The sequence below is a fragment of the Ruegeria sp. YTSC199 genome (assembly GCF_059609725.1).
In genome coordinates this window covers 113,921-169,992 of sequence record NZ_JBXWMF010000002.1, presented here as the reverse complement: position 1 = coordinate 169,992, position 56,072 = coordinate 113,921, and the positions used below count along the sequence as shown (strand labels likewise).

At 59.5% G+C, this 56,072-nt stretch carries 55 protein-coding genes and 1 pseudogene (2 of these 56 running past the window's edge); 21 read left to right on the top strand and 35 right to left on the bottom strand.

Annotated elements, in window-relative coordinates:
- Window positions 1–402 carry the 5' portion of a c-type cytochrome gene (locus AC2FEE_RS02520; RefSeq protein ID WP_496862848.1) on the bottom strand. The gene continues 3 nt to the left of window position 1, outside the view, so 402 of the gene's 405 nt are visible here — the first part of the coding sequence; the start codon lies at window positions 400–402; the stop codon falls past the left edge of the window.
- A gap of 92 nt (window positions 403–494) precedes the next feature.
- Between AC2FEE_RS02520 and AC2FEE_RS02515 the strand changes: the two genes are divergently transcribed.
- Complete coding sequence (locus AC2FEE_RS02515; RefSeq protein ID WP_496862846.1) at window positions 495–932, top strand: DMT family transporter; 438 nt, start codon at window positions 495–497, stop codon at window positions 930–932.
- On the opposite strand, the gene AC2FEE_RS02510 is transcribed toward AC2FEE_RS02515, so the two are convergent.
- Both AC2FEE_RS02510 and AC2FEE_RS02505 read right to left on the bottom strand, forming a co-directional pair.
- Window positions 916–1,602 carry an ABC transporter ATP-binding protein gene (locus AC2FEE_RS02510; RefSeq protein WP_496862845.1) on the bottom strand — a complete coding sequence of 229 codons (687 nt, stop codon included), beginning with the start codon at window positions 1,600–1,602 and terminating at the stop codon, window positions 916–918. The genes AC2FEE_RS02515 and AC2FEE_RS02510 overlap by 17 nt on opposite strands.
- Complete coding sequence (locus AC2FEE_RS02505; RefSeq protein WP_496862844.1) at window positions 1,595–2,890, bottom strand: lipoprotein-releasing ABC transporter permease subunit; 1,296 nt, start codon at window positions 2,888–2,890, stop codon at window positions 1,595–1,597. Before AC2FEE_RS02505 ends, AC2FEE_RS02510 begins: the two co-directional genes overlap by 8 nt.
- A 478-nt stretch (window positions 2,891–3,368) precedes the next feature.
- Between AC2FEE_RS02505 and AC2FEE_RS02500 the strand changes: the two genes are divergently transcribed.
- Window positions 3,369–3,629 (top strand): hypothetical protein, encoded by a 261-nt coding sequence (locus AC2FEE_RS02500; protein WP_496862843.1) that lies wholly within the window; start codon window positions 3,369–3,371, stop codon window positions 3,627–3,629.
- 122 nt (window positions 3,630–3,751) lie between these two features.
- Here AC2FEE_RS02500 and AC2FEE_RS02495 read toward each other — a convergent pair whose 3' ends face one another.
- Entirely contained in the window at window positions 3,752–4,672 is a 921-nt protein-coding gene (locus AC2FEE_RS02495; RefSeq protein WP_496862842.1) for a glycosyltransferase family 2 protein, read from the bottom strand.
- A gap of 1 nt (window position 4,673) precedes the next feature.
- A complete protein-coding gene (gene proS, locus AC2FEE_RS02490; RefSeq protein WP_496862840.1) occupies window positions 4,674–6,020 on the bottom strand; it encodes a proline--tRNA ligase in 1,347 nt (448 codons plus the stop codon).
- 169 nt (window positions 6,021–6,189) lie between these two features.
- Between proS and AC2FEE_RS02485 the strand changes: the two genes are divergently transcribed.
- The 5 genes from AC2FEE_RS02485 to AC2FEE_RS02465 all read left to right on the top strand — a co-directional run bounded on the left by AC2FEE_RS02485 (window position 6,190) and on the right by AC2FEE_RS02465 (window position 11,976).
- Window positions 6,190–7,554, top strand: a complete 1,365-nt coding sequence (locus AC2FEE_RS02485; RefSeq protein ID WP_496862839.1) for an FAD-dependent oxidoreductase — start codon at window positions 6,190–6,192, stop codon at window positions 7,552–7,554.
- Window positions 7,554–8,528, top strand: a complete 975-nt coding sequence (locus AC2FEE_RS02480) for an isopenicillin N synthase family dioxygenase (protein WP_496862838.1) — start codon at window positions 7,554–7,556, stop codon at window positions 8,526–8,528. Before AC2FEE_RS02485 ends, AC2FEE_RS02480 begins: the two co-directional genes overlap by 1 nt.
- A 90-nt stretch (window positions 8,529–8,618) precedes the next feature.
- Window positions 8,619–9,692: an AI-2E family transporter gene (locus AC2FEE_RS02475; protein ID WP_496862836.1), complete on the top strand. Its 1,074-nt coding sequence runs from the start codon at window positions 8,619–8,621 to the stop codon at window positions 9,690–9,692.
- Entirely contained in the window at window positions 9,693–10,382 is a 690-nt protein-coding gene (locus tag AC2FEE_RS02470) for an HdaA/DnaA family protein (protein ID WP_496862835.1), read from the top strand. It begins immediately after the preceding gene.
- Between the two features lie 49 nt (window positions 10,383–10,431).
- Window positions 10,432–11,976 carry a Ppx/GppA family phosphatase gene (locus AC2FEE_RS02465; protein WP_496863026.1) on the top strand — a complete coding sequence of 515 codons (1,545 nt, stop codon included), beginning with the start codon at window positions 10,432–10,434 and terminating at the stop codon, window positions 11,974–11,976.
- Between the two features lie 3 nt (window positions 11,977–11,979).
- Here AC2FEE_RS02465 and AC2FEE_RS02460 read toward each other — a convergent pair whose 3' ends face one another.
- From AC2FEE_RS02460 to scpA, 6 genes are all read right to left on the bottom strand, one after another.
- The gene (locus AC2FEE_RS02460; protein ID WP_496862833.1) at window positions 11,980–12,354 is read right to left on the bottom strand and encodes a hypothetical protein; all 375 of its coding nucleotides are present in this window, start codon (window positions 12,352–12,354) and stop codon (window positions 11,980–11,982) included.
- Between the two features lie 38 nt (window positions 12,355–12,392).
- Window positions 12,393–13,367, bottom strand: coding sequence for an endonuclease/exonuclease/phosphatase family protein (locus AC2FEE_RS02455; RefSeq protein ID WP_496862831.1), 975 nt, complete (start codon window positions 13,365–13,367; stop codon window positions 12,393–12,395).
- Window positions 13,368–13,372: 5 nt separating this feature from the next.
- Complete coding sequence (locus tag AC2FEE_RS02450) at window positions 13,373–14,053, bottom strand: TerB family tellurite resistance protein (RefSeq protein ID WP_496862830.1); 681 nt, start codon at window positions 14,051–14,053, stop codon at window positions 13,373–13,375.
- Between the two features lie 42 nt (window positions 14,054–14,095).
- On the bottom strand, window positions 14,096–14,587 hold the full coding sequence (locus AC2FEE_RS02445; protein WP_496862829.1) for a GNAT family N-acetyltransferase: 492 nt from the start codon (window positions 14,585–14,587) through the stop codon (window positions 14,096–14,098).
- On the bottom strand, window positions 14,584–15,186 hold the full coding sequence (locus tag AC2FEE_RS02440) for a VOC family protein (RefSeq protein ID WP_496862828.1): 603 nt from the start codon (window positions 15,184–15,186) through the stop codon (window positions 14,584–14,586). The genes AC2FEE_RS02445 and AC2FEE_RS02440 overlap by 4 nt, the downstream gene beginning before the upstream one ends.
- 106 nt (window positions 15,187–15,292) lie before the next feature.
- Window positions 15,293–17,419 (bottom strand): methylmalonyl-CoA mutase, encoded by a 2,127-nt coding sequence (gene scpA, locus AC2FEE_RS02435; RefSeq protein ID WP_496862827.1) that lies wholly within the window; start codon window positions 17,417–17,419, stop codon window positions 15,293–15,295.
- Between the two features lie 168 nt (window positions 17,420–17,587).
- On the opposite strand from scpA, the gene AC2FEE_RS02430 reads away from it, so the two are divergent.
- Window positions 17,588–18,034: a DUF4174 domain-containing protein gene (locus tag AC2FEE_RS02430; protein ID WP_496862826.1), complete on the top strand. Its 447-nt coding sequence runs from the start codon at window positions 17,588–17,590 to the stop codon at window positions 18,032–18,034.
- A gap of 76 nt (window positions 18,035–18,110) precedes the next feature.
- On the opposite strand, the gene AC2FEE_RS02425 is transcribed toward AC2FEE_RS02430, so the two are convergent.
- On the bottom strand, window positions 18,111–20,156 hold the full coding sequence (locus AC2FEE_RS02425) for an ATP-binding protein (RefSeq protein WP_496862825.1): 2,046 nt from the start codon (window positions 20,154–20,156) through the stop codon (window positions 18,111–18,113).
- Window positions 20,157–20,270: 114 nt separating this feature from the next.
- The gene (locus tag AC2FEE_RS02420; protein ID WP_480590004.1) at window positions 20,271–20,474 is read right to left on the bottom strand and encodes a hypothetical protein; all 204 of its coding nucleotides are present in this window, start codon (window positions 20,472–20,474) and stop codon (window positions 20,271–20,273) included.
- Window positions 20,475–21,124: 650 nt separating this feature from the next.
- Between AC2FEE_RS02420 and AC2FEE_RS02415 the strand changes: the two genes are divergently transcribed.
- Window positions 21,125–22,276, top strand: a complete 1,152-nt coding sequence (locus AC2FEE_RS02415; RefSeq protein WP_496862823.1) for a DcaP family trimeric outer membrane transporter — start codon at window positions 21,125–21,127, stop codon at window positions 22,274–22,276.
- Between the two features lie 87 nt (window positions 22,277–22,363).
- On the opposite strand, the gene AC2FEE_RS02410 is transcribed toward AC2FEE_RS02415, so the two are convergent.
- The 3 genes from AC2FEE_RS02410 to AC2FEE_RS02400 form a co-directional block, all read right to left on the bottom strand.
- Window positions 22,364–22,717, bottom strand: coding sequence for an alpha-amylase family protein (locus AC2FEE_RS02410; RefSeq protein ID WP_170400455.1), 354 nt, complete (start codon window positions 22,715–22,717; stop codon window positions 22,364–22,366).
- Between the two features lie 133 nt (window positions 22,718–22,850).
- Window positions 22,851–23,336: a DUF6497 family protein gene (locus AC2FEE_RS02405; RefSeq protein WP_496862821.1), complete on the bottom strand. Its 486-nt coding sequence runs from the start codon at window positions 23,334–23,336 to the stop codon at window positions 22,851–22,853.
- A gap of 98 nt (window positions 23,337–23,434) precedes the next feature.
- Entirely contained in the window at window positions 23,435–24,967 is a 1,533-nt protein-coding gene (locus tag AC2FEE_RS02400) for an acyl-CoA carboxylase subunit beta (protein WP_496862819.1), read from the bottom strand.
- Window positions 24,968–25,150: 183 nt separating this feature from the next.
- Here AC2FEE_RS02400 and AC2FEE_RS02395 point away from each other — a divergent pair, with 183 nt between their 5' ends.
- Entirely contained in the window at window positions 25,151–26,356 is a 1,206-nt protein-coding gene (locus AC2FEE_RS02395) for a multidrug effflux MFS transporter (RefSeq protein ID WP_496862817.1), read from the top strand.
- 65 nt (window positions 26,357–26,421) lie between these two features.
- Window positions 26,422–27,819, top strand: a complete 1,398-nt coding sequence (locus AC2FEE_RS02390) for a helix-turn-helix domain-containing protein (protein ID WP_496862815.1) — start codon at window positions 26,422–26,424, stop codon at window positions 27,817–27,819.
- A 75-nt stretch (window positions 27,820–27,894) separates the two neighbouring features.
- Here AC2FEE_RS02390 and AC2FEE_RS02385 read toward each other — a convergent pair whose 3' ends face one another.
- The 6 genes from AC2FEE_RS02385 to lysE form a co-directional block, all read right to left on the bottom strand.
- Window positions 27,895–28,134 carry an HP1242/YdcH family protein gene (locus AC2FEE_RS02385; RefSeq protein WP_496862813.1) on the bottom strand — a complete coding sequence of 80 codons (240 nt, stop codon included), beginning with the start codon at window positions 28,132–28,134 and terminating at the stop codon, window positions 27,895–27,897.
- A gap of 78 nt (window positions 28,135–28,212) precedes the next feature.
- Window positions 28,213–29,871 carry a choline dehydrogenase gene (gene betA / locus AC2FEE_RS02380; protein WP_496862811.1) on the bottom strand — a complete coding sequence of 553 codons (1,659 nt, stop codon included), beginning with the start codon at window positions 29,869–29,871 and terminating at the stop codon, window positions 28,213–28,215.
- Between the two features lie 72 nt (window positions 29,872–29,943).
- Complete coding sequence (gene betC, locus AC2FEE_RS02375) at window positions 29,944–31,452, bottom strand: choline-sulfatase (RefSeq protein ID WP_496862809.1); 1,509 nt, start codon at window positions 31,450–31,452, stop codon at window positions 29,944–29,946.
- The gene (gene betI, locus AC2FEE_RS02370) at window positions 31,449–32,021 is read right to left on the bottom strand and encodes a choline-binding transcriptional repressor BetI (protein ID WP_496862807.1); all 573 of its coding nucleotides are present in this window, start codon (window positions 32,019–32,021) and stop codon (window positions 31,449–31,451) included. The genes betC and betI overlap by 4 nt, the downstream gene beginning before the upstream one ends.
- Before the next feature lie 90 nt (window positions 32,022–32,111).
- A complete protein-coding gene (locus AC2FEE_RS02365; RefSeq protein ID WP_496862805.1) occupies window positions 32,112–33,020 on the bottom strand; it encodes a DMT family transporter in 909 nt (302 codons plus the stop codon).
- Window positions 33,021–33,060: 40 nt separating this feature from the next.
- The gene (lysE, locus tag AC2FEE_RS02360; protein ID WP_496862803.1) at window positions 33,061–33,660 is read right to left on the bottom strand and encodes an L-lysine exporter; all 600 of its coding nucleotides are present in this window, start codon (window positions 33,658–33,660) and stop codon (window positions 33,061–33,063) included.
- Window positions 33,661–33,747: 87 nt separating this feature from the next.
- Here lysE and AC2FEE_RS02355 point away from each other — a divergent pair, with 87 nt between their 5' ends.
- Window positions 33,748–34,638: a LysR family transcriptional regulator ArgP gene (locus AC2FEE_RS02355; protein WP_496862801.1), complete on the top strand. Its 891-nt coding sequence runs from the start codon at window positions 33,748–33,750 to the stop codon at window positions 34,636–34,638.
- Window positions 34,639–34,647: 9 nt separating this feature from the next.
- Here AC2FEE_RS02355 and AC2FEE_RS02350 read toward each other — a convergent pair whose 3' ends face one another.
- Together AC2FEE_RS02350 and AC2FEE_RS02345 are read right to left on the bottom strand one after the other, a co-directional pair.
- A complete protein-coding gene (locus AC2FEE_RS02350) occupies window positions 34,648–35,913 on the bottom strand; it encodes an MFS transporter (protein ID WP_496862799.1) in 1,266 nt (421 codons plus the stop codon).
- A 146-nt stretch (window positions 35,914–36,059) separates the two neighbouring features.
- Window positions 36,060–36,800, bottom strand: coding sequence for a YebC/PmpR family DNA-binding transcriptional regulator (locus AC2FEE_RS02345; RefSeq protein WP_480590034.1), 741 nt, complete (start codon window positions 36,798–36,800; stop codon window positions 36,060–36,062).
- 110 nt (window positions 36,801–36,910) lie between these two features.
- On the opposite strand from AC2FEE_RS02345, the gene AC2FEE_RS02340 reads away from it, so the two are divergent.
- From AC2FEE_RS02340 to AC2FEE_RS02325, 4 genes are all read left to right on the top strand, one after another.
- On the top strand, window positions 36,911–38,683 hold the full coding sequence (locus AC2FEE_RS02340) for an SLC13 family permease (RefSeq protein ID WP_496862797.1): 1,773 nt from the start codon (window positions 36,911–36,913) through the stop codon (window positions 38,681–38,683).
- A 16-nt stretch (window positions 38,684–38,699) separates the two neighbouring features.
- Entirely contained in the window at window positions 38,700–39,434 is a 735-nt protein-coding gene (locus AC2FEE_RS02335; RefSeq protein ID WP_496862795.1) for a glutamine amidotransferase, read from the top strand.
- A 72-nt stretch (window positions 39,435–39,506) separates the two neighbouring features.
- Window positions 39,507–40,364, top strand: coding sequence for a bile acid:sodium symporter family protein (locus AC2FEE_RS02330; RefSeq protein ID WP_496862793.1), 858 nt, complete (start codon window positions 39,507–39,509; stop codon window positions 40,362–40,364).
- An 11-nt stretch (window positions 40,365–40,375) separates the two neighbouring features.
- Window positions 40,376–42,037 carry an FAD-binding dehydrogenase gene (locus AC2FEE_RS02325; protein WP_496862791.1) on the top strand — a complete coding sequence of 554 codons (1,662 nt, stop codon included), beginning with the start codon at window positions 40,376–40,378 and terminating at the stop codon, window positions 42,035–42,037.
- Between the two features lie 10 nt (window positions 42,038–42,047).
- On the opposite strand, the gene AC2FEE_RS02320 is transcribed toward AC2FEE_RS02325, so the two are convergent.
- The 3 genes from AC2FEE_RS02320 to AC2FEE_RS02310 form a co-directional block, all read right to left on the bottom strand.
- The gene (locus AC2FEE_RS02320; RefSeq protein ID WP_496862790.1) at window positions 42,048–42,482 is read right to left on the bottom strand and encodes an META domain-containing protein; all 435 of its coding nucleotides are present in this window, start codon (window positions 42,480–42,482) and stop codon (window positions 42,048–42,050) included.
- 99 nt (window positions 42,483–42,581) lie between these two features.
- Window positions 42,582–44,360, bottom strand: a complete 1,779-nt coding sequence (locus tag AC2FEE_RS02315; protein ID WP_496862789.1) for an SLC13 family permease — start codon at window positions 44,358–44,360, stop codon at window positions 42,582–42,584.
- Between the two features lie 80 nt (window positions 44,361–44,440).
- Window positions 44,441–45,256 (bottom strand): TIGR00282 family metallophosphoesterase, encoded by an 816-nt coding sequence (locus AC2FEE_RS02310; RefSeq protein ID WP_496862788.1) that lies wholly within the window; start codon window positions 45,254–45,256, stop codon window positions 44,441–44,443.
- A gap of 89 nt (window positions 45,257–45,345) precedes the next feature.
- Here AC2FEE_RS02310 and AC2FEE_RS02305 point away from each other — a divergent pair, with 89 nt between their 5' ends.
- Window positions 45,346–45,579 carry a putative hemolysin gene (locus AC2FEE_RS02305; RefSeq protein ID WP_496862787.1) on the top strand — a complete coding sequence of 78 codons (234 nt, stop codon included), beginning with the start codon at window positions 45,346–45,348 and terminating at the stop codon, window positions 45,577–45,579.
- Between the two features lie 5 nt (window positions 45,580–45,584).
- Here the strand turns inward: AC2FEE_RS02305 and AC2FEE_RS02300 are convergent, their stop codons facing one another.
- Together AC2FEE_RS02300 and mgtE are read right to left on the bottom strand one after the other, a co-directional pair.
- Complete coding sequence (locus tag AC2FEE_RS02300) at window positions 45,585–46,148, bottom strand: 5-formyltetrahydrofolate cyclo-ligase (RefSeq protein ID WP_496862786.1); 564 nt, start codon at window positions 46,146–46,148, stop codon at window positions 45,585–45,587.
- Complete coding sequence (mgtE, locus tag AC2FEE_RS02295) at window positions 46,145–47,539, bottom strand: magnesium transporter (RefSeq protein ID WP_496862785.1); 1,395 nt, start codon at window positions 47,537–47,539, stop codon at window positions 46,145–46,147. The genes AC2FEE_RS02300 and mgtE overlap by 4 nt, the downstream gene beginning before the upstream one ends.
- 139 nt (window positions 47,540–47,678) lie before the next feature.
- Here mgtE and guaD point away from each other — a divergent pair, with 139 nt between their 5' ends.
- Window positions 47,679–48,968 (top strand): guanine deaminase, encoded by a 1,290-nt coding sequence (gene guaD / locus AC2FEE_RS02290; RefSeq protein ID WP_496862784.1) that lies wholly within the window; start codon window positions 47,679–47,681, stop codon window positions 48,966–48,968.
- Window positions 48,969–49,113: 145 nt separating this feature from the next.
- Here the strand turns inward: guaD and AC2FEE_RS02285 are convergent.
- The 4 genes and pseudogenes from AC2FEE_RS02285 to AC2FEE_RS02270 all read right to left on the bottom strand — a co-directional run bounded on the left by AC2FEE_RS02285 (window position 49,114) and on the right by AC2FEE_RS02270 (window position 52,391).
- Window positions 49,114–49,578, bottom strand: a pseudogene (locus AC2FEE_RS02285) (DUF995 domain-containing protein).
- Window positions 49,579–49,731: 153 nt separating this feature from the next.
- Window positions 49,732–51,066 (bottom strand): 8-oxoguanine deaminase, encoded by a 1,335-nt coding sequence (locus tag AC2FEE_RS02280; protein WP_496862782.1) that lies wholly within the window; start codon window positions 51,064–51,066, stop codon window positions 49,732–49,734.
- A gap of 116 nt (window positions 51,067–51,182) precedes the next feature.
- Entirely contained in the window at window positions 51,183–51,974 is a 792-nt protein-coding gene (gene hisN, locus AC2FEE_RS02275; RefSeq protein ID WP_496862781.1) for a histidinol-phosphatase, read from the bottom strand.
- 45 nt (window positions 51,975–52,019) lie between these two features.
- On the bottom strand, window positions 52,020–52,391 hold the full coding sequence (locus AC2FEE_RS02270; RefSeq protein WP_496862779.1) for a helix-turn-helix domain-containing protein: 372 nt from the start codon (window positions 52,389–52,391) through the stop codon (window positions 52,020–52,022).
- Window positions 52,392–52,726: 335 nt separating this feature from the next.
- Here AC2FEE_RS02270 and AC2FEE_RS02265 point away from each other — a divergent pair, with 335 nt between their 5' ends.
- Entirely contained in the window at window positions 52,727–53,683 is a 957-nt protein-coding gene (locus tag AC2FEE_RS02265) for an NADPH:quinone oxidoreductase family protein (RefSeq protein ID WP_496862777.1), read from the top strand.
- Here the strand turns inward: AC2FEE_RS02265 and AC2FEE_RS02260 are convergent.
- On the bottom strand, window positions 53,680–54,561 hold the full coding sequence (locus AC2FEE_RS02260; RefSeq protein WP_496862775.1) for a LysR family transcriptional regulator: 882 nt from the start codon (window positions 54,559–54,561) through the stop codon (window positions 53,680–53,682). The two genes, AC2FEE_RS02265 and AC2FEE_RS02260, sit on opposite strands and share 4 nt — an antisense overlap.
- Window positions 54,562–54,688: 127 nt before the next feature.
- On the opposite strand from AC2FEE_RS02260, the gene AC2FEE_RS02255 reads away from it, so the two are divergent.
- Window positions 54,689–54,898, top strand: a complete 210-nt coding sequence (locus tag AC2FEE_RS02255) for a DUF1127 domain-containing protein (RefSeq protein ID WP_496862774.1) — start codon at window positions 54,689–54,691, stop codon at window positions 54,896–54,898.
- Between the two features lie 182 nt (window positions 54,899–55,080).
- Window positions 55,081–55,860: a Bax inhibitor-1/YccA family protein gene (locus AC2FEE_RS02250; protein ID WP_366551453.1), complete on the top strand. Its 780-nt coding sequence runs from the start codon at window positions 55,081–55,083 to the stop codon at window positions 55,858–55,860.
- Window positions 55,861–56,028: 168 nt separating this feature from the next.
- Here the strand turns inward: AC2FEE_RS02250 and AC2FEE_RS02245 are convergent, their stop codons facing one another.
- On the bottom strand, window positions 56,029–56,072 hold the 3' end of the coding sequence (locus AC2FEE_RS02245; protein ID WP_496862773.1) for a hypothetical protein. 439 nt of this gene lie beyond the right edge of the window; the window shows 44 of its 483 coding nt (coding positions 440–483); its start codon lies beyond the right edge, outside the window; the stop codon is at window positions 56,029–56,031.

Sequence of the window (56,072 nt, the reverse complement as noted above, 5' to 3'; positions counted from 1 at the left end):
CTGCCCCTGCAATGTCTGCAGATATGCGACCAGATCCACAATCGGCTGGCTGGTCAGGATCGGTTGACCCTCGGGCGTTTTCATCGACGTATCCTGACCATCGAAATAAGGCCCATAGACCGGCATCGGACTACCATGGCTGACCAGCGGTTCGCGCCCGTCAATCCGCGCCACGACGCGAGCGGTTGGAAACACGCCATCTTCTCCGGTCAATTTTGTCAGGTCGACCGGTTGAATGACAAGTACTCCGGCCATCGGGCCATGCCCGGTTGCATCGATCCCATGACACGTCGCGCAGTAGTGCTGATACAACTCGGCGCCCTTCTCAACGTCCTGAGCGACAGCTTGTGATGCCAGTGCCAGCAAGCCTATTGAAACTGCATTCCGTATCGGCCCGATCATCGCATCCTCCTGCCCCGATTGACATTTACAGGCTTGCCCGAGGGCCAGCTTGCCGCAATGATCCAGATCAACGTAGCGGGAGAGAACGGGCGATGACACAATACGCAGCCATCATGTTGGCCGCCGGGGTTGGCGTGCCAATCCTTGCAGCGCTGAACGCAGCTCTTGGCCGGTTGATTGGCTCTCCGGCCACCGCTGCCGTTGTTTTGTTCGCCATCGCCTTTGGCGCCTCCGCGCTGGTGATGGTGCTGTTTCCAGGTTTGGGTGCGCTGTCCAAAGTCGCGCAAGCTCCGAAACATCTGCTTCTGGCGGGTGTCCTGATCGCCTTCTATGTGCTGTCGATCACACACGTCGCTCCGCATTTCGGCGTCGGCAACGCAGTGTTTTTCGTTCTCCTGGGACAACTGATCAGCACAGCGGCCATCGACCACTTTGGTCTGTTTGGGGCACAGATCACTCCGCTCACGTGGGTGCGCGCGGGCGGGATCGCCGTTATGGCTGCAGGGGTCGCCATCACTCAACTGGCTTAAGCATGCCCCCGTCCAGCCGCATCTTGCGATCCATCCGCGCTGCAAGCTCCATGTTGTGTGTTGCGATCAGTGCCGACAGCCCCTCGTCCCGAACCAGAGCCATCATAGCATCGAAAACCTGATCCGAGGTCTCTGGGTCCAAGTTTCCCGTCGGTTCATCCGCCAACAAAACCCGAGGCTTATTGGCCAGTGCACGGCAAAATGCCACGCGTTGTTGTTCACCCCCTGACAACGCCGCTGGGCGGTGATCAGCGCGCGGTGCTACGCCGACGCGGTCCAATAGGGTCATTGCCCGTACTTGTGCCGCCTTTTCGGACACCCCGTTCGCCAGTTGCGGCAGGGTGATATTTTCCAACGCGGTGAATTCGGGCAACAGGTGGTGGAACTGATAGACAAAGCCCACATCCCGTCTCCTCAGAGCAGTGCGCGTCCGGTCGCCTTTTCCCGTCACACTTTGGCCTGCGACCTCGACCGAACCCTCATCCGGCGTGTCTAACAGACCCGCGATGTGCAATAGGGTCGATTTACCCGCACCAGAAGGCGCAACCAGAGCCACGGCCTCGCCTGCGCGCAGTTCCAGGTCGGCGCCGCGTAGTACCTGAACCTCTCCCGGCGTACCCTTCAAGTACGTCTTGGTCAGGCCATTCAACCGCATCATCACATCATTCATAGCGCAGCGCCTCGACCGGGTTCAGCCGCGCCGCGCGGCGGGCGGGAAAATAGGTGACAAAGAATGACAGGCCCAGCGACAGCCCAATCGCCTTGAGCACATCTGACAGGTGCAGTTCCGCTGGCAGAGCATAGATGCCGCGAATGGACGGGTCCCAGACGCCGCCACCCATGACGAAGTTCACGAACGAAAAGATCGGATCGATATAGATCGCAAACAAGCAGCCCAGAACGACGCCCATCACCGTGCCGAGGATGCCCGTGAACGCACCGCAGATGAAAAACACCCGCAGGACCGACCCTTCGCTCAGGCCGATGGTACGCAGGATGCCAATATCCCGGCCTTTGTTTTTGACCAGCATGATCAGACCCGAGACGATGTTCATAGCTGCGATCAGAACGAGGATCGACAGGATGATGAACATCACGTTGTCTTCGACTTCCAGCGCACGCAGGAACCCGCCCGAAGCGTCCTGCCATGTCCAGATCTGGCTGCGCTCGCCAGCAGCCTCAAGGATCGGGATCAGGATTGGCGTCAGCTCTTCGGGGCGCTCAACCATCACTTCGATCTCGTCTGCCACACCCTCGCGGTTGAAAAAGCTCTGCGCCTGCTCGAATGGCATGTAGACACGCGTGCGGTCGATGTCGTAGCGCCCGGCCGAGAACACATAGACCACCCGATAGGCGTTGACGCGCGGTGAAGTGCCAAAGGCTGTCTTCACCCCATTGGGCGAGGTCAGCTTGACCGTATCACCTACCGTGGCCCCAATGCTTCGCGCCACGCCTGAGCCGATGGCGACAACGAACTCGTCATTGCGGAATTCGGACAGATCACCCGCCGCCTGTTCACTTTCGGCAATGCCCGGCAGGTCCAGCAGATCGTCAGGCTGGATGCCGAACACCTCGACCCCGTTGCTGCGCTCGCGATTGGTGATCAACACCTGACCCTTGACCAAAGGTGCCGCGCGCACCACACCCGGCACCTGCGCGACCCGTTCGGCCACACCGTCGAAATCCTCGATGGTGCGGTCCAGACGCCCCTGCGCATCCATGCTCCCTGCCGAGTAGACCGTGACATGCGCATTGGCCCCCAGAATGGTGCCCACGAACTCCGACCGGAACCCCGACCGCACGGCCAGCGTGGCAATCAGAGCGAACACGGCCAGTGTGATCCCGATCAGCGAAATCCACGTCATCACGCTGACGCCGCCTTCGGCCTTGCGTGCGCGCAGGTATCGCCAGGCGATTTTCCATTCGAATGGGGCAAAGGGCGGGGGCGTCTTGGCCATGTCTGCTCCGGACTTTTTTGTTCGGCGCGACCCTTTCGGCATTTCACCGGATGGTCAAGCTGGTTATGCGCGCCCTGCCCTGGGATGAGCAACCTTGCGACCAGTTTGGGGTGCGGGATGGAGCGAATCACCTCCGAATCGGAAGCTCCCGCACTGGCAAAAGGAGATGGCGAAACCGAAGGCTACACCTTTGGTTGTGACACCGTTCACAGACAAGCCCTGATTGTTTCAGTTATGAATTCAATACAGCTGTTGCGTGAGATACTGAACTCAAAATGCAACATTCGTTAAGCAATATTCTTTCGTCCTTTGCTTATTTTGTGAAACTTTGTCACCCTAGGATTACGGGGGATACCATTTTAAAGAGCGGGGGTCGCTCATGTTTGTAAAGAGTAATACGGAATTGTTGGACCCTATTTTGGTCCGAAATGCATCATCAGAACTAGATTGTGAAACCGCGGCGCTGTTGCGTGCCACGATGCGCCCACTTTTCGACACAGCGGCAAGTTGGGCAAGTTTGACCGATATCCTGAAAGACAAAGGTTATCGCATGGCGTTCCGTCAGGGGCGGTTGTGCATCACGGATCGCGCGACTGACGCAAGGGTCTGCGGATTGCACTTTCTGGGTTTTGATTTCAAGGAACTGGTAAGACGCCTGGGCCGTCCGATCGTTGTGCCACGCGGCAACAGCGCGGATGGCGACGTTCTGGCGGAACGGCCTGAACCTAAACGAACCTAGAAGCCCGGCCAGACCTTGGGTAAGCGGTACAAGGGTTTTTGCACCCCCGGGTGCCCGGCGGTATTGAGGTTGATGCCTATTGCGCAATCATTGGCGCGAAATTCTACGGACGCCTCTGGTCGTCAGTCCGCGAAGTAGTCCCAGGTTCGCCACGGTTGAAGTTTGCGCCTCAAGGTCACTTTTAAACTATGCAGGGCGGCTTTACGCAATTGCGGCCGGTTCCGGGACTGGCGCAACAGATTCACGCAAAACCCCAGTGGCAACTGACCGGTCCGGAACCAATTCAGCATTTCGTCCTCGGAATACGTCCGCCCACCAAAGAACGGAGCGTAGTTCTTGCGCCAGCTCTTCGTCATTTCGAGCGCAGTTTTTCTCTGGTCCGCAGAAACGCCGCCAGGGTGGAAAACCGCGATTGGAACTGACAGCATCTGGTATTCGCATCCTGCAAACAGCATGCGGAGCACGAGGTCATAGTCAGCCACTATTCGAAGATCCAGATCGTGACCTCCGAAACGTTCGAACACGTCGCGCCGGATCAGCATGGAGTTGTGGCAAAACGGAATCCGTTGCAAAATCGAATGGACCTTGCGCTCTCGCGAAAGACGCCTGCTTCCATCCTTTTCAACGAAGACGGTTCGTCCAAAGCAAAAATCGGGACGCCCCGCACCAATTTCTTCACGCGCTTTTTGCAGACAATCCGGCGACGTCAGCAGATCATCTGAATTAAGGAAAACCACGTACTCGCCCTGGGAAATTTCGACCGCGCGGTTCATGGCGTCATACAGGCTTTTGTCCGGCAAGCTTTGAAAGCGGACAGGAACATAGCTTGGGCGCGCCTCGAATTCGGCGATCAACTCTTTCAACAGCGCAACTGTTCCGTCGGTTGACGCACCATCCCAAATGACATGCTCAACAATCGCGTCGCCTTGCTCTTGGGCGGCCTCCAGTGCCGCCCGTATCGCCTCGACACGTCCCTCATCAATGAGGTTGCGCGTTACGGTAACGACCGAAACTGTAGGCAGAGCTATGTCCGATCCAGTCATATCAGGCGCTGTTTGCGAGTTGGTAAATTTCAGCGATCTTGGTCACCGCAGCCTCGGGGCTCAGCTCTTCGCTTTCGCCAGTGCGGCGACTGGTCAGCTCGACCACACCATTCTTCAGACCACGCGGGCCGACGGTGATGCGCCACGGCAGGCCGATCAGGTCCATGGTGGCGAACTTGCCCCCTGCCCGCTCGTTACGATCGTCATACAGCGGCTCCAGCCCCAGCGCGGTCAGCGCGCCGTAGAGTTTCTCGCACGCGGCATCCGCTTCTTCGTCGCCTTGTTTGAGATTGACGATACCGCAATGGAACGGAGTCACCCCTTCGGGCCAGATGATACCCTTTTCGTCATGGCTGGCCTCGATGATGGCACCGATCAGGCGGCTGACGCCGATGCCGTGGCTTCCCATGTGGACCGGCGTCGGTTTGCCATCGGGGCCTTGCACAGTCGCGCCCATCGCCTCGGAATACTTGGTGCCGAAATAAAAGATCTGGCCGACCTCGATCCCGCGGGCCACGCGGCGACGCTCCTCGGGCACTTGATTGAACAGCGCCTCGTCATGGGTTTCATCCGTACGCGCGTATTTCGAGGTGAACTCTTCGAGGATCGCCTGACACTGATCGCGGCTGTCGTAGTCGATCTGACGATCACCGAATGTCAGGTCGGTGACCGCGCTGTCATAAAACACCTCGGATTCGCCGGTATCGGCCAGCACGAGGAATTCATGCGTGTTGTCGCCACCGATAGGACCGGAGTCAGCACGCATCGGGATGGCCTGCAAGCCCATCCGCTCATAAGTGCGCAGGTAGCTGACCAGATGGCGGTTATAGGCGTGCAACGCATCCTCTTTGGTCAGGTCGAAATTGTAGCCGTCTTTCATATAGAACTCGCGGCCCCGCATCACGCCGAAACGTGGGCGGATCTCGTCACGGAACTTCCACTGAATCTGATAGAGCGTCAGCGGCAGATCTTTGTAGCTGTTGACGTGGCCGCGGAAGATATCGGTCACCAGTTCTTCGGCAGTCGGCGTAAACAGCATGTCACGATCGTGGCGATCCTTCATACGCAGCATTTCCTGACCGTAATCGTCGTAACGACCGGACTCGCGCCACAGGTCCGCCGATTGGATAATGGGCATCTGGATCGCGATGTGGCCCGCGCGCGCCTGTTCTTCGTGGATGATGTTTTCCAGCTTGCGCAACACTTTGAAGCCCAGCGGCAGCCAAGAATAAATTCCAGCGGATGCTTGTTTGATCATCCCCGCGCGCAGCATCAGCCGGTGGCTGACGATCTGGGCCTCGGAGGGGTTTTCCTTGAGAACGGGCAGAAAGTAACGGCTGAGGCGCATTGATGAACCTTTAAAGGTGTGAATTCGACTTCAAAGGTCCTTATTCCAAAGCCCCGCCGGGGGCAATCGGCCATTGGCGATTTTGCGACCTGAGGTAAGTCGGTTTTCTGATTGACCCGCCAGTTGGGGTTTTCAATTGTGACAGGAATGTAAAATCCATGAGGCGCCGATGCAGACCATTCAGGAACCCGCCCGTCAAATCCCTGTAGTCCACCAAACCGATGTTCTGGTCGTTGGCTCCGGCCCTGCCGGTCTGGCCGCCGCATTGGCCGCAGCGCGTGCCGGGGCCGAGGTGTCTCTGGTCGACCGCTTCGGCTGCATGGGCGGTAACATCACCGCCGTGGGCGTCGAGGGCTTCGCTTGGTATCGCCACGAACAGACAGTTGAGGCCGGTGGGATCGGCATGGAGTTCGAAACTCGCGCCAAGGACATGGGCGCGGCGGTGCCGGAAAGCCAATCGCTCAGCTATGAGTTGGACAGCGAAGGGTTCAAGTTGGTGGCCGACAAGTTGGTAGATGAGGCCGGTGTGCATCCCATGCTGCACCGTCAGTTCGTCGCTCCGATCATGGAGGCCGACCGGATCACTGGCATCATCACCGAATCCAAAGCCGGGCGTGAGGCAATTCTGGCCAAGGTCGTGATCGACGCCACCGGCGACGCCGACGTAGCGCACCGCGCGGGCGCACCCACCCACAAGACCGCGCGTGAAGAGATGATGGCCGCCTCGGTCATGTTCCACCTGGCCGGAGTCGACAAGCGCGCCTTCATGGAGGGCGTCAAGGCCGATCCACAGACCTACAAAGACTGGGGCGGGGGTGGCGAATGGAACATCGAGACCAGCGGCAAGGAGGACGACATGTTCTCGCCCTTCGTCAAGAAGCCTTTCCAGCTGGCCATCGAAGAGGGTCTGATCCCGCCGAACCTGAACACCATAGCGGGCACATGGGGGGCGATGCATGACACGGGTGAGCTGACCTATATGAACCTCATCCATCTGGCCGAGATTGACGGCACCGACCCCGACAGCCTGACCCGTGGTGAGATCGAAGGCCGCCGTCAGTCAATGCTGGCCATCGAAGCACTGCGTCGATACATGCCCGGCTGCGAAAATGCGCGATTACGGAACTTCGGGATGACCATCGGCATCCGCGACACCCGCAAGATCGACGCCGTTTACAACATGACCGAGAACGACGCCCGCCATCAGGGCCGGTTCGAGGACACGATCGGCATCTACCCCGAATTCATCGATGGCTATGGCATCCTGATCCTGCCGACCACCGGGCGATATATGCAGGTCCCCTATCGCTCGATGCTTCCCAAGGGGATAAAGGGCCTACTGGTCGCGGGCCGGTCGCACGGAGCAGATAAGGTGGCCCATGCCGCCACCCGTAACATGGCGTGCTGCGCCGTTATGGGACAGGGCGCCGGGATTGCGGCGGCTCTGTCGCTGAAAAGCAATCAGGACGTACACGAGCTGAACCTCGCCCCGGTGCATGCCGAGTTGGACCGTCAGGGTGTGAGGGTTCATTGATGGATCACGTACCCACGATCGACATCGCCCCACTGCGCGATCCCGCCCATACCGACTATGATCGGACCGTTCGACAGGTAATGGACGCCTGCACCGAGATCGGATTTCTGTCGATAACCGGGACCGGCATTCCTCAGGATACGGTCACCGAGGTACGCCGCTGCGTTCAGGCCATCTTTGCCATCGACGAAAGCGCCAAATGGGATCAGGCGATCACCCGCGAGAACTATCGCGGGTTTATTCCGATGGGGTTCTTCACACCCAATGACGGGTCCGGCAAGGCCGACAAATACGAAGGCTACAAGCTGCATTACGAGACCGCCGCGGACTCGCCTATTCGCAAGGACTGCACGCTCTACGGCCCGAATATCTGGCCGCCCGAAGTGCCCGAGGCAGGCCCGGTCATCCTTGGCTATTGGACGCAACTGGATCGCGTGGCGGACATGCTGCTGGGCGCACTTGAGATGGGGCTGGGTTTGACCGACCGTCACCTGCGCGACGCATTCCACGAACCGATGACAAACATGACGCTGCTGCACTACCCTCCTCAAGCACCGGATGAGGGCGGCTATGGCATCCATCCGCACAAGGACACAGACGCCCTGACCATTATCGCCCCCGATCCTGTGGGCGGGCTTGAGGTTCAGACCCGCAACGGCGGCTGGATCACCCCCAACTGCCCGCCGGGCGGCTTCGTCGTCAACATTGGCGACATGTTGGAGCTGTGGTCGGGCGGCCGTCTGAAATCCACGCCGCACCGCGTCGTCAATCGCTCGGGCCAAGAACGCTACTCGTTTCCATATTTCGCCGTACCCCGTCATGATGTCGTGGTCGCGCCATTGCTGCCCTCCCGGCCCGGCTTCGACCGTCCCTCGGTGCATTGCGGTCACTGGTCGGCGGAAATCTGGCGCACCAACTGGTCCGACGAAGCGGCAGACGACGCGACCCCCGAGCTGGGCACGCTCAACGACTGAAACGCCGGATTCTTCGGGCCATGAAGCGCTTGCATCAAGACGCTGCATAAGCGAAGAACACCAGCAAGTGCCGACAACAAGGGGACAGCCATGGCTTTGCCGGTGAAGGATCAGCTCAGGTACTGGGGGGTTGCCGCTGCGGTATTTGTGCTGCTGATGTGGGCACTTGGCGACGTTTTGCTACCCTTCGTCATCGGTGGAGCAATTGCCTATTTCCTTGATCCAATCGCAGACCGGCTGGAAAACCTTGGCCTGTCGCGCGTGGCGGCAACCGGGATCATCACCATTGTCGGCGTTTTGGGCTTTGTACTGATGATCCTGATGGTGGTACCTGCATTGATCACCCAGTTGATCGATCTGGTCGAGGTCCTCCCCAGCCTGTTCAAAGAACTGCGCGGCTTTGTAGAGAAACGATTCCCCTCTCTGCTGGACAGCAATTCCAGCTCTCATCAGGCGCTGGTCTCAATCGGCGAAACCCTGCAATCGAAAACCGGTGACTTGCTGCAATCGGTTGTTGCGTCGCTGGGCTCTGCCATCAACGTTGCCGTTCTGCTGGTGATCGCGCCCGTTGTGGCGGTTTACCTGTTGATGGACTGGGACCGCATGATCGCACGCATCGGAGAGCTGCTGCCCCGCGACCACGCCCCCACGATCAAACGTCTGGCCGGTGAGATTGATGACGTTCTGGCCTCATTTGTGCGCGGCATGGGGACAGTTTGTCTGATTCTTGGGACTTACTACGCAGTGGCGCTGATGATCGTTGGTCTGCAATTTGGCCTGATCGTCGGGTTCATTGCCGGGCTGGTCACCTTCATCCCTTACCTGGGCGCCCTGATCGGCGGCACGCTGGCGATTGGCCTCGCGCTGTTCCAGTTCTGGGGGGACTGGGTTCATATCGGGCTGGTCGCCGGTGTTTTTGCTTTGGGTCAGGTGACCGAGGGCAATTTTCTGACCCCCAAACTGGTCGGCAGCTCGGTGGGCCTGCACCCTGTGTGGCTGTTGTTGGCCTTGTCGGTATTCGGCGCATTGTTCGGCTTTGTGGGTATGCTGGTCGCGGTGCCTGTTGCTGCGGCCCTGGGTGTGGTGGCCCGGTTCCTGACCTCTCTCTATCTGGAAAGCCGTTTGTACACCGGCCTTGAAGGGCTGAATCAGGAAGACGAATAAATGCCCCGACAACTGAGCTTTGATCTGCCGGCCAAAACCGCTCTGGGCCGCGAGGATTTCTTTGTCTCACCCGCCAATGCGCTCGCTGTCGCGATGATTTCAGCAACCTCGTGGCCCGGCAACAAACTGGTGCTCAGCGGCCCGGCCGGGGCTGGCAAGACGCATCTGGCCCATGTCTGGGCAGCCGAGACCGGAGGGCACATCATTCAGGCCCGCGACCTGCGCTATGACGACGTGCCTGCCTTGGCCCAAACCCCGGTTGCGGTCGAAGACGTCCCGATGATCGCTGACGATCCCGACCAACAAAAGACGCTGTTCCACCTGCACAACCTGGCTCTGGCCGAGGGGCACGCCCTGCTGATGACCGGGCGACTGACCCCAAAGCTGTGGCAACTGCCGCTGCCCGACCTGCAAAGCCGCATCGAAGGCGCGCATCATGTCGCGCTTGACCCGCCCGACGACGCGCTGTTGGGGGCTGTTCTGGCCAAGCTGTTCATCGACCGACAGCTTAACCCGGGCCCCGAGGTCATTGCCTATCTGGTCAAGCACATGGACCGTCGCTTTGAAACCGCCGCCGAGGTCGTGGCGCGACTGGATCAAATTGCCCTCTCGGAAAAGCGCGAAATAACGCGCACGCTGGCAGTCAGAGTATTGAATTCGGACGGAAACGATGTCGAACCTGACAATTGACCCACACCCGGTGATTTCGCAAACTGCCATTGGAACATCTGGAAAAGACATGGATCAGACCGTCGATACCGACATTCCGGACTGGGGGCTTTCCGGCAAGCCACTGTTTGACAACCCCGAAGCCCGCGCCCTGTCGCGTGTTGGCGTTGTCGATGTCGGATCGAACTCTGTCCGGATGGTGATATTTGATGGGGCCGCGCGGTCTCCGGCCTATTTCTACAACGAAAAGGTGATGTGTGAGCTGGGGGCGGGGCTGTCCGAGACCGGACGTCTGAACCCGCGCGGACGGGTACGCGCGCTGGCCGCGCTGCGCCGGTTCCGGCGTCTGGCCGACGATCTGGGTTTGCCGGGGCTGCATGTCGTCGCCACCGCCGCCGTGCGTGAGGCCAAAGACGGGCCGGACTTCTGCGATGAGGTCAAGTCAGAAACCGGCCTGACCGTCTCGGTCATTGATGGCGGGGAAGAGGCACGGCTGTCAGCGCAGGGCGTGCTGCTGGGCTGGCCCGGTGCCTATGGGTTGATCTGCGATATCGGTGGTTCGTCCATGGAACTGGCCGAGATCGGTGACGGCAACGTGGGCCGCCGTGTAACCTCTGCCTTGGGTCCGCTGAAACTGCGTGACATCAAGGGCGGACGGCGAGCGCGCAAAGCCCACATCAAAGGCACTATGGAAGAGTTGCGCGACCAGATGGGCAAGCAACGTGACCGTTTATTCCTTGTCGGCGGCAGTTGGCGCGCCTTCGCCCGGTTGGACATGCTGCGCCGGGGTTATCCGCTGAACGTGCTGCACGAATACCGCATGACCACCAAGCAGGTTCACCAGACCATCAAGTTCATCGAAAAAGGTGACCCGAACGAAATGCGCAGCCTGGCTGGCGTTTCCAGTTCCCGCATGGCCCTGATCCCTTATGCTATGGATGTGCTGGCCCGACTGATCCGGACGTTCAAACCGAAAGACATTGCGATCTCAAGCTATGGCATCCGCGAAGGGTTGTTGTACGAACAGATGCCGCAATCCCTACGCGACTGCGACCCGCTGATCGAGGCCAGCCGGTTTTCCGAGGCCAAGGACGCCCGCCTGCCGGGCTTCGGCAGGCACCTGTTCGATTTCGTCATGCCGCTGTTCAAGTCGGCCCCAGAGGCGCGCGTGCGCCTGATCAAAGCGGCCTGTTTGCTGCATGACGTCAGTTGGCGCGCCCATCCCGATTATCGGGCCGAGGTCTGCTTTGACTATGTCACCCGAGCTAATCTGGGCGGGTTGAAGCACTCCGAACGAGTTTTCATCGGCCTCGCTTTGCAGCACCGATATCGCAACAAACGTGAGGGCAACAGGTTCGAACCGCTTTACGAGCTGTTGGACGAGAAGGATCAGCGACAGGCGGAAATTCTGGGCAAGGCCATGCGTTTTGGTGCCATGCTCTTGATGCAGAATGATGCCCCGATGGGTACCCTGCGCCTCTACCCCAAAAAGCACCAGTTGGACCTGCTGTTGCCGAAGTCAGCAGGCCCATTGTTCAACGAAGTGGCAGAGGCGCGACTGACGTCGCTGGCAAACGCGCTGAGGTCGAACACCCGCGTAGTCATCCGGGATTAAGGATCAGATTTCCGTTCCCTCGTCCGTTTCCTCTTCGGTGTTTTCAGGGGGGGCGGGTTGATCTTGCTCGGGTTTCTTGCGGATGATGATATCTCCGTTCGGCAAGATTTCGGGCGCTTCATAGGCGCTCCAATCCTCGATCTCGCCCGCCAGCTCTGTCAAAGCAGGCCCCATCTGCTCAAAGAACGATTGCATCGAGGGACCGAACTGAGTGACCAAACCTTGCAGGTCATCCAGCGCCGGCTCCATTTCCTGTCGCAGGCCCTCAAAAAACAGCTCGGCGCCTTGCTCCATCAGGGATTTGCCGGTTTCTTCCTCGGCATGGGCGGGCAATGCCAGAGCCGCTGTTATCGCACAGATCGGAAAAAAATGTTTCATGACCAGAAATATAGGCCGTGACGCCCCATGATGAAAGGTCAGAGGTCGATATCCAACGTAACTGGGAAATGGTCAGATGCCGTCAGCAGTGCCTGTCGCAGGTCCGGCAGGGCCCGGAGGCTGGCGTCCTTCAGCGGGTGCCATATCCGCCAGGCAGGACGCCGGGCGCGGAGGTTTTCACTGACCATGATGTAATCCAACAGCGCCTCGAGAAATTGGCCGCCCTCCCGGGCAAACCGGGCTGTAGACGGGGCCGGATCCGCGCCTTTCGCGTGTGGATCGAACAATCCGGCCTGCAGCAAAATCTCGACTGAAGACCGCCCGAACAGATGCTCAAACTCATCCAGCCCCGGCCCGTCGTTCAAATCCCCCAACAGAATGACCTGCTCTCCGTCCGCGATATGCGCCCCTACCCGACGGGACAGCCAAACGGCCTGCGCCAGCTGCTTTCGGCGGTTCGCAATCGAGATTCGGATCGCCTCGTCCCGCGATCCGGCGCCGTGCGGTGCCTTGGATTTCAGATGCGCTCCGATCAGCCGAACCTGCGCCCCAGCCCGGGTCTGCACCGCCAACTCCATTGGTGGTTTGGAAAAATGCACATGGTCTTCGGTGGCGTCGATATCGAGGTCGATTTGAAACACCCCGTCAAAACGTGGCGCCCTGTCGCCCGCGACCGGATCGTGCCGCGCGGTCAGCGCATTGGGGTCGTACAGCAGGGCAATTTCCTGATGGGTGTCGTTTGCAAATCCCATAATCGCGTGCGAGGTGCGCAGATCGAATGCCTCAGCAAAGCTCTGCAACGCGCGGATCGTGTCCTGCGTCTTGCCAGAGTTCGGTGCCTCGACGATCAGGATCGCGTCTGCGTCGACCGCCGTCAGAACCTTGGCGATGGCCTCGACCTGCTGCGCTTTGGTGACGTTGTGGCGGCCGGACCAGCTGTCATCGACGACCAGATTGTCGTTGCGATCGAACAGGTTGGCGAACCATTCGATATTGTAGGTCGCCAGACGCATCGCGGTTAAGCCCGCGCGCCGTTGATCTCGTCCCAGGCGCGGTTGATGTCAATCATCTTCTTTTCGGCCAGACGGACGGCTTCCTCGGGCACACCGCGAGCCATCATCGCATCGGGATGCGTCTCGCGTACCAATTGCCGCCAGATCTTGCGGATATCAGGCAGCGGCATGTCTCGGGGCACACCAAGAACCGTGTAAGGATCCTTGGGCGCGTCAGGCACAAATCGCGCGCGCAGGGCGAGGAACTGCGCCTCGGACTGGCCAAAAATGCGGCTGACCTCTTCCAGGAACTCGTTTTCGTTGGGATGATAGAACCCGTCGGCCATGGCGATGTGAAACAGCCCCTCCATCAGATCACAGAGGGTGGTGCTGTCATCGGCGAACATGCGGGCAATCTTGCGGGCATAGTCCTGATAGCCGGCAACATCCCTTCGGGCCATGTCGAACACGCGTGCCGCGCCGGCCTCGTCTTCACGCGCGATCTGGAAGACGTCGCGAAAGGCTGTCACCTCGTCGCGTGTCACCTGACCATCGGCCTTTGCCATCTTGGCACCCAGCGCAATCACGGCAATCGCAAATGCGACCGAGCGTTCGGGCGGAGTGCGCAGTTTCTCAAAAACAGCCGTCAGGCTTTCGCCTTGGGCAAGCGCGCTCAGCGCGTCGGATATACGAGTCCAGATCGACATGAGCGCACCCTAGCGCCCCAAATCGCAACTGTCAGGTGCAACCTATTCGTCAGTCGCAAGAATTTTCTGCATCAGCACAAGGTCCAACCATTTGCCCCATTTGTACCCGACCTCGGGCATGAGACCCACCTGCGTGTACCCAAGCGCAGCGTGAAACGCGACTGCCCCCGGGTTGGTTGAGGAAATCCCGGCAACCAGCACATGCACGCCCTCTGCCTGCGCCACGTCCTCAAGCGCGGACATCAAGGCCCGCCCGGCGCCCTGCCCGCGCGCCTCTGGGGCCAACTGGATTGTATGCTCGCGGCAATGCGCATAGCCCGGGCCGTTACGAAACAAACTGTAAGTGGCAAAGCCCAGAACCTGTCCATCCGTTTCGACCACCAGATAGGCAGGACCGCGGGTTGCAATGTCCGTGGCAATGGTATCCACGCTGCGCTCGTCGGTGGTGAATGTCACCAGCGTATCGCGAATGATCGCATTGGTGATTGCAACGATTGAGGGGGCGTCCGAAATCTGCGCCGGTCTAATGATCATTCCAACACGCGCGGGCCATGCGGTGTTTCGAACTCGGCCCGCAATGCTGCGGGGCCGGTGTCAAACACCACAGTTTCCAAATCACCCAGCAACCGGGCCAGATCCAGCGCATCGGGGTGGAAAACCACAAGGCGCCGAAGGCGGCACCCGCTGTCCTGCAGCATCTGCGCCGGATGCAGATCGCCGTGCCATTGAATCAGGGCGGGAAACAGGTTGTCGAATGGCAGCCTTCCGTTGGGAGGCACCGCCATTTGCCACCTCAACGCGCCACGGGCCAAATCAATCGGCTGCCCCACGCCATCAGGGAATATGGACACGGAAGCTTCAATATTCGAAACCCGGCAAATCCAGTTGCTCAGGCGCGGCGAGCCTGTAAACCGGTCAAGGTCGAACCACCGTGTGCGTTCCACCTTGGGCGCCTGCGGATCTATTGCGATGGCCTCCAGGTACAGCCCATCCCGCAGCCCTAACAGACGGTTGTGAGTCCCAAAGACGTCGTGCTTGCCACCGTCTTGCAGCGACACACCCAAAGCATCTTCGATGTGCGCAGATGCAGCTTCCAGCGTCTCACCCGCCACGGCCAGATGATCTAGTAACACGTGCAGCCTCCTAAAGCATTGCGACCAGACCCGCGAGGGGTCTGGTCGCATGTTTCCGTCAAAGGCGCGGGATCACAAGATTTTTCGTCAAAAAATCTCGTTGGGCTCAACCTTTGGCTTCGGCAATCAGACGCAGAATGTCCTGCGCGGCCTCGGGGATATTGGTACCCGGCCCAAAGATCGCCTTGACCCCGTGGTCATAGAGGAACTGATAGTCCTGCTGCGGAATCACACCGCCGCAAATGACGATGATATCATCGGCCCCGGCCTTCTTGAGTTCCTCGACCAGCTGTGGCGCAAGCGTCTTGTGCCCCGCTGCCTGCGAAGAGATCCCGACCACGTGCACGTCATTGTCCACGGCGTCCTGTGCGGCTTCGGCTGGCGTCTGGAACAGAGGTCCAACGTCCACGTCAAAGCCAATATCCGCAAAGGCGGTGGCGATCACTTTGGCGCCCCGATCGTGCCCGTCCTGCCCCATCTTGACCACCAAGAGGCGGGGGCGACGACCTTCCACCTCGGCAAAATTTTCGATGGATTTCTGGATCGCGGCAAAGCCTTCGTCGCCCTCGTAGGCGGCGCCGTAGACACCGGCCAATGTCTTCACCTCGGCGCGGTGACGACCGAACTCTTTTTCCATTGCCATGCTGATCTCTCCTACGGATGCGCGGGCACGGGCGGCCTCGACCGCGGCAGCCAGCAGGTTTCCGCCCTGTTGGGCGGCCTCGGTCAAGGCGCCCAACGCCTGTTGGCACGCGGCCTCATCGCGGGTCGCGCGTATGCGTTCCAGTCGCGCGACCTGCGCTTCTCGCACGGCGACGTTGTCGACGTCCAAGATGTCGATCGGGTCTTCCTGTTCCTTGCGGTACTTGTTGACGCCAACGATCACCTCGTCGCCCCTGTCGATCATCGCCTGACGACGGGCTGCGCTTTCCTCGATCCGCAGCTTGGGCATACCCGAGGCGACAGCCTTGGTCATGCCGCCCATCTCTTCTACTTCTTGCATCAGGTCCCAGGCTTTTTCGATCAGCTCGTTGGTCAGGCTTTCGATGTAGTAAGACCCCGCCAGCGGATCGACCACATCGGTCACGCCGGTCTCTTCCTGCAGCACCAACTGCGTGTTGCGCGCAATGCGGGCCGAGAAATCGGTGGGCAGGGCAATCGCCTCGTCCAGCGCGTTGGTGTGCAAAGACTGGGTGCCTCCCAAAACCGCGCTCATCGCCTCATAGGCGGTGCGGATGACATTGTTATAGGGGTCCTGTTCCTGCAGCGACACGCCCGAAGTCTGGCAGTGGGTCCGCAGCATCTTGGACCGTTCAGATTTTGCGCCAAAGTCGGTCATCACCCGGTGCCACAAGGTACGGGCCGCACGCAGCTTGGCGATCTCCATGAAAAAGTTCATGCCGATGGCAAAGAAGAAGGACAAACGACCTGCGAACTTGTCCACGTCCATTCCGGCCTCGGTCGCGGCGCGTACATATTCCCGGCCATCAGCCAGCGTATAGGCCAGCTCCTGCACCAGGTTCGCCCCGGCCTCTTGCATGTGATAGCCCGAGATCGAGATCGAATTGAACTTCGGCATTTCGTTCGAGGTAAACTCGATAATGTCCGAGATGATCTTCATCGACGGCTCAGGCGGGTAGATATAGGTGTTACGGACCATGAACTCTTTCAGAATGTCATTCTGAATGGTGCCGGACAGAACCGACTTGTCATGCCCCTGTTCTTCGCCCGCCACGATGAAATTCGCCAGGATCGGAATCACCGCGCCATTCATCGTCATCGAGACCGAGACCTTGTCCAGCGGGATGCCGTCGAACAGGATCTTCATATCTTCGACACTGTCGATGGCCACACCGGCCTTACCGACATCGCCGACAACGCGCGGGTGGTCACTGTCGTACCCACGGTGCGTCGCCAGATCGAAGGCGACCGAAACGCCCTGCTGACCAGCTGCGAGGTTCCGGCGGTAGAAGGCGTTCGATTCCTCAGCAGTTGAAAACCCCGCATACTGACGGATCGTCCAGGGACGCCCTGCATACATCGTCGCCTTCACCCCGCGCGTGAACGGCCCGAAGCCGGGCAGCGACCCCATATGTGGCAGGTCGGCGGTATCGTCCTGCGTATAAAGCGGTTTGACGTCGATGCCTTCCAGCGTGTCCCTGGTCAGGTCTTCCAGTGGACGACCGCGCAGCTCTTTTTCGGCCAGCGCCTGCCAGTCTTTCGTATCGGTCATAGCGATATCCTTTTCTCAATTCGGGTCGCGGCAGGGCAGGCCCCACGCGATGTGATCTTCGGGGCGGCCAACCCAGCCGCGATCAAACGCAAGATTTTGAACGTTTGGTGCAATTCGCCGGTCGCATTCGTCGGCGCAGAGGCTATATTCAATTCAACAGGAGGCCCCATGACACGAACGCTTGCCCTTGTTTTCTCGGCACTATTCCCGTTGGCCGCGATGGCCGCCGACGGGTCTGCACCGGTAGAGGACGAATTCGTCCGCCCCACAGGTGATAGCGAACTCAGTGAGTTTCTCTGGGTTAGTCGGCCCATCGTCGTATTCGCCGACACGCCCGCCGACCCGCGGTTCCAGCAACAGATCGACATGCTGGTCGAGGGCGAAGCAGCCATGCGAGACCGCGACGTGGTTGTACTGACCGACACCGACCCTTCAGCGCGATCACCGATCCGATCACAATTGCGGCCACGGGGATTCCAGATGGTATTTGTCGACAAGGATGGCGTCGTCAAACTGCGCAAACCGTCCCCATGGAGCGTGCGCGAAATCGGCCGGTCCATCGACAAGACCCCCCTGCGCCAACGCGAGATCCGCGAACGGCGCGAGGGCGGCTGAGCGCCTTCGCCACGCGCCAAGCCACCGACGCGAAGCGCCGGTGACCGAGTGCGATATAGCAAAAGCGCAGTCATGATCATTCGAACTCGATGATCACATCATCCACGGCGAGGCTGTCGCCGGGGCCAGCATTGATCTTGGCGACGGTGCCCTTTTTCTCGGCGCGCAGGATGTTCTCCATCTTCATCGCCTCGACGGTGCAAAGTGCCTGACCTTCCTGCACCTCCTGCCCCACTTCGACGTTAATCTTCACGATCAGGCCGGGCATCGGGCAGAGCAGCATTTTCGAGGTATCGGGCGGCAGTTTTTCGGGCATCAGCTTGGCCAGCGCGGCCTGATGTGGACGGCGCACATGCACCTTCAGATCCGCGCCCCGGTTGCGAATACGGAACCCGCCCGAGATTTTTCCAACCTTCATGACCAGAGGGCTGCCATCAACGTCCACGACAGCAAGCTGATCGCCCGGTGTCCAATCCGACACGACGCGCAAGCTTTCACCGTCGGCGAACTTGACGGTCGCGCCTTCCTTGTCGGCCTTGACCTTGACGTCGAACTCCTGCCCTTGCAACGCCACGTTCCAGCGTTTGCCGACCTTACGTTCGTGGTTGTCCATTCGACCCGAAACACGCGTGCGGCGGATCTCGGCCACACGATACATCGCCGCGCAGGACGCCGCGATCCTACGCAGATCAACTGCAGACAGTTGAACGCCTTCGAATCCGTCCGGGTATTCCTCGGCAATGAACGCCGTGGTCATGTCACCGCTGACGAATTTCGGATGGTCCATCACGGCGGACAGGAACGGCAGGTTGTGGCCGATGCCTTCGACCTCGAAACTGTCCAGCGCTACGCGCATCGCTTCAATTGCCTGTTCACGGGTGGGCGCCCATGTGCAGAGTTTGGCGATCATCGGGTCATAATACATGCTGATCTCGCCGCCTTCATAGACGCCGGTATCATTGCGCACGGCGGTTTCGCCCTCGGGAGCGTCACCCTGCCACTTGCCGTTAACCAACAACGGGCCGGCGGCGGTTTCCTGTGGCGGGCGATATCGGGTAAGTCGGCCAATCGACGGCAAGAAGCCGCGATACGGGTCTTCGGCATACAGACGGTTTTCAATGGCCCAGCCGGTCAGGGTCACGTTGTCTTGCGTGATCGACAGCTTCTCACCGGCAGCCACGCGGATCATCTGTTCGACCAGATCGACGCCAGTGATCAGCTCGGTCACCGGATGCTCCACCTGCAAGCGGGTGTTCATTTCGAGGAAGTAGAAGTTCTTTTCGCCATCGACGATGAACTCCACCGTACCGGCGCTGGCATAGTTCACAGCCTTGGCCAGGGCCACGGCCTGTTCACCCATCGCCTTGCGGGTTTCGGGATCAAGGAAAGGCGACGGGGCCTCTTCCACCACTTTCTGGTTGCGGCGCTGGATCGAGCATTCGCGTTCACCCAGGTAAATCCCGTTGCCGTGGCTGTCGCAAAGGACCTGAATTTCGATGTGTCGCGGTTGCGTCACGAATTTCTCGATAAAAATGCGGTCATCACCGAAGGAGTTCGCGGCCTCGTTCTTGGACGACTGGAAGCCTTCACGCGCTTCCTCATCGTTCCACGCGATCCGCATACCTTTACCACCGCCACCTGCGCTGGCCTTGATCATGACGGGATAGCCGACTTCCTGACTGATCTTGACCGCTTCATCGGCGTCTTCGATCAGGCCCATGTAACCGGGAACGGTCGAAACGCCCGCATCCTGCGCGATTTTCTTCGAGGTGATCTTGTCACCCATGCTTTCAATCGCACCGACCGGAGGACCGACAAAGGCCACACCTTCGGCTTCCAGCGCCTCGGCGAATTTCGAGTTTTCGGACAGGAAGCCATAGCCGGGATGAACCGCCTGCGCGCCGCTTTGGCGGATGGCGTCCATCACCTTGTCGATCACAATATAGGACTGGTTCGCGGGCGGCGGACCGATGTGAACAGCCTCATCCGCCATCGACACGTGCAACGCGTTTTTGTCCGCGTCCGAGAAAATGGCAACGGTGCCAATGCCCATTTTACGAGCGGTCTTGATGACCCGGCAAGCGATCTCGCCCCTGTTGGCGATCAGGATCTTGTTGAACATGGAACGTCCTTTGTCTTGGTGTTCTGGAAACGCAAAACGCCGCCACGGGGCTTGAACCCCACGACGGCGTGTTGCGCGATGACGGTCGGGGCGACGGGCGCCCCGTAGTTTAAATTAGTAGCAGTTCTTTTGCGTCTTGCAGTAAAGCACGTTGCCCGCGGCACCGACCGCAGCGCCAACGAAAGGATCGGCGCCCAGGACCGCGGAACCCAGCGCCCCTGCGCCGCCGCCAAGCAAGGCCTGCTCGCCGAACGAGTCGCCACAGGCCGCAAGCCCCGCGCAGGTCGCCACGGCAAGGATGATTTTTGAGATTCGCATACGCTCTGCCCCTTTTGGTTTCTTGATGCGTCGCGGCGCTGATGGCTTAAGAGCGGGCTGATATTCAATAACAACCCCCGCAAATCTGCGTTTTGCGCAGATTTATGCCGCTTTAAACGCAATGCGCGCATAAAGAAAAACGCGGGCAAGGTATTGTGAGCTTCACAAACCTGCCCGCGGAAGGAAGGGGTACGGAATAGTAGGTGCTTGTGCGGCGCAGGCAAAGTAGAGCCGCACGGCCCATTCACATTGCACGGCACAATTAAGGCCGCAAACAATGTATTGTTTCCAAGAGAGATTCCGGCTGGAATTCGCCCATACGGCGAATTCCCGCGCAAATTTGCGCCGAAACGCTGCACGATCAGGTGCGCGAAACCGGCCGCCCGCACAGTCACATTGGTGTTACAAAGCTCACCATCGACACATGTTTCTGCACGTGCATCATCACGGCCTGGCGCCGTCCATCGCTGCAAATCCCCGTTCACAGTCACAAGGTTAACTGATCTGTTCACCCAGCCGTGAAAACTCGCGAACCTTCCCACAATTTTGCTTGAGAAATCGCGCCGATCCCGTCCCATTCTCGTGATTTCCCACACTGACATTTGAGTGGAACTCTGGCCGTGCACTTCTGCACACAAGGGAACACCCAAATGATTATAAAGAGAAAAAAGGCATTCCTGCTTGCTGCCTCTGCTCTTAGCGTGACCGGCACGCTGGCCTTTGCCCAAGATGCCGAAACCCAGGCTGAACTGGATGCGTTGCGCGCCCGGATCGAAGCGCTGGAATCCACAGGACCGGGCACCACCCCCGGAGAATTCAGGATCGGCAACACCACTCTGGACGTCTACGGCTATGTCAAAGCCGACTTCTTCTATGACTTCGAGTTCGACCAGGGCGACACCGCCTTCGTGAACGTCATCGGTGAGCCCTCGGCAGCCACTGACGGCACCTTTGGCGCCACCGTACGCCAATCGCGGATCGGTTTGCTTACGACCACACCCAGCGCCATTGGTGACATAGGCGGTCAACTGGAGGTTGACCTTTTTGCGTCGAACGGCACCGCGGAATTTCGATTGCGCCATGCCAATATCCGAGTCGGAGACAATTGGCTGATCGGCCAGTACTGGACCAACTTCCAGCCGCTGGACACCTATCCGACCTCGGTCGAATTCAACGGCCCCGTTGGAATCGCCTTCGCCCGTGTTCCGCAGGTCCGCTACACCAACAGTTTCGGGACCAACACGTCCTTCGCCGTTTCGGTCGAAGAAAACGTCAGCGGGTCGAACTCGGATGATCCGGTGCTGACCGCCGCGGCGGAGTATAACGACGGCACCTATATCGCCCGCGCGGCAGCCCTCTATGGCAAAGCCGAAGGCGGTGGTGTCGAGGTGGACCAAACCGGCTTTACCCTGTCCGGATCGGTGCGTCCGTGGCAAGGCGGGCTGTTTCAGGTCAACTATGTCAACGGAGAGGCCCTTGGCCCCTATCTGATCGGCCTTGGTGATGCTGTTGTTGGTGGTCAGGCCAACGACGTGGACGGTTACACCATCGAGTTCCGTCAGGACCTGGGAGAAAAGTGGAATGTCGGCATCGCTTACGGCAAGGAAGACTATGACTTGCCGACCTCGACCGGCACATTGTCTTTTACCGAGTTGGAGACGATCCACGTCAACGCCTTCTATCAGGCCACCGAGAACCTGACGCTGAGCGCCGAGTACATCTATGGCGAGCGGAACGACGAACCCACGGGCCGGACGTTTGACGGCAATCGTGTTCAGGTCGCCGCGCAGCTGAATTTCTGAACGCACAGAACCGCCCTGCCCGCAACCGGGCAGGGTTTTCTCCGAAGGGGCCCCCGGATGGATATGTGCGACAGCGGCCTGCACGGTTCAGCGCACCCCGTCGAAGATATCGGGGAACGACATCCGCGCTGCGTCCACATCAATGACCAGTAAAGCGTCATAGCTGGCCGGATCAAACGGGTCTTCGGCCGGGATCACTTCGCGCTCGAACAGCCAACTCAGGCGGCCGGCGTCCAGATTGCCACGCTCGAATGGCTGATCCCCGAAGGTCTGCCACAGCGCTTCCATGAATGCGGCATCCGCACGACGGTCGGCCGGTTTGCGATCACGGAACCGCTCGCGCCGTGTTATCGGCGTGACCCCTTTGGGGTTCGCGCGGCGAATGGTGAACTGAAAATCCGTCCCCGGAAGACGCCCGGGAAAACCGCGGTGCTTCAGCATTCTGGCACCTCACTGTTCACTGAGATTAGGGAAACAGAATCGCCCCCAAAAGCAGACGGGATCATATCGCGCACCTCCAAAGCCGCATTGGTTTTCAGAAACGCTCTGAGGTGGTGAATACGGGGTTTCATGGTCAGAGCCCCTCCCAGATACATTGGGATTGCTCCAACCGATAGGCTTCAAAAAACTGCGTGGCGTCAGGCGTGGATCGGCCGAATTCGACAGGCCGGTCAGACAACGAGATCACGACACGCGCCGGATCAAGCTCATGGTGCGCCACATAGGCAACCGCTAGGGTCTGGCACAGGTGTTCCATGTCATTCGAGGCCACGTCATAGCCGATTCGTCCAGCGGTGTAACCGATCTTGGGCGCCACAAAACGGAACCTGACCCATAGCTCGCCCGGGGTGTTGTCCAGCAGCACATCGCTCAGATGCACGGGCTGTCCCGACGGAACCGGCAACGGGTTTTCGGACTGCGCGACAGCGGAAGATGACCACCCCAGAAGCATCAGAATAAAGGCGCGACCCCAGCCCCGGTTGACGCGGGCTCCTCTCTCCGGGGTCGCGCGCGCATGGCTTGTGGCCCGCGCTGTTCTATGTCTGATGGGGTCAGTCATCTATCAGCTTTAGTCTCAAAGTCAAACTTCCGCTCGACAGTTACGTCATGATCCGCCGACGGAGTGGCCCCCGGCAGGCGGTTCCTTTGGACACCCCCTTACAAGGGGATATTGTCGTGTTTTTTCCACGGGTTCTTCAGCTGCTTGTTGCGCAGGCTGGCAAACGCACGGGACACACGGCGGCGGGTGGATTGCGGCATGATCACCTCGTCGATGAAGCCACGTTCGGCGGCGACAAAGGGGTTGGCGAACCGGTTCTCGTAATCCTGCGTGTGCTGCGCGATCTTTTCCGCATCTCCCAGGTCGGCGCGGTGAATGATCTCGGTAGCGCCCTTGGCGCCCATCACCGCAATCTCGGCGGTGGGCCACGCATAGTTGAAATCGCCACGCAGGTGCTTAGAGGCCATAACATCATAGGCACCACCATAAGCCTTGCGGGTGATCACGGTGACTTTCGGGACGGTCGCTTCACCATAGGCGAACAGCAGCTTGGCACCGTGTTTGATCACACCACCATATTCCTGCGAGGTGCCCGGCAGGAAGCCCGGCACGTCCACCAGCGTCAGGATTGGAATCTCGAAACAGTCGCAGAAGCGCACAAACCGTGCCGCCTTGCGCGAGCTGTCAATATCCAGACACCCGGCCAGAACCATAGGCTGGTTAGCCACGACACCGACGGTCTGCCCTTCAAGCCGGATGAAACCGGTGATGATGTTTTTGGCGTAGTCTTCCTGAATCTCGTAAAAATCGCCCTCATCCGCAACTTTGGTGATGAGTTCTTTCATATCGTAGGGCGTGTTCGGGTTGTCGGGGATCAGCGTGTCCAACGAGGTCTCGATCCGCTCCGGGCTGTCAAAGAACGGACGCACCGGAGGTTTCTCGCGGTTGTTGAGCGGCAGGAAGTCGACCAGGCGGCGCACTTCGGCCATCGCCTCGACATCGTTTTCAAACGCGCCATCCGCGACCGAGGACTTCCTGGTATGGGTCGAAGCACCACCCAGTTCCTCGGCCGTAACGACCTCGTTGGTGACGGTCTTCACGACATCAGGGCCGGTCACGAACATGTAGGAGGTGTCTTTGACCATGAAAATAAAGTCGGTCATCGCCGGGCTATACACCGCGCCACCCGCACATGGCCCCATAATCACGCTGATCTGTGGCACCACGCCCGAAGCCATGATGTTGCGCTGAAACACCTCGGCATATCCCGCCAGCGAAGCCACGCCTTCTTGGATTCGCGCGCCGCCCGAGTCGTTGATTCCGATCACCGGCGCACCATTCTGGATCGCCATATCCATGATCTTACAGATCTTCTGCGCATGAGTTTCTGACAGCGAGCCGCCGAACACGGTGAAATCCTGACTGAACACATAGACCATGCGGCCATTGATTGTACCCCAGCCAGTAACCACGCCATCGCCCGCAGTCTTTTGTTTTTCCATCCCGAAATCTGTACAGCGGTGGCTGACGAACATGTCGAACTCTTCAAAGCTGCCTTCATCCAGCAGCAGTTCGATTCGCTCGCGCGCGGTCAGCTTGCCACGCCCATGTTGCGCGTCGATACGCTTTTGCCCACCACCCAGCCGGGCATCGTTGCGGCGGTCTTCAAGCTCGGTAAGGATATCTTTCATGGCGCTCATTCCCTGTGAGATTTCGCGCGACACTATACGCATACGCTTCAGGCCCAAAGCATCTTTCGGCAAATTTGCAAAGTTACCGCAACAAACTTATGGAAAACTGTAAATTTGCTAAGTTTTACAGTGAGACGCAGTCTTGGATAGCATTCCCTGAAACGGTCACTATACATGTGAACCATGCAGTTCAGTTCATCTCGGGCGCACCGCTCGCCCCCTACGATATCGACGTTGGTTTTGCTTTCTGGGCTGTCCGCGCTCAGCCTGAACCTGTTCCTGCCCAGCCTGCCGAACATGGCGATACATTTTCAGGCCGACTACAAGGTGATGCAGTTGTCAATTGCGCTGTACCTTCTGGTCAATGCGATACTGCAAATCCTGATCGGCCCCATCGCGGATAAGGCCGGGCGTCGGCCCGTCATGCTGTGGGGGCTGGCGTTGTTCTTGATCGCAACTCTGGGCTGCATCTTCGCCCCGAGTATCGAAGTTTTTCTGGCCTTCCGGATGTGCCAGGCCATCGTGGTCGTCGGCATGGTGCTCAGCCGGGCGGCGGTGCGCGATCTGTATGATCAGGATCAAGCAGCCTCAATGATAGGCTATGTCACAATGGGCATGGCAGTTGTGCCCATGATTGGTCCGGCGATTGGCGGTCTGCTGGAAGAGAGCTTTGGTTGGAAGGCCAATTTCTGGCTGCCCTTTGCATTGGGTGTAATGACACTGGCGCTGACCTATGTCGACTTTGGCGAAACCTCGGCCAAAAGCGGCAAAACGCTGATACAGCAGTTCCGCGAATATCCGGAATTGCTGCGCTCACCCCGGTTCTGGGGCTATTCGCTGTCGTCCGCCCTCTCCTCTGGCGCATTCTTTGCCTATCTGGGCGGAGCCCCCTTTATCGGCACTGAACTCTTTGGCCTCAGCGCCGCGCAGGTCGGAATCTATTTCGGCGCGCCGGCGATTGGGTATTTCTTCGGCAATTTCTTCAGCGGGCGCTATTCGATCCGTTTTGGCGTCAACCGGATGGTGCTCTGGGGATGCTGGCTGAACGCAATCGGCGTCGCCCTGTCAGCCATCCTGTTTCTGGCTGGCTTTGGAACAGCGCTCAGCTTCTTCGGCTTCATGACCTTTGTGGGGATCGGAAACGGCATGACAATCCCCAATGCCACTTCGGGCGCCCTGTCCGTACGCCCCCATCTTGCCGCAACCGCTTCGGGACTGAGTGGCGCGATCATGCTGGGCGGCGGCGCTGGCCTAAGCGCCCTGGCAGGAGCCCTTCTGACCCACGAAACCGGTGCGATGCCACTGCTTTGGCTGATGCTGGCAACATCCGCGCTGGCGATCTGCGCCATCGTTTCGGTCATTCACCGCGAAAGGCAGTTGGGCCTGTAACACCGCTTGCGCCGACTGGTTTGCAAAGTTAGCTTGCGACAACAGAAAAGTTGCAAAGGCACGCCATGGCCACCCAAAAGCTTTATGCCGGTGCGAAACTGCGCGAAATGCGCACGCGCCTTACCCTGACGCAAAAAGAGTTTGCCACAAAACTTGGCGTTTCTCTGCCCTATCTGAACCAGATGGAGAACAACAACCGTCCGATCTCGACTACGGTTGTTCTGGCGCTGGCGCAGGAATTCGGCATGGACGTGACCGAACTGAGCACCGGAGACAGCGAGCGTCTGGTCTCGGACATGCGAGAGGCGCTGGCTGATCCGGTGTTCGACGACATGCCACCGCTGGCCGATCTACGCCTCACTGCCTCAAACGCCCCCGCTCTGGCCCGTGCATTCATCGCTCTGCACAGAACCTATCGCCAAACCCACGAACGGCTGGCCTCTCTGGACGAGGCTTTGGGCCGTGAAGACGCGCAAATTCAGGCCAGCCCGTGGGAAGAAGTGCGCGATTTCTTCCACTATTGCGACAACTACATCGACGCAGTCGACCGCGCCGCCGAGCGGTTTTCAACCCGTGCCGAAGAGGCAGGCGGCATCCGCGCCGCAGCCATCAACAGCCTTGGCGAGCGCGGCATTCGGGTGCAGTTCGTGCATATTCCCGAGACCCGGAAATACGATGCCGACAGCAAAACGCTGCAGCTCTCATCCCGAACTGCACCGCAAACACAGGTGTTTCAACTGCTGCTGCAGGTGGCGCTGATCAGCCAGGACAAGCTGCTCGACGCGACGCTGGACTTCGCCAAGTTCCAAAGCGACGAGGCCCGCGCCATCGCCAAGATTGGTCTGGCCAACTATTTCGCCGGGGCTTCACTGATGCCCTATGACGCATTTCTGGCCGCCGCACAGGAATACCGCCATGATCTGGAATTGCTCAGCAACCGGTTCGGTTCGTCAATCGAGCAAGTGGCGCACAGGCTCTCGACACTCCAGCGCCCCGGAGCCAAGGGTATCCCGTTCTTCTTTGTGCGCGTCGATCAGGCCGGAACCATCACCAAGCGCCACTCGGCCACGCGCCTGCAATTCGCCCGGTTCGGCGGCGCCTGCCCCCTGTGGAACGTCCACCGTGCCTTTGAAACACCCGGCCATTTCCTGCGGCAACTGGCGGAAACACCGGATGGTGTCCGCTATATCTCATTGGCAAGGGATGTGTCGAAATCGGGCGGCTCCTTCGGCGCGCCCGTGCGCCGCTATGCCATCGCCCTAGGGTGCGAGATCCGCCACGCCGAAGCGCTGGTCTACGCCGACAACCTCGACATTAACAACGCAAGCGCCTACGAACCCATCGGCATTTCCTGCCGCATCTGCGAGCGGCAAAACTGCCACCAACGCTCGGTCCCGCCTCTGGAACGCCGCCTGTCAATTGACGCCCATACTCGCGGCACCCTGCCCTATGAAGTCACCTGATCTTCATCCGGCCGGAAAATGCCTCGGGGAATATGCGGTCCACCGCGACGGGGGCATAGCCCCCGCGCTTATGTTTTAGACCTTAGACAGGATCGACCAGATCTCATCTTTCAGCGCGGCACGCTTCTTGCGCAGCTCGCCTTCGGCCAGATCTTCCATCGGTTCAATGTTGGTTTCCGCGCGGTGCACGACGCGGTTTACCTCGTGATACTCATCCGCCAGCCGGGCGAAATGCGCATCCGATTGCTTGAGCTGGCTCATCAGTTCGACTTTTTCCGGAAACTCTTCGGCCAGTTCATGCGGGGTGTGGGACATTCCTGTTCGCTCCTAAACTATGTCGTTGCGATTCAGGTCTAGACATGTTTCCCACCCCCCGCTTTGACGCGGATCAAATCACCGCTGCGCAGTCGCCCACGCCGGGTGAATCCACGGGCGGTCATTGGCCCTTGGCAAGGCTTCTTTACCCAGCAGGTGATCCGACATCTTCTCGCCCACCATGATCGATGGCGCGTTGAGATTGCCGTTGGTGATCTGCGGAAAGATCGAGCTATCGGCGACCCGCAGCCCGTCTACTCCAATCACACGACCCTCTGGATCAACAACTGCGTTCTTGTCATCGGCCCGCCCCATACGGCAGGTGCCGCAGGGGTGATAGGCGCTTTCGGCATGTTCGGCGATGAACCCGTTCAGCTCTTCATCGCTCTGCACGTCCGCTCCCGGTTGGATTTCCTTTCCAGCATAGGGTTTGAACGCATCCTGCCCGAAAATCTCGCGGGTCAGACGGATACACTTACGGAAATCTTCCCAATCTTGCTCGTGGCTCATGTAGTTGAACCGGATCACCGGTGCGTCCTCTGGCTTGTCCGAACGCAGCGTGACAGCCCCGCGTGACGGCGAGCGCATCGGCCCAACATGCGCCTGGAACCCGTGCCCTTCCGCCGCGGCCTGGCCGTCGTAACGCACAGCGATGGGCAGGAAGTGATACTGGATGTCCGGATACTCGACACCCGGGTTCGAACGGATGAAGGCTGCGCTTTCGAACTGGTTCGACGCACCAAGACCGGTCTTGGTGAACAGCCACTGCGCCCCGATCAGGCCCTTGCTGACCAAGTTCCAGTGCTTGTACAGCGTGATCGGCTGTAGCGAGGCCTGCTGGATGTAAAGCTCCAGATGGTCCTGCAGGTTTGCGCCCACACCCGGACGGTCGGCCACAACGTCGATTCCGCGCTCGACCAGATGAGAAGCCGGACCGATCCCCGACAACATAAGCAACTTGGGTGAGTTGATCGAGGACGCAGCCAAAACCACCTCGCGCCGGGCACGGATGACTTCCTTTTTGCCGCCACGGATCAACTCAACGCCTGTCGCACGGCCACCCTCTATCACGACCCGAGACGCCAAGCCGCGCACCACTTCGCAATTGTCACGCTTGAGGGCGGGCTTTAGATAGGCATTTGCCGCCGACCAGCGCCGCCCTTTCCAGACGGTCTGCTCCATCGGGCCAAAGCCTTCTTGCTTTTCACCGTTATAGTCGCCTGTGACCTCATACCCCGCCTGCTGGCCAGCATCGACAAACGCCTTAAACAGAGGGTTCTCACGCGGGCCGCGCGATACGTGCAGCGGGCCGTCTTTACCGCGCCATTCGGGGTCTCCGCCATGGCCGCCATCATGCCAGGTCTCCATGCGCTTGTAGTACGGAAGCACATCCGCGTAAGACCAGCCATCCGCGCCCATTTCAGACCAGGTATCAAAGTCGCGCGCGTGGCCGCGCACATAGACCATACCGTTGATCGAGGACGACCCACCGATCACCTTGCCGCGTGGGCAGGCCAGACGGCGGTTGTTCAGATGCGGCTCGGGCTCGGACTCATAGCCCCAGTCATACCGCGCCATGTTCATCGGATAGCTCAGCGCAGCGGGCATCTGGATGAACGGCCCGGCGTCGGTGCCGCCATGTTCGATCACCAGAACCGAGGCCCCGGCCTCGCTCAGGCGGTAAGCCATCGCGCAGCCTGCGGACCCTGCGCCAACGATGACGAAATCTGCTTCCATATTCAGGTCTCCATAGCCCGCCGAACCACGTTTGGAACTGTTCGGCAGGAGTGTTTCTCAATAACGAAGAGGTTATTCGCCGCGCGGGAAGCGCTGGCTTTCCTCGACGGTGTTCAGATCCATATGATTGCGCATGTAGCGTTCGGACGCTTTCTGCAGCGGCTGGTAGTCCCACGGATAGTAACCACCCTGCCGCAGCGCTTCGTACACGACCCAGCGACGAGCCTGGCTGGCGCGTATTTCGGCGTCGAACTGATCCAGATCCCAGCGGGCCTCGGATTTCGCACGCAGCGATTCCAAGGTTCCGGCATGGGCGGGATCTTCGGCGAGGTTCACCCGTTCTTGCGGGTCGACCTCAAGATCAAACAACTGATCGGGATCCAGCGCACAACGGTTGTACTTCCACTTGTCATAGCGCAACGAGACCAGCGGGGCGTAGGATGCCTCGGCTGCGTATTCCATCGCTACCGGCGCGTTTCGCTCACCACCTTGCGCCAAAGGCACGAGGTCTTCACCATCAGTCCACGGCGCAATCTCGGCCATGTCCACGCCTGCCAGCGCGCCCAAAGTAGGTGTCACGTCGATCGTCGAAACCGGCGTGTCGATGCGCCCCGCAGGCATACCCGGTGCCGAGATCATCAGCGGCACGCGCGACGAGCCCTCGAAGAAGGTCATCTTGAACCACAGGCCGCGTTCGCCCAGCATATCGCCGTGATCCGAAACGAAGAGGATGATCGCTTCTTGCCGCGTGGTTTCCAACACCTCGAGAATCTCGCCGATCTTGTCGTCCAGATACGAGATGTTCGCGAAATACGCACGGCGGGATTTGCGGATATCTTCCTCGGTGATATCAAAGCTGCGCCAGTCGTTGGCATCGAAGATACGCTTGGAATGCGGGTCCTGGTTGTCATAGCCAAGGTCCGAAACCTCGGGCAGCAGGTGTTCGCAATCCTCATACAGGTCCCAGTATTTCCGGCGTGCCACGTAGGGGTCGTGCGGATGGGTAAAGCTGACGGTCACACACCACGGGCGGTCATCATTGCCTCGCGCCAGATCATAGAGCTTGGCCTTGGCGTTATAGGCAACCTCGTCGTCGTACTCCATCTGGTTCGAGATTTCGGCCACACCCGCACCAGTCACCGAGCCCATATTGTGGTACCACCAGTCGATGCGCTCACCCGGCTTGCGATAGTCCGGTGTCCAGCCGAAATCGGCGGGGTAGATGTCGGTGGTCAGGCGGTCTTCGAAGCCGTGTAGCTGATCAGGGCCGACGAAATGCATCTTGCCCGACAGGCAGGTGTAATAGCCCGCGCGGCGCAGGTGGTGCGCATAGGTGGGGATGTCGCTGTTGAACTCAGCGGCGTTGTCATAAACGCCGGTGCGTGACGGCAACTGGCCGGACATGAAGCTGGCCCGCCCCGGCGCACATAACGGCGAGGCCGTGTAGGTGTTGGCAAACCGTGTCGATCTCTCGGCCAGTTTCTTCAGGTTCGGAGCATGCAGCCAGTCCGCGGGACCGTCGGGAAAGAGGGTTCCGTTGAGCTGATCCACCATGAGGATCAGAATGTTAGGTTTTGTCATTTTTCAGCCTCGAGCAGAGTGTTGAGAACACGCATCGCGTGTTTCACGGCCAGTTGGGGATCTTCGGGGGCGCTAAGCGCGGCGCGAATATACAGCCCGTCGATCAGAGCGATCATATTCTCAGCCGCTTCGATCGGGTCTTTCATCAATGGGCGTAGGGCGTGAATTAGATTGGATCGGATACGCGACTGATAAATCTGCCATAGACGCAGGGCGTCGTCGTTTGTCTGAGCCAGAACGTAAAACGTCATCCACGCGGCGATAACATCAGGCGTAAAGCAGGATGGCGCAAAGGAAGCGCGGATGATGGCCTGCGCCCGTTCCTTCGGCGCGGCTTTTTTCAGCTCGCCGCGAGACTCGGCGCCAAAATCAGACAGGATGCGTCGCATTGCGGCCAGAAAAATCTGATCCTTGCCGCCAAAATAGTGATGCGCCAGGGCGCTGGACATCCCTGCCCGTTTGGCGATCTGGCTGACGGTCACGTCAAGGGACTTCTTCGACCCAAGCTCGGCAATTGTCGCGCGAACGATCGCGTCGCGACGGATTGGCTCCATTCCGAGTTTCGGCATAGCTGTCCTCTCCCAACGTTAAGTGGAGAAAACGCTACGGGGTTTTTATTGACTCGTCAATTAATAACCATTTTGACGCGCTGAATGTCGCTACAGCTTGGGCGCAATACTGGGGGTGGTCAGGTTACTGCGGTTCAAAACCGTCTCGCGCCAGGCGATGAAGCTGACGGCGGTCAGGATCAGTGAGCCGCCCGCGACAACCCAGATGTCGATGCTTTCATGAAAGACAAGCGCACCCAACAGCGTGGCCCAGATCAGTTGCAGGAAGGTTACCGGCTGCGTAACCGCCACGGGTGCCGCTTTCAGCGCAATTGTCATGAAATAGTGGCCTGCCGTGGCAAAGCTGGCGACCAGAAACAGCACGCCCAGATCGCGCAGGCTGGGCGGTGTCCAGACGGCCACCGCAAACGGGATCAGGGCAATCGTCACCCAGATCGACATATGTGCGACAACAACTGAAGGCGGAAGATCACGTACAAGCGCCTTTGCAATCAGGTAAGAACCGCCGAGTGCCAGAGACGTACCCAGCATGGTCAGTTGGCCTGCGGAAACTTCGCGGAATCCGGGACGCAGAATGATGAGGACGCCAACAACTGCAAAACAGATCGCCGCTATCCGGCGAAAGGCCAGTTTCTCTCCCAAAAATAACGCCGCGCCCAATGTCACATAGACGGGGGTCATGTAGTTCATCGCCGTGACCTCGGCCAAGGGGATTTGCGTCATCGAGAAAAACCACAGCATCACAGCCACAGCATGCACGATCCCGCGCACACCGAACAGGGTCAAGTGTTGGCGTGTCAGATGTGTTGTCAGAACAAGCTTCAGGGCTGGCAGCAGAAAGATCAGGCCAAAAACGAATCGAAGAAACGCCGCCTGAATCGGGTCCATCTTCGAACCCAGCGACTTGACCAGCGCGGTCATGACAACAAAGGACACCCCGGCAGCAAACATCCAGAACATGCCCACCAGGGGGCGATATGCGGGTGCATGAGTTGTCATGTTAACGGTTGAACACCGAAACCCCGACCGGGGCAACCCATCACATAGCAACGAGTTTGAGAGCAATCCCCAGCATGACAACGCCGATCACCACGTCCAGAACCTGCCAGGCGCGCGGCCTGGCAAAGACCGGGGACAGGATGCCAGCGCCGTAGCCGAGCGAAAAGAAGAATACGAAGCTGGACGACATCGCGCCCAACGCAAAAGCCATCCGGTCGTCATACTGGGCCGAGATCGACCCAATCAGAACAACCGTATCCAGATAGACATGCGGGTTCAGCCAGGTGAATGCCAGAACCGTCAGCAGCACCGACTTCAGGCTGGCGCGCTGTCCCTCGGCCACGTCCATCACCGCGCCCCCACGCCAGGCTGATTGCAGGCTGCGCAGACCGTACCAGGTCAAAAAGATCGCCCCACCGTACCGCATCACCGTTTCGAACCAGGGCGCTGCCGCCGTCAGCGCGCCGAACCCCGCGACACCTGCTGCGATCAGGAGGGCGTCCGACACCGCACAGGTCAGGCACAGGGGCAGCACGTGCTCGCGCCGCAGCCCCTGACGCAGCACAAAGGCGTTCTGCGCACCGATGGCGAGAATAAGGCTGAAGCCCAAAGCAAAGCCTGCGATCAGGGATGTAGACATGTGACCTCCTGTGGTTCCGAGGCATTGACTACGGGTATTGCTGCCCTCTATCAAATTAAAGATGTTGATCTCAGTTAAGCTTGACTAATGTTGCTTGATCCCAATCACCTGTCGGCGCTGTCTTCCATCCTGCGCCATGGCAGCTTTGAAGCCGCCGCTGCCGAGCTGGCCGTGACGCCCTCGGCCATTTCACAACGGATCAAGGCGTTGGAGGATCGCGTGGGTGCCGCCCTGATCCATCGCGGCACGCCTTGCACTGGCACTCCGGCGGGGTTGCGTATCGCCCAACATGCCGACGATATCGGTCTTCTTGAGGCAAAACTGGCCCGGGAACTGACCTTGGATCAGGCGACTGGTCCGGCACGTGTACGCGTGGCCGTACCCGCTGACGTATTGGCGACATGGTTCATCGATGCAATGGCGCAGGTTGATGGATTACTGTTCGATCTGGTGGTCGACGATCAGGACCATTCCGCGGAATGGCTGCGGCGCGGAGAGGTCAGTGCCGCCATCACGGTGGGCAGTCAAATGGTTGCAGGCTGCGACACCTCTGATTTGGGGGCGCTGCGTTACATTGCAACCGCGAGCCCTGGCTACATGCGCAAGTGGTTCGCCGATGGGGTGAACGCGCGCACGCTGGCCCGGGCACCTTGCCTGACCTTCAATCGCAAGGACAGCCTGCAGAAATCATGGATCACCGAACAGACCGGCCAAGACATTAAACCGCCCTCGCATTTCCTACCCTCACCGCAGGGCTTCGTGGGCGCAGCGATGGCCGGGATGGGTTGGGGCATGAACCCGATCGGACTGGCGCAGCAAGCCTTGGATGACGGGCGATTGGTTCCATTGTTGCCTGATGCGCCCCTTGACGTGCCTCTGACATGGCAAGTGGGCCGCATTCTTTCCGCTGCGTTGGCTCCGCTGAGTGATGCAGTCAGACGGGTTGCGACGCAGGCACTCCTGCCCACTCAGCCCTGATTGGGCGTGTCAGGCCGGCTCAGACTCTTTCACGTTGGGTAAAACCACCCGGTAACAGGTAATAGCGGCAAACAAGCTGACGAGAACAATGAAGAAAACCGCCCAGGCAACTTCGTGCATATGAGCGACGGCGGCCAATGCGGCCGACAGGATGACCGCCGTGATCCGACAGATGCTTTTGATCGCAGCGGCCCCTTTGACGCGCTGATCCTTGGGGGCCACATCCAAAAAATACAGCTTTCTGGCCCCGCTGACGCCTGTCACAGCCACCGTCACGATGAACAACGCCACCGCATGAAGATGCACCGCATGATCGACCCCCAGAAAATGCACCGCCAACAATGCGCCCCCGGTAACGGCCACCATCAGGTTGCCCACCACCATCACAGCCCGGTGCGACTTCATGTTCACCAACTGCCACAAAGGGGCCGAGACCAGATACCCCGACGCGGATGAGATGATCATGGCCGTCAAACCTTTGGCTGACGCGTGATGCGCCTCGGCCGCGATCAGGGCGAAGAACGGCACCGACAGGGACACCACCACCAAAGGTATGCGCATGACCATGTAGTGGCGGAACCAAGCCTGATCGAACATAGCCCTAATATCGGTGAAGTTCTCAGAGAATTTCCGTTTCCGCACTGGCGGCGCGTCGGCGTTAATCGGTGTGTCCTTGCCTATCTCGGACATGGCCAGAATGCACAGGCCCGACAGAACGAAGAACGTGACCGAGACGGCAATTACCGCAGAGTGGCGTGAAAAGGGCGGGTTTTCCTTGGTGATCTCATGCACCAGCAACACCAATCCGATGGCCCCCAATCCGCCAAAACCAAGCTGCAGGTAGTGCAAGACCATCCGCGACTTGGAATGTACGTGGTCGCCGAGCAGGTCGGTATACATCAACGACTGAATCTCTTCGATCAGACCAATCAAAAAAAACGCCGCGACGAAGGCCATTCCGATGGCTGGAACCACCCCGGTCGACGCGACCAGCACCGCCATGACAAGGCAGGCACCGATGGCAATTTCGGTCAGGGCAATCCCGCGTTTCTTCTTTTGCCGGGCTGCAATCGGCTGCGCCAGAAACACATCCGAGATCATGCTGCCGACCATTCGGACCGACACCAGCGCCCCGGCAATGAACATTGGCAGTTCCAGCGACACGGCCAGAAACGGCAGAACCACCGAGGGACTGCCAAGTGTCCAAGCGACCTGAGACAGGATGCTTTGCCCGGCCAGAACCGGAATGTTTCGTTTGGGTGCGGTGTCCGTCATGCGCTCACTTGGGTCATCTACGCTGCGAAGAGAACTGCCTGGCTGCAAGCCTATAGGGATACAAGCCACCGGCCAAGAACCACATGAGCTACAAAAGAAAAACCCGGCCAACGGCCGGATTTTCCAAGAATGCTATCTGGCGCAGGTCAGAGTTGCGCCATGACCTCGTCCGTGGCTTCGAAGTTGGTCGTAACGCGCTGCACGTCATCGTCGTCTTCCAACGCATCGACCAGCTTCATCAGCTTTTGCATGTCGTCCAGACCCAACTCGGTCGTGGTGGTAGGTTTCCAAACCAACTTGGTCGACTCGGTCTCGCCCAGCGCGGCTTCCAACGCGTTCGAAACGTCATTCAGGTCGGTATCGGCGCACCAGATGATGTGACCTTCCTCCGAGCTTTCGACGTCTTCGGCACCCGCCTCGATGGCAGCTTCGAACACGGTGTCGGCATCACCCACTGATGCAGGGTAAACCACCTCACCCTTGCGTTCGAACATGAACCCGACTGAGCCGGTCTCACCCAGGTTGCCGCCGTTCTTGGAAAAGGTCGAACGCACGGTCGAGGCAGTTCGGTTGCGGTTGTCGGTCATCGTCTCGACGATGACAGCGACGCCATTGGGGCCATAGCCCTCGTACCGAATTTCTTCGTATTCGTCACCTTCGCCTGCAACCGATTTTTTGATCGCGCGGTCGATCACGTCCTTGGGGACCGAGTTCGACTTGGCTTCCTTAACGGCCAGACGCAGGCGCGGGTTCTTGTCTGGATCGGGGTCGCCCATCTTGGCAGCGACTGTGATCTCTTTCGACAGTTTGGAAAACAGCTTGGACCGCGCGGCGTCCTGACGCCCCTTGCGGTGCTGGATATTGGCCCATTTGGAATGGCCTGCCATGTTGCGTCCTCGTGATAGTGATTGCGTATTCGGCGCTCATATAGACGTTTGCAGGGCATGGGATCAAGAGAGCGGCTTGTTCAAGACCGCCTTGTGGGTATGGTGACGGCATGACGACAGACCAGATTATTCTTTTTGCCCTTTTCGCAACTGTATTTGGAATGCTTCTTTGGGGGCGCTTCCGTTATGATCTCGTAGCCTTTTCCGCGCTGTTGATTGGTGTCGTGCTTGGTGTTGTACCCGTCGACAATGCCTTTGCCGGGTTTGGCCATCCAGCGACCATAATCGTAGCCTTGGTACTTGTGGTCTCGGCCGGGTTGGTTCGTTCCGGCGCAGTGTTCCTGATCACCCGCACACTGGTCGATGCCTCGCGGGGCCTCGGTGCGCATATCGCGCTGATGGGTGGGATAGGCGCCGTCTTGTCGGCCTTCATGAACAATGTGGCCGCACTGGCCCTGCTGATGCCGGTGGATATCCAGACCGCGCGTAAGGCTGGACGGTCGGTGGGCCTGACCCTGATGCCGCTGAGCTTTGCTACCATTCTGGGCGGCATGGCGACGTTGATCGGTACGCCTCCGAACATCATTATCGCCTCAATCCGGCAGGAAACACTGGGCGAGCCGTTCAAAATGTTCGACTTCGCCCCTGTCGGTGGAATAGCGGCAATAGCCGGGCTGGCCTTTGTGTCGCTGATCGGGTGGCGGCTGATCCCGAACCGAGGGCCGCAGAAGGAGACTTCGGAGGCGCTGGCCGAGTATATTGCCGAACTGACCATCCCGCCGGAGTCGGCCCATATCGGCAAGCGGGTCAGCGAGCTTTATGAGGCCGCCGAAAAATCCGACGTCGCCATCATCGGCCTGATCCGCGATGGCAAGCGGCGTTATGGCCGATCCGCCCATGCGACGCTGAAACAGGGCGACGCGCTGGTTTTGGAAGCTCGGCCCGAGGCGCTGGATGAATTCCGCGCCGCGCTGAACCTCGACTTTTCGGACACGCGCCGTCAGGAATTGCTGACCGCCGAGGGGGATGGGCTGGAGGTGATTGAGATCGTCGCCCCCGAAAGCGCCCGTATCACTGGACGCACCGCGCAGGGACTGGGCCTGGCATGGCGTCAAAGCACTGTGCTGATGGGCATCTCACGCCAAGGCCGTCGCATCACCGAACAGGTCCGCAAGACCGAGGTTGAGGCCGGTGATATCCTTCTTCTTCTCTGCCCGCGCGACCGCAGCGCCGACGTGACCGAGTGGCTGGGCTGCCTGCCGCTGGCCGAGCGCGGGCTCAACGTCACCGCCAACGACAAGGCGTGGCTGGCCATCGGTCTATTCGCCGCCGCTGTCCTGGCTGCCAGCGTCGGGCTGATCTACCTGCCGATTGCTTTGGGGCTCGTCGTGGTAGCCTATGTCCTGACCAAGATCATGCCAATCGCCGATCTCTATAACCATATCGAATGGCCGGTCGTTGTGCTTCTGGGATCAATGATCCCATTGGGCAGCGCGTTAGAGACCTCGGGCGGTACCGAACTGATCGCCAATGCGCTGGTGCAACTGACCGACGGCCTGCCCGCCTGGGCCATTCTGACGGTGCTGATGATTGTCACCATGACCCTGTCGGATGTGCTGAACAACACCGCCACCGCCATCGTCGCCGCCCCGGTCGGTATTCAGATGGCACGCACACTTGAGGTCTCACCCGACCCGTTCCTGATGACGGTCGCCGTTGCGGCCTCGGCTGCGTTCCTCACGCCCATCGGGCACAAGAACAATACCCTTGTTCTGGGGCCCGGCGGTTATCGTTTTGGCGACTATTGGCGCATGGGGCTGCCGCTGGAAATCCTCGTCGTTGCAGTTTCCATTCCTGCCATTCTTGTCTTTTGGCCGCTTTGACGGGTAAAGGCACTGCATGAAACGATTTCTGATCCTGCAACTGCGCCCTGAGACCGAGGCGTCGGACGCCGAATACGCCTCGATCCTGGACAAAACCGGCTTGTTGCCGGACCAGACCCACCGCATCCGTCTGGATTGCGAGGACCTGCCCGCAGGGCTAGACGTCACCGCATATGCCGGAGTTATCGTCGGTGGCGGCCCCGGTTGCGTCAGTGACGATCCGGCTAGAAAGTCCCCGATGGATGCCCGCATCGAAGCCGCCATCATGGGTCTGATGCCGCAGATCACCGCGAAGGATCACCCGTTTATGGGCTGTTGTTACGGTCTGGGCATTCTGGCAGCACATCTTGACGGAGACGTCAGCAAGGACCAGTACGGAGAACCCGTCGGCCCCTCGACCTGCCAACTGACCGAGGACGGCGCGCGCGACCCGTTGACCGCTGGGCTGGACCAGACATTCGACGCTTTTGTTGGCCACAAAGAGGCCGTGCAGACCCTGCCCGCCGGGTGCGTTCACCTTGTGACCTCGGACCCTTGCCCGTTTCAGATGATCCGCTGGGGCCAGAACGTCTATGCCACGCAGTTCCACCCCGAGGCCAACGCGCAGGATTTCGAAGAACGCATCAACATCTACAAGCACCACGGCTATTTCCCGCCCGACGACGCACAGCGCCTGATCGATATCTGCCACGCGGCCGACGTTACCCAGCCCGGCGAAATCCTGCGCCGTTTTGCCCAGCGCTATGCGTGACCCAACGGCGCGGTTGCCTGAAACTTCGTCCCTCGCATAGGCTGCCCGGAACGGCTTTGGGAGGAGTTGTTCTTGGATCTGCTAATCAATGTCGGCCTGCCGCTGTCGCTGGCCATTATCATGCTGTCTCTGGGTATCGGGCTGCATATTGCCGATTTTCGCCGAGTCCTGACTCGGGGTTACCCTTTCGCCATCGGCGCGCTGAGTCAGGTGGTGTTGCTGCCGATTGCGGCGTTCATCACCGTCAAGCTGTTTGCCCTGCCGCCCGAGATTGCCGTGGGCTTCATGCTGCTCAGCTTTTGCCCCGGCGGTGTGACCAGCAATATCCTGACTAAATTGGCCAAGGGGGATGTTGCGCTGTCGGTCAGCCTGACCGCCGTGATCAGCCTGCTGTCGATGATGACCGTACCTGTCTTGGCCGCTTGGTCGATCACTCACTTCATGGGGGAAGACGCGCCCGAGGTCTCGATCACCGGTCTGGCGGTCGCCATGTTCCTGATCACCACACTGCCCGTGGCCATCGGCGTCGGTATTCGCCATTTCGCGCCCGCCTTCGCAGCAAGGATCGACGCACCGCTGTCCAAAGCTGCGACTGTTCTGTTTGTCCTGATTGTCCTCGCGGCGCTGGCCGGGAACTGGCAGTTGTTCATCGACAATCTTGGGATCATGGGTGCTGGGCTGGTCACTTTGAACATCGCTCTGCTTGCGATCGGGTTGGGGCTGGCGCGTGCCGCGAAACTGTCGTGGAGTGAAAGTAAGACGGTCTCAATCGAAACCGGCATCCAGAACTCAACACTGGGGATCACTCTGGCGGCGCTGATCACGGGAACCGACAGTGGGTTCAGTCCGCTGGCCCTGCCCTCGGCCGTCTACGGTATCATGATGTACGTCGTGGCCCTGCCGTATATCGCCTGGCTTCGCAGCCGCTGAAAGGACAAGACATGACCAACAATACTGCTGATGCCATCGTTGTGGGCGCCGGGCTGGCTGGGTTGGCCGCTGCGGCTGAACTGGGGGATCGCGGCAAGAAGGTGATCGTGCTGGATCAGGAGCCCGAGCATTTTCTGGGCGGACAGGCGTTCTGGAGCCTTGGCGGGCTGTTCATGGTCGACACTCCGGAACAGCGGCGGATGGGGATCAAAGACAGCCACGATCTGGCCTTACGCGACTGGATGGGCAGCGCCCAGTTCGACCGCGCCGAAGACGCCTGGCCACGCAAATGGGCCGAGGCCTATGTGGAATTCGCCGCCGGAGAAATGCGCCCCTGGCTGCATGAGATGGGCCTGCGCTGGTTCCCCATCGTCGGCTGGGCCGAGCGCGGAGGATCTTATGCGGATGGTCACGGCAACTCGGTCCCGCGGTTTCACATCACATGGGGCACCGGGCCGGGCGTTCTGAAACACTTCATCCGCCGTGTGCAGGACCATGTCCGCGCAGGGCTGATTGAACTGAAGTTCCGCCACCAAGTCAGTCATATCATCATGCAGAACGGTGGCGCCAAGGGTGTGTCGGGCGAGGTTCTGGCCGATGATACAGCCGCTCACGGAGCAAAAACCAACCGCGATGAGGTGGGTGAGTTCGAGGTCTATGCGCCCTCGGTCATCGTCACCTCGGGCGGTATCGGTGGCAATTTCGAGATGGTGCGCAAGAACTGGCCCCGCGACCGGCTGGGCGAGCCGCCCGAGGATATGGTGGCGGGTGTACCCTTCCATGTCGACGGTCGCATGATCGGCATCAGCGAAAAGGCTGGTGGCTACGTGATCAACGGCGACCGGATGTGGCACTACACCGAAGGTGTGCGGAACTGGAACCCGATCTGGCCCTCGCATGGCATCCGCATTCTGCCCGGCCCCAGCTCGATGTGGTTCGACGCGCGGGGCAATCGGCTGAAACCGCCCTGTATGCCGGGATTCGACACGCTGGGCACGCTGCGCGAAATCCTGAGAACCGGTCATGAATACAGCTGGTTCGTACTGACCCAGAAGGTAATTAAGAAGGAATTCGCCCTGTCCGGCTCGGAACAGAACCCCGACATGACCGATGGCGGCTGGCGCGAGGTGCTGTTCCAGCGCGTCCTGACGGGTTCAAAAGCCACCGCACCGGTTGAGGCCTTCAAGGAACACGGTGAGGATTTCATCGTCGCCAATACCCTGACCGAGCTGGTCAGTGGCATGAACCAGTTGGGCGGCGGTCTGATCGACGAATCTCACCTGCGCGCCCAGATCGAAGCGCGGGATAGTCAGGTTGACAACCCCTTTACCAAGGACGCGCAGATGGCGGCCATTCTGGCCGCGCGCAACTATCGGGGAGATAAGCTGATCCGCACCGCCAAGCCGCACAAATTCCTTGATCCGGCCAACGGCCCGCTGATCGCGGTGAAGCTGCACGTGCTGACACGCAAAACGCTGGGCGGGCTGCAAACCAATCTCGACAGCCAGATGATCGGTGCGGATGGTCAGGTCGTCCCCGGCCTGTTCGCCGCCGGAGAGGTCGCCGGGTTCGGCGGCGGCGGTTATCACGGTTACAACGCGCTGGAAGGCTCGTTCCTGGGCGGCTGTATCTTCTCGGGTCGCAATGCGGGGCGGTCGCGGGCCGTGGCCTGACCGCCCGACCTTATGGCATACGCACGAATTTCAGCACCGGCTCACCCGCGCTGTCCAACATGACCAAGCTGTCCCCTGCAACAGCATAGGTCACAACACTCTGCAGCGCGTCCAAAAACTGTCGCTCGACCTGTTCCATTTCGGGCGGGCAGGCCATCAGGGTTGCCGCGATATTGTCCGGAAAGTTGATCTTTTCACCCGACATCTCGACCTGCCCTTTAAAGCGGTTGCAGCCTCCGCTGCCACCAAAAGCTCCGTCGGACTCAAACGCGATCTCGGGGCGTTTTTCCATACCCAGAACGCCACCGTTCAACCCGATGGCGGACCATTTGGTATTCTCAAGACTCACCGGCTCGTTTGTGGTTTGGGCCGAGCTGTGACCGCCCAGCAACCCCAATACAACCGCACTGGCCACAATGGCCTGGCCTATCTTTGGAAAAGGCATGATCCTGTCCTTTCTCTTCAAGTGCTTTGAAGAGAAACATTGGGGTGGGATCAGAGATTACAAGGTAAGCGCCTAAAAACCAGCGGTTCCGCGCCGACCTTAAAGGGGCCAGATAAATGGGATCAGCAAGGACGCCAGCAAACCGACCGTCAGGTTCAACGGAACACCCACTTTGAGGAAATCGGTAAACCTGTAGCCGCCGGGCCCGTAAACCATCATGTTGGTCTGATACCCGATCGGCGTCGCGAACGAGGCCGAGGCGGCCACCATCACCGCCACCACCAGCGGGCGCGGGTCAATCCCGACTGCCTGCGCCAGACCGATTGCAATCGGCGTCACCACCACGGCCACCGCATTGTTCGATACCAGTTCGGTCAGCACCGAAGTCAGCAGGTAGACGGCCCAGATGATCAGGAAGGGCGGCAGCGCGCTCAGGCCCGGAGCAATCGCCTCGACAATAAGCGAAACAGCTCCGGATTTGTCCAGCGCCGCGCCGATGGCCAACATCGAAAAGATCAGCGCCAACAAGCGACCTTCGACAAAGGAAAACGCCTCATCCGCGTCGATGCAGCGGGTCAGCAGCACCACGGCCACGGCCAGAACCGACAGCAGCAGGATCGGTGCCACACCCAACGCGGCCAGCACGACGATCCCCACCAGCGCGCCAATGGCAACCGGCGCATGACTGCGCCGGAACGCACGGGCCGAGGGCTGGGTGACGTCAACCATATCCATGTCAGACGCCAGCTTTTGGATATCTGCCGGAGACCCTTCCAGCAGCAGCGTATCACCAACACGAACGACCAGATCATCCAGTTGACGCCCGATATTCTGGTTCCGCCGATGCACCGCCAGCACATAGACACCATACCGGCGACGCAGACGCAGCGCGCCAAGCGTCCGACCCACCATGCGGCAGCCCGGCGTGATCAGCACTTCAACCGTCTTGGTCTCAACCGCTGAAACCTGATCGACGCGCTTGAGTTCCTTGTTGCTTTGCAGGCTCAGAAGTTCGGTCATTTCGGTACGCAAAACCACGCGGTCACCGAGCTTCAGCTCAACCCCTTTCAGGTTGCGTCGCAGTGACTCGTCGCCCCGAATCACGTCGATCAGGCGCACGCCGGGGCGTTTGAACAACTGGACCCCTGTCACCTCGCGCCCGATCAGGTTGCTTTCGGGGGGAATGACCGCCTCGGTGAAAAACTTCATCTTGGATCGGTCGGACAGCAGCGAGGCCATGCTGTCGCGGTCCGGCAACAAGCGCGGCGCGATGAAACGCAGATATACCATGCCGTAGATCACCAGCGCGATGCCCAGCGGCGTGACCTCAAGGATCGAGAACGCTTTCATCCCCTGCGCCCGGGCCACACCATCCACCAGCAGGTTGGTCGAGGTCCCGATCAGGGTCAGCGTACCGCCCAGAATCGCCGCGTAACTCAGCGGGATCAGCAGTTTCGAGGCCGGAACGTTCAACGTGCGCGCGATCTGCACAAAGACCGGGATCATCACCACCACAACCGGCGTATTCGACACAACCGCCGAGGCCAGCACGACGAACGCCATCAGCAGACCGATTGCAAATCGCGGATTCACCTGCGCCTGCCTTTGCGCGGTCGAGGTAAACGCATCCAGCGCCCCGGTCCGCACCATGGCACCCATGATGATGAACATCGCCGCAATGGTCCAGGGCGCTGGGTTGGACAGCACGGCAAGCGCACTTTGATACGGCAAAATGCCCGTCACCAGCATGATGGAAACGCCACCGATGGCGACAACCTCGGTCGGGTAAACCTCGCGCAGGAACATGACGAACATGCCCGCAACGACCATCAGCGCCACGATTGCGCTGCCCGTTTCTGTCAGTTGAAGGAATTGCATTCTGGGTTTTGTGTCCGAACCTTGGCTTGGCTTGCGCGCCCGTCGGGCAGTTTCCCGCATTGCGCGCGGCAGAGCAAGCCTTACTGCGGCCCGGTCTGCTGCAGTCGCCCGCCAACGCGCACCATCTGCACAGATTTTGCCTGCCCGTCGCGGTCATCGGTCTCGACGAACACGCCGCTAAGCGTTGCCTCGCCGTTGGCCGGGGTGAACCGCGCCTTGGGCATCCCGGTGATGAAACGGCGCATCGGTTCGACCTTGTCCATCCCAATCACCGAGTCATAGTCCCCGCACATCCCCGCATCTGTCAGGTAGGCAGTGCCACCTGGCAAGACCTGAGCATCTGCGGTCGGCACATGGGTATGCGTTCCCACCACAAGGCTGGCGCGTTTGTCGCAATAGTGGCCCATCGCCATCTTCTCAGACGTCGCCTCGCAATGCATATCCACGATGATTGCCTGCGCCTGCCCGCCGCGGGGGTGCGACTTCAGGATTGGTTCAACGGCCGAGAACGGATCATCAAAGGGCCGTTTCATGAAAACCTGCCCCAGCACCTGCACCACCAGAACCTTGCGCCCGCCCGGTGCGGTATACAGGCGATGCCCCCGTCCCGGCGCGCCCTTGGCAAAATTGACCGGGCGTACGATGCGTGGCTCTTTCTCGATGAACTGCAACATGTCCTTCTGGTCGAACGCATGGTCCCCCAGTGTCAGGCAATCCGCACCCGCGTCCAGCAGTAGTTTGGCGTGATCCCCGGTCAGGCCCATCCCGTTCGAGGCGTTCTCGCCGTTGACAACAACGAAATCCAGCCGCCATTCGTCGCGCAAACGCGGCAGATGTTGCTGAATGGCCGTGCGTCCCGCGCGGCCCATGACGTCACCCAGAAAAAGTATCCTCATTCATCCTGTCCTAAGTGTGGTAATGCTCAAGCACAAGTGGTTAAGCTGCCTGCATAATCCGACAATGCGCTTGAAACGGGAGATTCCTGATGACACGTATCCTTCTGGCTGCCCTTGGCCTGACCGCATTGGCGGCTTGCGATGAGGCCCCGGCGATAGATTCCTCCACTCAACTAGCAAACCCCGCAGCGACGTTCTGCGTGGAAAGCGGTGCAAAATACCAAATCAGGGACGGTGACAACGGGCAATCGGGCGTCTGCATTCTACCGGACGGGCGCGAAGTCGATGCCTGGGAGTTCTTTCGCGAAAACAGCCCGACCTGAAGCGATCAGGCTGAAAACGTCAGTACCCGGCTTTCGGTGATGACCATATCCAGCGGCTGATCGGTGGGCTCCAGAGGCAACCCTTCGGCCTCTTGCGCGTCAAAGGCGAAGCCGATGGCCAAGGTTGGACGTTTGGCGCGCAACCCTTCCAGCGTGCGGTCATAGAACCCACCGCCGTAGCCCAACCGCCCGCCCTGCGCATCGAAGGCAACCAGCGGAACGACAAGAATCTCGGGTTCGAAATAGTCATCGACCTCGGGCACTTTGGCCCCGAAAGGGCCGTCTTTCAGCGCGCCTTCTGGTGTCCAGCGGGAAAATTTCAGCGGCTGACCGGCGGCCTGGATCACCGGCACGCCAACCGGGCCATAGGCCGAGGCCTCGGCCATCGCAGCCAGCGGGTCAATCTCGGTGCGGATCGGCATATAGCCCGACAGAGGCACACCCCGGTGACCGGCCAGCACTTCGGACAATCGCCCGGCAGCTCCGGGCAAACGGGTTTCAAACGCAGCCTTACGGCGCGCAAAAGCCGCCTTGCGTGCGGCGGCTTTGATTTCAGTCAGGTCGGTCACAGTAGCACCACGCTGGCAAGCCCAAGAAAGATGAAGAATCCCATGACGTCCGTTGTGGTCGTCACGAAGGTCCCCGAGGCCAGCGCGGGGTCAACACCCATGCGGTCCAGCACCACCGGTACTACCGTACCCGCAAAGCCCGCGATGACCATATTCACGACCAAGGCCGACCCGATCACGACACCTAGCATCGGAGAATCAAACCACATCATGCCCACCGTTCCCAGCACGATGGCAAAACACAGCCCGTTCAGCATTCCCACCAGCAACTCCCGCCGGATCACGCGCATGACGTTTGCATTGGTCAGGTCACGCGTTGCCAGCGCCCGCACTGCAACCGTCAACGACTGTGTTCCCGCATTACCCCCCATCGACGCCACGATCGGCATCAGAATCGCCAGCGCCACCAACTGATCAATCGCTGCCTCAAATTGCGAAATCACAAGCGAGGCACAGATCGCAGTACACAGGTTCACCGCCAGCCACGGCAAACGCCGCCGACTGGTTGCCGCTACACTGTCCGAAATCGAGCTTTCGTCGCTTACACCCGCAAGACGCAGGATATCCTCTTCATGCTCTTCATCCAGAACCACCATGGCATCATCGATGGTGATCACACCGACCAGCCGCCCGTCTGCATCCACCACAGGGGCCGAGATCAGGTGATACTGGTTAAAAGCATAGGCCACATCCTCTTCGTCCTGATCGACGGGGATGGAGTGGAATTCCTCTTCGGCAATGTCATGCAGCGGCACTTCACGCCGGGTGGCCATCAATTTGCCCAGCGTGACCTGTGCCACGGGCTTCAACCGCGGATCGACCAGAACGACGTGATAGAATTGTTCCGGTAGATCATCATTGGCGCGCATGAAGTCGATGGCCTGCCCCACCGCCCAATGCTCGGGCGCCATGACGACCTCACGCTGCATGAGACGACCGGCCGAGTTCTCGGGATAGGACAGCGCCTGTTCAGCCGCGACCCGTTCGGAATCCTCCAGCGCGTCAAGGATGGCCTCCTGCTGCGGCTCTTCGAGGTCTTCCAGCAGATCGACAACGTCGTCGCTTTCCATGTCGCGCACGGCGTCGGCCAGAACGTCGGGCTTCAAGATGCCGATAATCTCTTCGCGCACCGCCTCATCGAGTTCCGAGAGGATATCGCCGTCGAACTCCTTGTCATACAGACGGATCAGACGCGCGCGGTCATAGGGGTTGATCTGCTCCAGAAGGTCGGCGATGTCGGCCGGGTGCAGCGGCTCCATCAACTCGATCAGTTTATCGCGGTCGTCTACATCGACTGCATACAGAATGGCCGCTACGGTCTTGCGATCCAGTGCATAGACGTCCTCTTCGCTGGTCGCGTCGGTTACGGGTTCATCAAAGCCTGTCGTCATGTCTGCCCCCGTTTCTTCGGTCATTGGCCCCTAATTAGAAGAAGCTGCTACCGGAAAACAATGACAATACGGCGATTTACCGACAAGTTTCGCACGCCTATGCTGTTTCGCAGTCCCATACAGGCGGAGATGAACGAAAATGGCGCAAAAAACGCTGCTGAAAGGACGTGTTCTGAGTTTCACCGGCTCGCCGTTCGAAGATGAGCCGACCGAAGCCGTCAAAATCAGCGAAGCAGTTCTGGTCGAAGACGGCCGCATTTCGGCCGTGGCGGATGCCGACGGCCTGCGCACAGCCCATCCGGACGCCAAGGTAACCGACTACGGCCAGCACGTTATCATGGCGGGATTTGTAGACGCCCATGCGCACTATCCGCAGACCGCCATGATCGCCAGCTGGGGCAAGCGCCTGATCGACTGGCTGAACACCTATACCTTCCCCGAAGAGATGAAGTTCGGCGACCCCGCCTATGCGTCCGAGATCGCCCACCGGTATCTGGACCTGACGGCGGCGCATGGCACTACGACAATGTGCAGCTTTTGCACCATACACCCCGAAAGCGTTGATGCCTTCTTTACCGCTGCGCAGCAGCGCAATCAGCGTGTGGTCGCAGGTAAAACCTGCATGGACCGCAATGCGCCCGAGGGGCTGCGGGACACGGCGCAGACAGCTTATGACCAGTCCGAAGCGCTGCTTAGGAAATGGCACGGGGTCGACCGGTTGTCTTACGCCATCACTCCGCGCTTTTCACCCACCTCCACACCGGAACAGCTTGAGGCGATGGGCGCGCTCTGGGCCGAGCACCCGCATTGCCTTATGCAAACCCATCTGAGCGAGCAGATCGACGAGATCGCCTGGGTCCGCGAACTGTTCCCCGAGGCACGGGACTATCTGGATACATATGAGAAGTTCGGCCTGCTGAGTGGGCATGGCGTGTATGGCCACGTCATCCATCTTGAATCGCGCGAACGCGACCGGTTGCGCGAGGTTGATGCGGCGCTGGTCCATTGCCCGACTTCGAACACCTTCATCGGCTCGGGCCTGTTCGACATGACGGGACTGATGCGCGATGGCCACCGGATCGGACTGGCCACGGATACTGGTGGCGGTTCGAGTTTTTCAATGCTGCGTACGATGGCTGCGGCCTACGAGATCGGACAGCTACGGGGCGCACCTTTGCACGCCGCGCAGTTGTTGTGGCTGGGAACCGTCGGGTCGGCGCGCGCATTGCGGATGGACGATTGCGTCGGCAATGTCGCACCGGGGATGGAGGCTGATCTGATCGTCCTCGACCTCGCCTCGACCCCCGCCATCGCCCAGCGCGAGGCCAGCGCCGACGATCTGTGGGAGGCCATCTTCCCCACCATCATGATGGGCGATGACCGAGCGATCTCGGCCGTTTGGATTGGTGGCGAGCCCGTCGCTCAGTAAAGAATGACCTCTCCCAATTCGGTGCACATTCTTGGATTAAGGCTCCACTGAATACTCGGCTTGATCGTGCAGGCAGTTTGCGAACACTGCCCGGACGGTTAAATTGTCCAGCCAGACGGGTTAGCCCTGCAGACCCAGTTTCTTCTTATTCTTCCTTATCTTGGACTTTGAATTTGTCTCCTTTCACGAGGCTGCTGTCATTGGTCATAGACCACCACTCGTTTTCATCCGGCCAACTGGGCCAAATTGCGCCATCCGGGGCAACAACGTGCTCGATGCATTCGAGGTTATCCGGTTTAGACCCCGTGGAATCACCCTTTGGCCAGTACCAGACCAATTCACGGCAAACGCGCGCCTTACGATCAACTTTCCTTATACCAAGGGCTACGTTGTCACTGTGCTTTTAGCACCAAGCACTCGCTTTCCAGCCTGAGCCAAAGTACATGCCACCCTCGCATTCTTTCCAAATTTGAGTTTTTCCCGCGTAAAGCTGGGCAACCGTGTTTGGATCAGCAGGTTTCGCGCCCTGCGGTTTCGGGTCCGCCCAAGCTATTGCTGAATTCAGAACGGTCAGAACGGCAGCGCCAACAGAAATTACTCGAAAACTCATCTACCCACTCCTTTTAAAATGGCGGGAAGAAACCACAAATGTGCGGGTTTCTCAAAACCCGTCGCCCCAACGATCTCACCTCGCGAGGCCTCTGCCCGCTGTTACACCCGAACTGCGACAGTACCGAGCATGGTAAAACCAATGAATGCCAACTTACTGTTGCAAGGCCTTTGCAAGATGGTTTTGACGTTCCATGACTCTTGGCAGGTCTATCGTCGTGATATGACAATCACGCACAATCTGACGTCCTTCTACGAACAGGTGCTTTACTTTTGCAGGACCCGCCAGCAACAGAGCCGCGGCGTCCCAACTGCCTGCGCTTTCGATGCCGCGCGTGTCCCAGACTGCAATGTCCGCGCGTTTGCCGGGTTCCAGCCGCCCGCAATCGGGGCGGTTCAGAACGTCGGCGCCCCCGCGTGTCGCAATCTCCAGCGCTTCGCGGGACGACATCGCATCCGCGCCGTTCGCGACCCGTTGCAGTAACATGGCCTGTCGCGCCTCGAGGATCAGGTTGCCTATGTCGTTGCTGGCCGACCCATCCACGCCAAGACCGACCGGAACACCGCGGTCGCGCATGGCACGGACTGGTGCGATACCTGATCCCAGCCGACAATTGGAACAAGGGCAATGGGCAACGCCGGTTCGGGTTCTGGCGAACAGGTCAATCTCGGTCCCGTCCAACTTAACGCAATGGGCGTGCCAGACATCCGCACCGGCCCAGCCCAGATCCTCGGCATACTGCCCCGGGCGACAGCCGAACTGCGCCTGCGAGTAGGCAATGTCTTCGTCGTTTTCCGCCAGATGGGTGTGCAGCATCACCCCCTTTTCGCGCGCCAGAATCGCCGTATCACGCATCAGGTCACGACTGACCGAGAACGGGGAGCACGGTGCCAGCCCTACCCGGCACATCGCGCCCTCGGAAGGGTCGTGGAACGCATCTACAACTCGGATCATGTCGTCGAGAATCGCGGCCTCACTTTCGACCAACGAGTCCGGCGGCAAGCCGCCATCGCTTTCGCCAATGCTCATGGCACCGCGTGTGGGATGAAAGCGCAGGCCAATCTCGGCGGCGGCGGCAATCGTGTCGTCCAGCCGCGCGCCGTTCGGATACAGATACAGGTGGTCAGAACTGAGCGTGCATCCTGATAGGGCCAGTTCGGCCAGGCCGATCTGGGCCGAGACGTACATCTCCTCCGGCCCAAAGCGGGACCAGATGGGATAGAGCGTTTTCAGCCAGCCAAACAAAAGCGCATCCTGCCCGCCGGGCACCGCGCGCGTCAGGGTCTGATATAGGTGATGATGGGCGTTCACCAAGCCCGGCGTCAGGACGCACCCGGTCGCATCGTGAACGTCGCCGGTGGTCTGCAGGCCGTAGCCGATCTGTTCGATCTGTCCGCCACGGATCAGGATATCCGCGCCAGAAAGCTCACGGCGCAAATCGTCCATCGTCAGAATGGTGTCTGCATTTTTGATCAGGATTTCGGTCATTCCACCCTCCTTGCGATACACCCGTTTCGTGCAAGAAGAGCATTGGCTGGCGGAAAACGGGCACAAGAACCAGCCCGACAAACCTTACCCGGCTGGTTCAGACCCGGCAATAACTTTCAGTGCTTGCGCAAAACCTCCAACGCAGCCGCGTGCAACACGGCATTCGCTGCCGCCAGCACGCGCCCGCCTTCATGCGCCGGACCGCCTTGCCAGTCGGTGACAACTCCACCTGCGGCTTCGATCACTGCAATCGGCGCCTGGATATCATAGGCGTTCAACCCCGCCTCTATCACCAGATCGACCTGCCCCGCTGCCAGCAGGGCATAGGCATAGCAATCCATGCCAAAGCGCGTCAGGCGCACGTGTTGCGCCACAGCCTCGAACCCGGCGCGGTCCTCGGGGGTGCCAACCTCGGGAAACGTGGTGAACAGGATTGCCTGATCCAGACTGGACGTCGGACGCGTTTTCAGCTGTGCCGTGCCGGTTGGGCCGGTCACCTGCGCGATATCGGCAGCCCCTACGAAACGTTCTCCGACATAGGGCTGGTCGATGACGCCCATGATCGGGCCGTCCGGTGTGCTCAGCGCAATCAATACGCCCCAGGTAGGCGTGCCGCTGATGAAACCGCGGGTGCCATCAATTGGATCCAGCACCCATGTCCGTCCACTGCTGCCCGGAACCTGGCCGAACTCTTCCCCAAAGATACCATCATTGGGTCGGTGTTTGGCCAGAACCGTGCGCATGGCCTGTTCGGCGTTCCGGTCTGCAACCGTTACAGGATCAAAACCCTCGGCCAGTTTGTTGTCGGTCTCAAGGTTGGATTGCCTGAAAAACGGAAGAATGGCCTCACGCGCAGCGTCGGCCATTTCTTTGGCAACATCCAGATCGCTTAATGTCGTCTCTTGCATGCGCTACCCGTGCGGCCCGCGCGTACCAGAGTCAACCCCGTTTGCTCAGGCGACGTCGCTCAGCACTCTGGCAAGTTCGAACAGGCGGCGGCGTTGGTTTTCAGGGATTGCATAGTAGGAACGCACCAAATCCAGAGCTTCCTTGTCCCCCATCAGATCGGCCGGAACCGATTTCTTGCCGGATGCTTCTTTTTCAGCCTCTTCAAGACCTTCAAAGAAAAAGCTGACAGGAACTTCCAATGCCTCGGCAATGTCCCACAGACGGGATGCGCTGACACGGTTGGCACCCGTCTCATATTTCTGAATCTGTTGAAACTTAATACCAACTTGCTGCGCCAACTGCTGCTGGGTCATGCCAATCAGCCAGCGGCGATGCCTTACGCGCTTGCCCACATGGACATCGACGTGATGGGTCATTGGTAAACTCCTCTAATACACACACAACCAATTCGGGTGCGCGACATGCCTTTACTACCGCAAAAATAGCGAGCCGCCCTTAACCACTCCCTAATCAGGAACATGCCCCCAAATCAGCACCCCAGACAATATTGCGCTTTTTCGGCATTTTTTCAAGAAGGTTGAATCTGTTTCGACTAACAGAGATTTAGGGTTGTGCCAAATCTGTCCGGCACACGTTCTTGCCATTGGGGAAGCCTGACATGGCCGCCACACCCTCTTGCGGGGCTTGCCGGGTAAGAGATTGACAATCCCCGAGCGGCACGGACCTATGCGCCAAACCACAGGAGGCAATCATGCTGGCCTACAGAATTCCTTCCCAAGGTGCAGTCGCACAGCTTTGTGATATTGGCATTCCTCAGCCACTGGAAGGCCAAGTGCGTGTGGCAATCAAAGCCTGCGGACTGAACTTTGCCGATCTGCTGATGCAGAAAGGTACATATCAGGATACACCCACCGCCCCGTTTACGCAGGGAATGGAAATCGCTGGCGTGGTCGATACAACCGGCCCCGGCGTATCGCACTTGAAACCGGGTGACCGGATCGCTGTCTATTCCGGTCAGGGCGGTCTGGCGGAATTCGGTGTGTTCGACGCCGAGCGTGCGATTCCCCTGCCCGATTCGATGAGCTTCGAAGACGCTGCGGCCATCCAGATTGCCTATGGCACCAGCCACATAGCGCTGGACCACCGCGCTCACCTGCAACCCGGCGAGACCCTGCTGGTCACGGGTGCGGCAGGTGGTGTCGGCCTGACGGCGGTCGAGATCGGCAAGCTGATGGGTGCAACCGTGATCGCTCAGGCCCGCGGTGCGGACAAGCTCGCCGTGGCGCAGGCAGCTGGCGCAGATCACCTGATTGATGCGTCCGAAGATTTGCGCACACGGGTCAAGGAACTAGGCGGCGCGGACGTTGTGTATGACGCCATAGGTGGGGATATGTTCAAAGCCGCCTTCCGCGCCACCAACCCCGAAGGCCGCCTGCTGCCGATAGGCTTTGCGGGCGGAGAGGTTCCGCAGATTCCCGCCAACCACCTACTGGTTAAAAACCTGACGGTGATTGGCTTCTATATCGGTGGATACCTGACCTTCCGGCCTCAGATCGTGCAGCACAGCTTTGAAACGCTGTTCCGCTGGCACGCCGAGGGGAAAATCACGCCGCATATCAGCCACGTGCTGCCCCTGTCGGACGCCGAAAAAGGCCTTAAACTGCTGCGCGACCGCACGGCAACCGGCAAGGTTGTGATTGCGCCCTAGCCGACAACCGCCTTCAGAGGACTACTGCCGAGCATACGGAAATTCTGCCGGACGAGGTCGGCCAACGCTTCGACCACAGGGCCACGTCCGGGCTCTCCTCCGTACAGGTTGATCATATGCGCAGGCAGGGTGGGCAGCACGCCGCCGTCATCGATCTGCACCAGATGCGCGGCTTCGGTTCCGTCCAGCATAGCGTGAATCGCCAGGTCGGCAGACACGGTGGCCTCGATGGTGCGGTCGTTTTCAGTTTCCACCGAAAGCTCCCACGGAAGGCCGGCCTCATCCAGTGCCGCGATCATCTGCGGCCGGAACATGCAGCGACGCCCCACAGCAATGGGGATCGGCCGTTTACGCCAGGCCGACCCGCCGGGCGCACCAATCCAGCGCAGCGGCAATTCCGCGACGGTTTCAGCGGCATCCCCCCTGTTTGCTTCGGTCGTCAGAATCAAGTCGCACTCGCCGCGCTTGAGCATATCCTTCAGTTGCATTGAGTACGAAGACACCAACTGCACCCGCACCCGCGGGAAATCCGCGTTGAATCGCTGCAATACCCGAGGAATCGCCGGGTAAACGATGTCATGCGGCACGCCCAGAACCACCTCACCCTCAAACGCCTGATCAGTGAGTTTCGAGATCACCTCATCATTCAACGCGATCATGCGGCGGGCATAGGCCAGCAGCTGCTCACCTGACGCGGTCAGCGCGATGGTTCGGCCGCTGCGGTCCAGTAGTTCAAGCCCCAACAGTTCCTCAAGCCGCTTCAACTGCATCGAAACAGCGGATTGCGTCAGGTGCAGGAAACCTGCAGCGCGCGTCACACCGCCCTGATCCGCCACCGCCACGAACGAGCGCAATGTTGTAATGTCCAGATTTCGCATCTTCACGAATCCTTATGTATCACTTCATAAATATTCATTTTCAAAATGTGTCATAACGCGCCATATAAATCAAGGAACTTGATGAGAGATCGGAAACTCATCAAGGATCAATGAAAGGACAAATATTATGACCCAAATTGCGATCCACAGACCTTGCCCGCCGCGTCGTCGTTTTGGCCTGACCATGTTGTTGGATGCGTTCTCGCTACGTCGCCAGCGTTGCACGCTTGCCAGATTGGATGCCAGAGCGCTGGAAGATATCGGAATCACCCGCGAACAGGCCGATTCCGAAGCTGCTCGCCCCTTCTGGGATGCACCGGAATTCTGGCAAAAATGACTCTGACACTCATGTTTTCCTACTGAATGGCGACCCGCAGCCGCAGGTCGCCATTTTGTTGCGTGTTTTACCCGGATTCCGACGCTAAACTCTTGAAACACGGCCCGCAGTTGCCGATATTTGCTGGGAACGGGGTCCGGGTTTCGGACCGCGAAAAGAATTATGTGAAGGGAGACCCTTTAATGGCACAATTTGACACGATCCGGACGGCTGCCGGTACGCGCGCTGCCCAGATTGACGAGGGCCTGCGCGCCCATATGAATAAAGTCTACGGCACGATGTCCGTGGGCATGCTGATCACGGCGCTCGCCGCATGGGCGATTGCCGGTCTTGCCGTGACCTCTGACCCGACCAACGCAGTGGCCCAAATCGGCGCTGATCGCTACCTGACCAGCTTGGGTGGCGCATTGTTCATGTCGCCGCTGAAATGGGTTGTGATCTTCTCACCGCTGGCCTTCCTGATCTTTGGTTGGGGTGCGCTGATGCGGCGTGGATCGGCTGCGGCTGTACAACTGGGCTTCTTCGTCTTCGCTGCTGTAATGGGCATTTCGATGAGCTCGGTCTTCATGATCTATACGCCCTATTCGATCGCACAGACGTTCATAGTGACCTCGATTGCCTTTGCCGGTCTTAGCCTTTTTGGCTACACCACCAAGCGCAACCTGAGCGGCATGGGTACGTTCCTGATGATGGGCGTGATCGGCCTGCTGGTGGCGATGGTCATCAACATCTTCCTGCAATCACCTGCGATGATGTTCGCAATCTCGGCCATTGGTGTATTGATCTTTGCTGGTCTGACCGCATTCTACACCCAAGACATCAAGAACACCTACATTGCGCACGCAACTCATGGTGATCAGGAATGGCTGAACAAAGCGGCGATTGACGGCGCGCTGAGCCTGTACATCTCGTTCCTGAACATGTTCCAGTTCCTGCTGATGTTCATGGGGCAGCAAGAATAAAACTGGCTACTACTTCAGAATCAAATGGGGCGGGCCCGCAACGGCCCGCCCCTTTCTTTTTGCCGAACACCCGTCGGGTCAAAACGCGCCGAGGTCTGTAGGCCCAGCGCATGCACAAAAAAGGCCCCGTCCAAACGACGGGACCTTAATCCAACATTTGTCAGTCGCTTAGCTGCAGTTCAGTGCCACTGCAAAACCCGAACTGCGCTCGG

Bases quoted from the DNA above. Each gene is read 5' to 3' on its own strand.
- AC2FEE_RS02515 (WP_496862846.1), top strand. From the start codon at position 495: ATGACACAATACGCAGCCATCATGTTGGCCGCCGGGGTTGGCGTGCCA.
- AC2FEE_RS02510 (WP_496862845.1), bottom strand. From the start codon at position 1,602: ATGAATGATGTGATGATGCGGTTGAATGGCCTGACCAAGACGTACTTG.
- AC2FEE_RS02505 (WP_496862844.1), bottom strand. From the start codon at position 2,890: ATGGCCAAGACGCCCCCGCCCTTTGCCCCATTCGAATGGAAAATCGCC.
- AC2FEE_RS02500 (WP_496862843.1), top strand. From the start codon at position 3,369: ATGCGCCCACTTTTCGACACAGCGGCAAGTTGGGCAAGTTTGACCGAT.
- AC2FEE_RS02495 (WP_496862842.1), bottom strand. From the start codon at position 4,672: ATGACTGGATCGGACATAGCTCTGCCTACAGTTTCGGTCGTTACCGTA.
- proS (WP_496862840.1), bottom strand. From the start codon at position 6,020: ATGCGCCTCAGCCGTTACTTTCTGCCCGTTCTCAAGGAAAACCCCTCC.
- AC2FEE_RS02485 (WP_496862839.1), top strand. From the start codon at position 6,190: ATGCAGACCATTCAGGAACCCGCCCGTCAAATCCCTGTAGTCCACCAA.
- AC2FEE_RS02480 (WP_496862838.1), top strand. From the start codon at position 7,554: ATGGATCACGTACCCACGATCGACATCGCCCCACTGCGCGATCCCGCC.
- AC2FEE_RS02475 (WP_496862836.1), top strand. From the start codon at position 8,619: ATGGCTTTGCCGGTGAAGGATCAGCTCAGGTACTGGGGGGTTGCCGCT.
- AC2FEE_RS02470 (WP_496862835.1), top strand. From the start codon at position 9,693: ATGCCCCGACAACTGAGCTTTGATCTGCCGGCCAAAACCGCTCTGGGC.
- AC2FEE_RS02465 (WP_496863026.1), top strand. From the start codon at position 10,432: ATGGATCAGACCGTCGATACCGACATTCCGGACTGGGGGCTTTCCGGC.
- AC2FEE_RS02460 (WP_496862833.1), bottom strand. From the start codon at position 12,354: ATGAAACATTTTTTTCCGATCTGTGCGATAACAGCGGCTCTGGCATTG.
- AC2FEE_RS02455 (WP_496862831.1), bottom strand. From the start codon at position 13,367: ATGCGTCTGGCGACCTACAATATCGAATGGTTCGCCAACCTGTTCGAT.
- AC2FEE_RS02450 (WP_496862830.1), bottom strand. From the start codon at position 14,053: ATGTCGATCTGGACTCGTATATCCGACGCGCTGAGCGCGCTTGCCCAA.
- AC2FEE_RS02445 (WP_496862829.1), bottom strand. From the start codon at position 14,587: ATGATCATTAGACCGGCGCAGATTTCGGACGCCCCCTCAATCGTTGCA.
- scpA (WP_496862827.1), bottom strand. From the start codon at position 17,419: ATGACCGATACGAAAGACTGGCAGGCGCTGGCCGAAAAAGAGCTGCGC.
- AC2FEE_RS02430 (WP_496862826.1), top strand. From the start codon at position 17,588: ATGACACGAACGCTTGCCCTTGTTTTCTCGGCACTATTCCCGTTGGCC.
- AC2FEE_RS02425 (WP_496862825.1), bottom strand. From the start codon at position 20,156: ATGTTCAACAAGATCCTGATCGCCAACAGGGGCGAGATCGCTTGCCGG.
- AC2FEE_RS02420 (WP_480590004.1), bottom strand. From the start codon at position 20,474: ATGCGAATCTCAAAAATCATCCTTGCCGTGGCGACCTGCGCGGGGCTT.
- AC2FEE_RS02415 (WP_496862823.1), top strand. From the start codon at position 21,125: ATGATTATAAAGAGAAAAAAGGCATTCCTGCTTGCTGCCTCTGCTCTT.
- AC2FEE_RS02410 (WP_170400455.1), bottom strand. From the start codon at position 22,717: ATGCTGAAGCACCGCGGTTTTCCCGGGCGTCTTCCGGGGACGGATTTT.
- AC2FEE_RS02405 (WP_496862821.1), bottom strand. From the start codon at position 23,336: ATGACTGACCCCATCAGACATAGAACAGCGCGGGCCACAAGCCATGCG.
- AC2FEE_RS02400 (WP_496862819.1), bottom strand. From the start codon at position 24,967: ATGAAAGATATCCTTACCGAGCTTGAAGACCGCCGCAACGATGCCCGG.
- AC2FEE_RS02395 (WP_496862817.1), top strand. From the start codon at position 25,151: ATGCAGTTCAGTTCATCTCGGGCGCACCGCTCGCCCCCTACGATATCG.
- AC2FEE_RS02390 (WP_496862815.1), top strand. From the start codon at position 26,422: ATGGCCACCCAAAAGCTTTATGCCGGTGCGAAACTGCGCGAAATGCGC.
- AC2FEE_RS02385 (WP_496862813.1), bottom strand. From the start codon at position 28,134: ATGTCCCACACCCCGCATGAACTGGCCGAAGAGTTTCCGGAAAAAGTC.
- betA (WP_496862811.1), bottom strand. From the start codon at position 29,871: ATGGAAGCAGATTTCGTCATCGTTGGCGCAGGGTCCGCAGGCTGCGCG.
- betC (WP_496862809.1), bottom strand. From the start codon at position 31,452: ATGACAAAACCTAACATTCTGATCCTCATGGTGGATCAGCTCAACGGA.
- betI (WP_496862807.1), bottom strand. From the start codon at position 32,021: ATGCCGAAACTCGGAATGGAGCCAATCCGTCGCGACGCGATCGTTCGC.
- AC2FEE_RS02365 (WP_496862805.1), bottom strand. From the start codon at position 33,020: ATGACAACTCATGCACCCGCATATCGCCCCCTGGTGGGCATGTTCTGG.
- lysE (WP_496862803.1), bottom strand. From the start codon at position 33,660: ATGTCTACATCCCTGATCGCAGGCTTTGCTTTGGGCTTCAGCCTTATT.
- AC2FEE_RS02355 (WP_496862801.1), top strand. From the start codon at position 33,748: ATGTTGCTTGATCCCAATCACCTGTCGGCGCTGTCTTCCATCCTGCGC.
- AC2FEE_RS02350 (WP_496862799.1), bottom strand. From the start codon at position 35,913: ATGACGGACACCGCACCCAAACGAAACATTCCGGTTCTGGCCGGGCAA.
- AC2FEE_RS02345 (WP_480590034.1), bottom strand. From the start codon at position 36,800: ATGGCAGGCCATTCCAAATGGGCCAATATCCAGCACCGCAAGGGGCGT.
- AC2FEE_RS02340 (WP_496862797.1), top strand. From the start codon at position 36,911: ATGACGACAGACCAGATTATTCTTTTTGCCCTTTTCGCAACTGTATTT.
- AC2FEE_RS02335 (WP_496862795.1), top strand. From the start codon at position 38,700: ATGAAACGATTTCTGATCCTGCAACTGCGCCCTGAGACCGAGGCGTCG.
- AC2FEE_RS02325 (WP_496862791.1), top strand. From the start codon at position 40,376: ATGACCAACAATACTGCTGATGCCATCGTTGTGGGCGCCGGGCTGGCT.
- AC2FEE_RS02320 (WP_496862790.1), bottom strand. From the start codon at position 42,482: ATGCCTTTTCCAAAGATAGGCCAGGCCATTGTGGCCAGTGCGGTTGTA.
- AC2FEE_RS02315 (WP_496862789.1), bottom strand. From the start codon at position 44,360: ATGCAATTCCTTCAACTGACAGAAACGGGCAGCGCAATCGTGGCGCTG.
- AC2FEE_RS02310 (WP_496862788.1), bottom strand. From the start codon at position 45,256: ATGAGGATACTTTTTCTGGGTGACGTCATGGGCCGCGCGGGACGCACG.
- AC2FEE_RS02305 (WP_496862787.1), top strand. From the start codon at position 45,346: ATGACACGTATCCTTCTGGCTGCCCTTGGCCTGACCGCATTGGCGGCT.
- mgtE (WP_496862785.1), bottom strand. From the start codon at position 47,539: ATGACGACAGGCTTTGATGAACCCGTAACCGACGCGACCAGCGAAGAG.
- guaD (WP_496862784.1), top strand. From the start codon at position 47,679: ATGGCGCAAAAAACGCTGCTGAAAGGACGTGTTCTGAGTTTCACCGGC.
- AC2FEE_RS02280 (WP_496862782.1), bottom strand. From the start codon at position 51,066: ATGACCGAAATCCTGATCAAAAATGCAGACACCATTCTGACGATGGAC.
- hisN (WP_496862781.1), bottom strand. From the start codon at position 51,974: ATGCAAGAGACGACATTAAGCGATCTGGATGTTGCCAAAGAAATGGCC.
- AC2FEE_RS02270 (WP_496862779.1), bottom strand. From the start codon at position 52,391: ATGACCCATCACGTCGATGTCCATGTGGGCAAGCGCGTAAGGCATCGC.
- AC2FEE_RS02265 (WP_496862777.1), top strand. From the start codon at position 52,727: ATGCTGGCCTACAGAATTCCTTCCCAAGGTGCAGTCGCACAGCTTTGT.
- AC2FEE_RS02260 (WP_496862775.1), bottom strand. From the start codon at position 54,561: ATGCGAAATCTGGACATTACAACATTGCGCTCGTTCGTGGCGGTGGCG.
- AC2FEE_RS02255 (WP_496862774.1), top strand. From the start codon at position 54,689: ATGACCCAAATTGCGATCCACAGACCTTGCCCGCCGCGTCGTCGTTTT.
- AC2FEE_RS02250 (WP_366551453.1), top strand. From the start codon at position 55,081: ATGGCACAATTTGACACGATCCGGACGGCTGCCGGTACGCGCGCTGCC.